We start from the raw sequence: 55,397 nt of genomic DNA, 5'->3' as shown, positions 1-55,397 counted from the left end.
TGGAATGGCCCAGGTTATTGCTTTCGTTTTCAAAGCTGTCGTAACGCAACGCCGGATCCAATGACCAGTTTTCCCCCAGAGCGATATTGGCGGCCACGAAAGCGCCCCACACCCGAGACTCACCATCTATGTTGCCGGGACGCTGACCGCTCTGGCCGCTGTCATCACGGAAGGTTTCTATCTGGTCGCGGTAGCCGTCCAGACCATAGGTTAATTTGAGCCCCTGCCATTGACTGCGATTGGCAATACTAAACCCCAGGGTTTCATATTCTGTGGTGTCGAACTGGCCCTTGGTCAGGCGATTCTCATCATAATCTGTCTTGTTCCAGTAGAACTTGGCATCCAGATCCAGCAGGGCGTTGCTGCTTGGTGCCAGGCTGTAGTCCAGGGTCAGGTTGGAATCTTTGCTGTCACGGCGCACCAGAGGCACACTGTTGCTGACATCTGTGGCCGGGTTGCTGGGCACGGCTTCGGAGATCTCGTTGATCCTGCCGGAAAGTTGCAGCCTTTGCGCTTCATCCAACTGCCAACCGAACTTGGCCAAGCCACTGCGGCTGCGGCTGGCGCTGTTTTCCAGGGTATTGTCATTACCGGCCTTGATGTTGTCGCCATCGCTGTAGCTGCCGTTCAACAACCAGTCGATACTGCCCTTGGCACCATAAATGGCACCACTGTTCTTGCTGCGCTGGCCATTGGTTTCATAGCCCTGCTTTAGATAACCACCAAAGCTCTGGCCTTCGTCGAGCATCTCCCTGGCCGACTTGGTGTTTTGTGATACCACACCGCCTATGGCGCCACTGCCCCAAAGGCTGGAAGCCGGGCCGCGTACCACCTCAACAGAACTGAGCAGCTCAGGGTCCATAAAGAAGGTACCTCTGTGGCCGGCGCTGGTGTTTTGCCTGGCGCCATCTATGGTCTGCAATACCCTCTGACCACTGAGACCACGAATTTCCACCTGCTGGGCAGACGCCCTGGGACCATTGGCGATATTGATGTTGGCTTCAGTCTTGAGCACTTCGGCCACCGAGTCGCCCTGCTTCTCGGCCAACTGCTCTTCGCCGACAACCGCAGCACTGCGGCTGGACTCAGAGACTTTCTCCTGAATGCGGGTAGCACTTACCAGCACCTCATCAAATTCTGCTGTTTTCACCTGCTCGGCAACAGCGGCCAGACTCAGGAAGGGGGTTCCCAATGCCAGAGTAATAGCCATAACCAGCGGCTTTCTATTCATCATCTTGATCCTCAAACAGATTATCAGGCTGTATCTCCAGCCTTTCTCATGGAAGTGGTGTTTCTGAAAAACAAGTTGAGACAGAGGGCCGCAGGCCCGGGATAACACCACTTAAGCTGGCACTCTAGCTTAGCTTTAGAAAAGGGTCAAATAATAATTATTATCATTTGCGATCTTATTTCTACTCGTATATCTTAACCCAAAGGAAGGGTAAGTTCCGGGAGTGGTGCCGTCTGTAGCAGCAGAATAGCGGCGCTATCCAAACGGTAAAGGCTGGCCGGACAGTAAAGGCAGAAACCATGGAATGGTGGCGGCTCAGGGACAGAGCCGACCCAAGACAGAACAGCATTGAGCCTTACGGGTCCTTGCTTAGTTGAATTTGAACATTCACCCGCCGCAACAAGCGGTTGTAAACAGGAGTAACGGCGTGACCCCCAAGCGTTATTGTGGTTTTGCGCTCATGGCATTGTCACTTCAGAGTGCCGTATTGGCCTCTCAGACAGCCACCCCAGATCCTTTGGTAATGCCCACCAAGGGCGGTTTGCAGCTGAGTTTCAGCGCAGCCCCTGCTGCAGCGCCCCAAACTGCCTCTGTCCAGACTCAAAACCAGACTGCTACCGCCGAAAGCCACCCTGCGGCAAAAGCCCCATCCGCTAAGCATAAAGAAGCTGAACATAAAGCCCCTCAACATCAAGAACCGCTGAAACAGAATGTGGCGAAACCTGAGCCGCCAAAGTCAGAGCAGCTCAAAACCAAGCCGGTCAAAACGAGTCAGAAACAAACTTCAAAGATGAGCAAGCCTCAACCGACTCAGGAAAAGCCGCGAGAAGAACCTGTGCCCCATGAGGAGAAGCCGGGCATTCCTTCGTCGCCGGTTCAAACAGCCGGCACCTCAGGACTGAATCACACCATAGAGCTGGCTGAGCCTGTATTTGCCAGCCCGCCAACGCCGCCGAGCTACCCCAGACTCGCCCGCAAGCGGGGCTTTGAGGGCACGGCTCTGGTGGACATCTTCTTTGATCATCAAGGCAAAACCCAAAACGCCCTGCTCGTCAGCAGCTCAGGCTATTCCATTCTGGATGAAGCGGCATTGGCCGCCGTACGCCACTGGCAGTTCAGCATTCCTTCCCAAGCCTCAGCCGCCCGTTTCAAAGTCAGGGTGCCGGTTCGCTTCGCCCTTAATTAACAGTTGGAGACACGATGGAATTAAGTTTGTACCAAAGCCTGCACCAGCAACTTGGCGATCTCACTTGGCCTTTGCTCATCTGCGCCTTTCTGACCCTGATGATATTGCTGGAGCGCTTTGCCATCTTGTTGCCGAGCCTGTTCAGGCGCCAATCCTGGCTCGGCGAATTGCGCAGCGGCACACTGGATGAAAGCTGTGACAGCCTGCTTGAACGCCTGAAAGATAACCGGGGACTGATTTCCTGCGGTGCCCGCCATTTGCTGAGGCAGGCCGCACAACCCAAGACGCTGCGGGAAGAGTTGTTGTCACTTTGGCTGGCAAAGGAGAAACGCAAACTCCACGCCGGGCTCAAGTTGCTGCAATACATAGGTGCCATCAGCCCGCTTCTGGGTTTACTCGGCACTGTGCTGGGGTTACTGGAGATGTTCAATGACATTGGCGCCAATCAGAGTGACAGTATCACTCCGGCCTTGTTGGCTTCAGGCTTGGGATTGGCCATGTACACCACAGCCGCCGGCCTGTTGATCGCCGTACCCGCGCTGTTGGGAGCACAGCTGTTCGGACTCTGGGCCGAGCGCTCAGTGGCCTCCTGCGCCCATGTACTGAATCAACTCAACCTTTGGCTGGAAGGGGTTCCACTGCAGGGCGAAGACAATGATTACGCTGCTTTTAACCTGACCAAACTCAGTCAAATCAATGGCAAGCGTCGCCATCCGGAGCCGCTGTCATGATTGAAATTAAGGAAGAGCATGGCCTGGATAGCGGCCTGGATCTAACCCCCTTGATAGACATCATCTTCATTGTGCTGGTGTTTTTGCTGCTCACAGCCAATCCCAAGTTATTGAGCCTGCCGATTGAAGTGCCGGATAACAGCGCCACGACGTTGAGCCCACAAGCACAGACTCAATTGACGGTAAGCGTGTTACCCCAGGCGCCGTTCTGGGCGCTCAACGAACAAAAATTTGCCCGGTTCGATGCGTTCGAGCAGGCACTGACTCAGGCGCTGGCCGACAATCCCGAACTAACCTTGGTGGTAGCCGCCGACAAGGAGGCAAGAGTCCAGCCGCTGATGCAACTGCTGAGTCTGCTGCAGCGGCTGGAGATCAGCCAGACCCGGGTCCTGATGGCACCCTAAACAACTGATGAAACCTCAGACACAAGTCTGTGGCGATGAGTCCCTGAATTATTTTGGAGCTAGAATGAAAAACTCTCTTATCTTCCTCTGTGGCCTGCTCGCCATGCCGCTTTTTGCCGCTGAAGAGCCTCCCAAGCGAGTGATCAGTGCCGGTGCAGGTGTCACTGAATTGGTGCTGGCATTGGATGCCGCCCCACAACTGGTGGCAGTTGACGCCAGCAGCGCCCTGCCAAAGACGCTGAAACTGCCAAGACTCGGCTACCACAGAATGCTGTCAGCCGAGGGCATATTGGCGCAAAAACCGGATCTCCTGATTGGCACCTCTGTGATGGGACCAGCCAGCAGCATAGATCTGGTAAAACAGGCCGGTGTGCCGGTTATCACCCTGAAGGCGGCCGATACCGCCGAGCAACTACAGCAAAATATTCTCACTCTGGGAAAGGCCCTGAATAAGGAGAAAGCCGCCACCGAACTGGCCGATACCCTGGGTGGTAGGTTACAGCAGTTGGCGCAATCTGCGGCCAAATTCGAACATCCGCCCAGAGTCATGTTTATGTTGCTGCAGTCAGAGCGTCCCGCCAGAGTCGGCGGCGCCGATACGGCCGCCGATATCATTATCCAGCTGGCCGGTGCCACCAACGCCGCCGACTTCAGCGGCTACCGTAGCCTGTCTCAGGAAGGCATTCTGGCGCTCAAGCCTGAGCTGATTTTACTCTCAAGCGCCAGCGAGCAACCCGAGCCTCAAGCCGATAAGCTACTGAAGAGCATGCCGCTACTGTCCCATACTCCGGCCGGAAAAGCCGGTTTGATCCGGGATCTTCAACCTCAGGCATTACTCGGGGGATTGGGTATCTCCGCCATTGAAGCAGCCGAGTCCCTGAATCAGGAACTGCTGGAGCAATAATCATGGCTGCCGTGCTGCCCATCCACCGCCATCCCTGGCTCTGGCCTGGACTCGCCAGCCTGCTGGTGTTTTCCGCATTGCTCTCGATAGCAACCGGACCTGTGACCATAGGCTTGAGCGATATAATCGACTCCCTGTTTGGTTCAGTAGCCGCCGGGCAGGAAGCCAATGCCCTGATAGTGCAAAATGTCCGCCTGCCGAGAACCTTGCTGGCACTGATTGTCGGCGCCCTGTTGGCACAGTGCGGCGCCGTAATGCAAGGCCTGTTTCGTAACCCTCTGGCTGACCCCGGCATCATAGGCGTGTCCTCGGGCGCGGCGCTGGGAGCCGCCATCTGCATAGTGCTGCTGCCGCATCTTGGCAGCTATGCCGTCCCCCTTGGTGCTTTTCTCTGCGGTCTGGCAACCAGTTTACTGGTTTACCGGCTCGCCACTTCAGGTGGCAGCACCTCAGTGGTGTTACTCTTGCTGGCCGGGGTGGCTATTACCGCCCTGGCCGGTGCCGGAATTGGCATGCTGACTTTCCTTGCCAACGACATGGCACTGCGGGATCTCAGCCTGTGGCAACTGGGGGCCATCGCCGGTGCCAGTTGGCAATCCGTATTTATCTGTTTGCCGGTACTGGCCCTGGTGAGTTGGCAGTTCAACAAACAGGCATTGGCGCTCAACGCCCTGCTGCTGGGCGAATCCGAGGCGCGTCATCTGGGCATAGAGGTAGACAGGCTCAAGCTGAAGTTGATCTTACTCTGCTCTTTGGGTGTCGGTGTTGCCGTGGCGGCCACCGGCATTATAGGTTTTATCGGACTGGTGGTACCGCATCTGGTGCGGCTGCTCAAGGGGCCGGATCATCGGCAACTGCTGCCGCTGAGTGCCATTCTCGGCGCCGTGCTGCTGGCCTTGGCCGACTCAGGGGCCCGTACCTTGATGTCACCGGCCGAGATCCCTGTCGGCCTGATGACGGCTCTGCTCGGCGCTCCCTTCTTCCTCTATCTGCTGCTGAGTCAGCGACGTAAGCTTTATTGAGGTACTCCATGCCTTCACTCGAATCCGTGACCGCGACAGCTGCCGCACAAACACCGGCTATATCATTTGAGTCCACCGCGTTTACTGAGCAAGTACTGGAGCTCAAACATCTACATGCCAGAGTCGACAACAAGCCCTTGCTGACCGATGTCAGTTGCCGACTGCAAAGCGGCCAATTTTACGCTCTACTGGGGCCCAATGGCGCCGGCAAGTCCAGTCTGCTGCGGTTGTTGACTCAGGAGCTCAAGGCCGATGCCGGGCGGATAAGCCTTCACGGCTCGCCTCTTGGGCAGTGGCCGAAGCAAGCCTTGGCCAGGCATCTGGCCATGTTGCCGCAACACTCGAGTCTCAGCTTTCCCTTCAGCGTTCGTGAAGTGGTAGCCATGGGCCTGTATCCTCTCAGTCTCAGTGCCAGGGATGCCGCCCAACTGGTTGAGCAGCAACTGTGGCGTCTGGATCTGGCTCACCTGAGTGAGCGCAGCTATCCGGCACTGTCCGGCGGTGAACGCCAGCGGGTTCAGTTGGCCAGGGTTTTGACTCAATTGGCCCAGGCCGAGCACTCGCCTGTACTCTTGCTGGATGAACCCACTTCGGCGCTGGATTTGGCCCAGCAACACAGAGTACTGCGACTCGCCAGAGAGCTGGCTCATGAGCAGGGCTACACTGTATTGGCCGTGCTGCACGACCTCAACCAGGCCAGTCACTATGCCGATCAGTTGCTGGTTATGGACAAAGGAAAACTCCTGGTTCAGGGCGAGCCCCAACAGGCTTTGACGCCTGAACTGATTTCCAGGGTCTGGCACTATGAACCGGGCACCTTCGCCGACGCGCAGGGGCAGAGACTCTATTTTTGAAGCGATCAAAATCTTGCCAATAAAGGCCCTTGCAATATGACCCTGCTATAAGAGCATTTGACCCCGAACAAGTTCAGCACCGACAAGCGCCTTTGATGTGAAGCCATCTGTGGTCAGAACTCCAAGCAGGCAGGTATAATCCTTGGGTCAGTCATCAACCCCATCAGAGATGAACAAGAAGCCAGCGATTTCCAACGAAACCCAAACCGAAGCCATGCGCATGGCCAAAGCCACTCAAAAGACGGGGCAGACCAAGGAGCAAACCCGCCTCATTGCCCAGGGCATAGAGAAAGGCATTGCCGAGTACAAGAAGCAACAAAAGGCCAAGGCCAGAGCAAGAGACAAGGCGCGCAAACAAGAGCTGAGACAGAAAAACAGGCTCCAGCACGACTCGGATGACAGCGCAGATGCGGCAGAAATAACGCCATCCCATGCCCCCAAGTGGCTGCTGTGGTTTCCCTGGATACTGCTTGGCCTTAGCTGGCTTGGCTTTGCTCTCTACCTGGCTTGAAAAACCTGGTCTTAGAAACCAGACTTGAAAAAGCCGGGCTTGGCCGCAAAAATGTAAACAGTGCCAACTCGCGACAGGGCTACTCTGTCGCCGCGCATAGAAGCGGATTTATTTAGCGAAAATGAGTGGCGAAAGCTATTAAATATGCCTTCGCAGCACCCGCGATTTTGCGACTCACCCTTTAGGAAGCCTGTCAGGAAGACTCGATGAAAACCACTACTCTCTCGGCCGGCATGGCTTTGTTGTGTAGCTTACTGCTTTGCAACTCAGCAATGGCCTATGATCCCAAACCCGGACACCTGCGCCTCACCGAACTCAGCTATCAGAAACTGGCGCAATGCCGCGGTGAAGTAGTCAACTCCGCCAGATTACAGCGACTGCAGGACGGCAACCTGGCCATGGATGAAGGCGCCGCCAAACTGCCCTCTTCCCTGTATGATAATCCCTGGAGTGATCAACTGTTTCCGGCCTATCGCCGCGTTGGCAACTGGCACTTTTATCATCCGGATAAAACGGACAAAGAGACAGTGCAGCCCGGCCTTGTCAATATGTCACAGCAACGCCTGTGGGCCAGGGCGCAACTTGGGTTAACCATGGCCAATGACTCGGCTCAGCGGGATTACTTTGTAGGTGCCCTGCTGCATCTGTTGCAGGATGTCAGCGTGCCCGCCCATGTCACCCCCGTCTATCACGGGCCGTCCCTTGTTGGCCTGTTTCCGCTGTTCACAACCAAGCTTACCCACTATCTCAAGGGGGAGCGCAGAGCCAAGTTCTATGGCATCAAGGATCCGATAGATTCATCGCCGGTTACTATAGAGCTGGAGGATTTACCATGCCCGACAACCGACTCAAAGCTGAATTATGATGCCATTCGCGAGCTACTGGCACGGCAAACCCTGGCGGCCATGGCCGAGCCCATTCCCAACTGCGGGAACAATCGTTGGCAACTGTTTTGGAACAAAGAACTACCCCACAACTATTTCAAAGGCTATAACCTGGAGTTACCGCCATTTGGCAGCAATGGTGATCTAGTAGTGGGAATGCAGACGCAGTGCGAATTTAAGGCTAAAGGCAATCAACTGCAGGATCAGCGTTACTATGAATTTATCCAGCAGCGCCATATCCAGGCGGTTCTGGCCGGTATGCTGCTGTTACAACAGGTTGATTCAACTGTCGGCGAACAGCAGGGCACGGATCTGCTCCAGGTGAGTGCCGACCCAGGCGCTGTTAATCGGGCCCCAGGTACGAATGTGGTAGTGCCCTGAGTTATTCCGGCGGCCATCCTGGATAAAGTCCACCTGAATACCTATATCGCCGAAGGCGGCAATGGCATCCTGCAAGGTGCGGCGCGGCATACCGGTTTCCTTCTGTAAAGACAACAGGTTATGTTGGGTATCGTCTATCAGATGGGCCAGATAGAGCTTACGCAGAAAGGCGGTTTGCTGTTTGGATACCTTATCGGCTTGGAACATACTCATCGTCCTGATGGTTTACAGCCAGTAACGGCGCGTTTGGGAGGCAAGCGCCACACGGGCAACAAAGTCTTGCTACCAAACTACTTGATATCCAGTTGTTAACACAAGTGCAATCGCTCAGGATCCGGAACTGCATCAAGTCTCTGCCATCCAAGCTAGCGGCTTGAAGCGACAAACTCTCTATTGCTATAGTCAGGTCAATGCCTCAAGGACTCAAAGCACATGGATACCCGCTCGCCCCACTCGCCCCTGCCTCAGCAGCAGTGGTTGGGCTTTGACAGCCAACCCTTGACCCCTTTGTCTCCCCGCTACCGCCAACAATTGCTGTGGCAAAACCTGCTGCTGATGGCGCTGGTCATACTGCTGCTAGTGCCTGCGTTACTGCTCAGCGCCAAGCTGAGTGGTCTTGGAGTCATCATCTCGGTCACGCTGGCACTGCTGCTTTTGGGATTCAAGACCTGGCTCAATCAAAAACAAGCCGAAGCCATGGCTTATGGCGTTTGTGAATATGGCATTTTGCTGCGTGAAGGGCTTTGGTGGCAGAGCCATACCGCCATGCCGGCCAGCAGGCTGCAACATGTGAGCCTGTCTCAGGGGCCATTGCAGCGCCATTTCGGGCTGACAAGTTTGCGCTGCTACAGTGCCGGCAGTTCGGCGGCCGAGGTCAGCCTGCCTGGGCTGGATATTGAAATAGCCGAAGCGCTGCGCCAACATCTGTTGTCTCTGGCGGGGAAGGATGGCGGTGAAACCTCGACGGAGACGCCGAATTGAGCCAGGTGCAGCAAGCCAACTGGCACTCGCTCTCACCCTGGGCGATCATCAGTTTCAGCCTCACCAGCCTGAAGCACTTCCTCAGCAACGGCTATGCCCTGGTGCCTATCCTCTATACCGGCTGGCAGCAGGGATTTGACTCCGTCTGGCTGCCACTGGCACTGGCATTGACCCTGATAGTGATTTTTGCCCATGGGCTGTTGAGCTGGCGCAAATTCCGTTATCGCTTGACTCGAGGACAACTCGAGGTCCACAGCGGTGCCCTGTTCAAGCGCAAAGTCGAGCTGCCGATAGACAGAATTCAGAATGTGCGTCTGGAACAGCCTTTTTACTTCAAGCCGTTGCGACTGGGTAACTTGATAGTGGAAACTGCGGGTTCGGCCAAGGATGAAGCCTGCTTAAGTGCCGTCACCCAAGCTCAGGCCGAATCACTGAGGCGGCAATTGATGAAACGGGCCGACACAGACGAAAACGCCCCCACCTCAGCACCGCCAAACTCCCGCTTACTGGTGAAAAAGTCTCTGGCAGAGCTGGCACTCTTTGGCCTGTATCAGAATAATTTTGTTTGGTTTGCCGTTATCGCAGGTCCGGTACTCAGCCAGCTCGAAGGCAGTCAACTGATGGAGCTGGGGCTGACACAAGTCTTCGACTGGCATCAGCAGCAGCTCAGTGGCAACCTGCTGCTGGAGCTGGGGTTCCTTGTCGGCCTTCTGCTCCTTGGCTATCTGCTGTTTTCCTTGATCTCAATAGTCGCGGCGCTGCTGAAATATGCCCCCTACCGCTTGACCCAGGAACTGGAAACATTACAGCGTAGCGGCGGCCTGCTGTCCCACCAGCAAGACATACTCAAGCAGCACAGAATTCAACTCATCAGTTTGCAGCAGCCGTTGCTGGCCCGCTGGCTGAAACGCTGGACTCTGAGCTTCAAGCAGGTAAAAGGCAATGAGGTGGAAGGCGGCAGCAACAATCACATGTTGGTGCCATCGCTCGGTAGAGGCGAAGTGCATCGCCTGCTGAAAAGGCTCAACCAAAGAAGCAGCAAGGCCGACCGTATTCCGAATCGTTGGCACCCCATTCACCCGAGCTGGTTTTACTATAGGGCGCTGTGGTGCTTAACGCCGGCGCCGCTGACATGGGCATTTACCGGCCCTACAGCAGAGACCTGGTTGCTGTTGCTGGCCGGAGTGTTGGCTGTCCTGGCGCTTTATCTGCGCTATCGTCAATGGGGTTTTTGGCGGGTTGAAAACGATCTCTGGATCCACAAGGGGCTCCTAGGCCACAGTTGGCAGTTGGTGTCGCTGAGTAAAGTGCAACATCTGCAGCTGATCCAAAGCCGGGGGCAAAAACGCCGAGGCCTCGCCAGCCTCAAGCTGGGGCTTGCCAGCGGCGAACTGACACTGCCAGCCATCCCGCTGGCCAAGGCGCAGGATATCGCGGCGCAAACCCTTGGGCTTATCGCCCATGATCACAGCAACTGGATTTAATCCCATTCAAATAGAAGGAATTGCCATGTCAGTTCAAATCGCTTCCGAGTACAGGCCACAACAGATAATCCATTTTTGGTTTGAAGAGATAAGCCCCAAGGCTTGGTGGGTCAAGGATCCTGAGTTTGACAACACAATTGAGCGTCGTTTCGGTGCCTTGCTACATGCGGCCCGTCAGGGCGAGTTATGGCATTGGCGACAAACGCCACAAGGGCGCCTGGCGGAAATTTTGCTGCTGGATCAGTTCTCACGCAACATTCACCGCGACACTCCCGATGCCTTCAGTGCCGATCCCATGGCATTGGCTCTGGCGCAGGAGGCTATTAGCATAGGCGCCGACAAACAGCTGCAAGCCCCTATGCTGGCATTTCTTTATATGCCCTTTATGCACAGCGAGTCGGCAGTTATTCATCAGCAGGCACAGAAACTGTTCGCCTCGGAACAAACCAGGGACAACTATGACTTTGAGTTGAGGCACAAGGCGATTATTGACAGGTTTGGCCGTTATCCCCATCGCAATGCCATATTGGGACGGCAGTCGAGCGCCGAGGAGCTGGCCTTTCTCGAGCAGCCCGGCTCCTCGTTCTAGTACTCATTTAAGCCGCATCGACTTGTTACTTCACCACCAACACGGGGCAGCGAGCCTTGTTGGCCACGGCCTCGGCCACATTGGTACTGAGAAAATGGGCCAGGCCACTGCGACCGTGGCTGGCAATCACTATCATACCGACATCGGCAGACTCGGCTTCGGCCAGGATCTCCTCAACTGCGTCACCGCGGCGAATGACAGTTTCAATTTTCAGCGGACTGTTCAGCTTGGCCAGCAACTCATGCATCTTCTCGGCGGCGGCCTTCTCCATGGTTTGCGCCAACTCTTCCGGAGTGATGATCAACAACTGATAGTTTTCATCACCTATGGGCTGATCCACTACGTGCAAAATACGCAGCCCAACATGATAAAGGTTGGCCATTTCAATGGCATATCTCAATGCATTGGCAGCTGTATCACTGAAATCAGTGGGCCAGAGGATATCTTTGTTACGCATAGTGACCTCCTTGACACGACAGGCATCGACTGATGAGATACCTGTCGAATAATATCAACAAGTTATATTGCAATATTTTGAAGCACCCTATGAATACTTTACTCCATTTACCCGCAGCAGTAAGCCTATTGGTGATTATTTTTACCCCAGTTTACGCCGAGGATGCCGCCAGCCTGGTAGAGCGTGCCAAGGCGCTGCAACAAGCCGGACAGAGCCAGCAGGCCAAGCCGCTCTATGAGCAGGCTGCGGCCCTTGGCAGCAGCGAAGCCCACTTCATGCTGAGCTACAGTTATTCCTTACCTTTGGCCGAAGACATAGCGCATTTAAGCCAGGCAGCAAGGGCCGGTCACCCCAAGGCATTCTATTACCTGACAGATCGCCTGTTGACTCGCGGCGGCACAGAAAACAGTGCCGATCCTGTCAGGCTGGGCGAGGTGTTAAAACAGTATCAAAGTCATCATCCGGACTTTAACTTCGACTATCAAACCACACTGGATGCCTGCATCTATGCCGGCAAGCCCGATTTCAACCGGCTTAATGCTCTGAGCGCTCCCTTAGAGGAAGGTTATAGCTATCGTTTGTGGCAACAGGCAGAAAACCTCTCAAAACTGCAAGATGGCAACAATTATGATCGCCAGGTGCTGCAGCTCATCTGTTATGGCGCCGAGGTACCGGCCGAGCTGGATATCGCCGTCAAAGACAGGCTCAAACTCGACCCTGGTGCCAAACAGACCACTGAATTTGATCTCTGCAACGCGATTACCAGTGGTATGGGAATGGGCTTTTGCGCCTCCCGGGAAGAAAAGCGACTGGAGCAACAGCGCCTCGCCAAACAAGAAGGGATCAACCAAAGCATCAAGCAACGCCTGGGGCAAGCGCCGCTTAAATTACTCGAGCCGGCCAACAGCGCATTCGAGCTATGGCTGCAAGCGAAAACCTCAAGGGAGGAAGGCCATGGCGGCAGCGGGCGCAGCGCCTTTATTATCGGCTCCCAGAGCGAGCAGCGGCAAAACTATCTGGCACGTTTGGAAATGCTCAGTAAGGGAGAGCAAGTGGGGAGCACTTTCCCTGACTTTGCCGGCGCCGACAAAGAGCTCAACCGGGTGTACCGCGCCTTGATGAAGAAACTGCGTCCGGCGGATGACCCCGAGCTTTATATGTTTGAAGTCACCAAAGAAGACCTTCGCGCGGTGCAGAGGTTGTGGCTTAAATACCGCGACAGCAATGCACGCCTATTTGCCGCGCTCCAGGAGTCCACCACTGAGCAAGAGTGGCAGGCACTCTTGACTCAGGAGCGTAGCGAGCAGCTCAAAACCCTGTTGGAATGGCAATAAAAAAACGCCCGCACCTCCTCACAGGTCGCGGGCGTTTCATGGCAAGGCGATTTAGTCTTTCAGCCAGTCGATGGCATCGAGGCGATCAACAAAGAACTTCATGTCCCCTGGCGTAAACCAGTCGGCCATCTTGGTCATCCATTCCTGCAAACTGGTATTGCCTATGATGGCAATCTTCTCGAAATGGCGCCCATGCTTGATCCCCAACTTGAGATCGTCCCACATGGCCCTGGCTTCCCAACCATCCATTTCGGTGACATCCAGCAGAGCGTAAATATCCGGATCCTTCACACCGGCTATCGCCGATTCCAGCATAGGCACCATGTATTCATAGTCTTCGTGGGTCAGTTTTCCCACGGCTTTCATGGTGACAAAGAAATCGTCATCACCATAACGCTCAATTCCGATTGAAATACCATGCATGTTCAAGCTCATCATCAATTCCTTATGTCAACGATTTCAAAAACAAGGCCCCATCTATTCGATTTCAGTCTAGTTGGCGGCCGTGATGCATTCTGTGATCCATATCAAATATAGCTCTGCTATTGCCAACCGGCGCAGACTGAACTAACATCAGACCGACTAATCAGTCGGTTACTTTAAAGGCAGCTTAATGGCTGCCGAAGGAGGCAAAATGTCGCTTGTTAACCCAGAGCCGCTCACAGTGGAGAATCAGCAATTACTGCAAAAATTCACCGTGCAGCGCCAGGCTTTCAGTGCCGCCCCCATGCCAAGCCTTGGCGAGCGCAAGGCCAAGCTCAAGGCGCTGAAACAAGCCTTGCTGAAACACCAACAGGCCCTAACGGATGCACTCAGTCGCGACTATGGCCACAGGTCGACCGACGATAGCCTGATCTCCGACATACTGCCGGTCGTTACCCAGATCAACTACAGCCTCAGGCACCTCAAACGCTGGATGAAACCCAGTCGCCGCCATGCCGGATTATTGCTGGCGCCGGCCAGCGTCAGGGTGGAGTATCAACCCAAAGGTGTGGTGGGCATCATAGTGCCGTGGAACTTCCCTATCATGTTGTCCTTGAGTCCGCTGGCCACAGTCATTGCCGCCGGTAACCGCGCCATGTTGAAGCTGTCTGAATTTACTCCCCACACCAATGCCGCCCTGCGTACCCTGTTGGCCGAAGTCTTCGATGGCTCCGAGGTCTGTGTGATTGAAGGGGAAGCCGAGATTGCCGCTCGTTTCTCCGCCCTGCCCTTCGATCATCTGCTGTTTACCGGCTCGACTCAGGTAGGACGCCATGTAATGCGCGCGGCGGCCGATAATCTCACCCCTGTCACCCTGGAGCTGGGAGGCAAGTCTCCTGTGTTAATCGCCCGGGACATGCCCATGGAGACAGCGGTAGAACGCCTCATCTACGGCAAGTGCCTCAACGCCGGGCAAATTTGTGTCGCCCCCGACTATATTCTCTGCCCCAGTGGTAAAGAGGCCGAGTTTATTAGCGCCTATCGGCGCCGCTTCCAGCAGTTCTACCCCGACTTTGCCAACACCCCGGACTATGGCCAGATACTCAACGAGCGTCAGGCCGCCAGGCTGGTCGCCCTCCTGGAAGATGCCACCGCCAAAGGGGCACAGGTATTTGCCGCCGACCGCGAGCAACCACTCAGCAAACTGCCCAGTGCCGAACAACGCAAATGGCCCACCTTGCTGCTGACCAAGGTCAGCGACGATATGAAACTGATGCAGGAAGAGATCTTCGGCCCTTTGCTGCCCTTGGTCAGTTATCAAGAGCTGGGGCAGGCGCTCGACTATATCAAGGCGCGCCCCAGACCTTTGGCCCTGTATCTGATGAGTTTCGATAAAGAAGTGCAGCAGCAAGTATTGTCCCAAACCCACTCTGGCGGAGTCTGTATCAATGAAACCGTGTTTCATGTGGCCGCCGACGATGCCCCCTTCGGTGGCATAGGTCCGTCCGGCATGGGGCACTACCACGGCCAGGAAGGGTTTCGCACCTTCAGCCACACCCGCACTGTGCTGTCCCGGGGGCGACTCAATACCGGCAAACTGGTGCATCCGCCCTACGGCAAGGGGATCCAGAAGCTGCTGCTGAAGGTGTTTCTCAGATGAAGCGCAGCAACGAAGCAACCCGGGCATTGAGCGGCAAACAGGACAAGAAGCAGCAGATCCTGGGCAGCGCATTGCAACTGTTTGTCGAGCAAGGTTTCTATGCCACCTCGACCGCCAGCATAGCCCGCCACGCCGGCGTGGCCACGGGCACCTTGTTCCATCACTTTAGCAGTAAAGAAATCCTGATGGACCAGCTGTTTCTGGCCATCAAGACAGAGTTTGCCGACGCCATTTCAGCAAGCTTGCCAAAGGCGCCGGCTACCACCACTGAATTGCCGCGGCGGGCAGAAATGCTGTGGCAGGCCGGGCTAGATTGGGCGCTGGCACAGCCTCTGAAGCTGAGCTTCTTTGTGCAATACGCCATGTCACCCAGTGTCAGTGAAGCGGTCAGGCAGCAGGCAATGCATGGCATTCTCGGCTTTATCTCTGAACTGTTGGAGCAGGGCATCAACCAAGGGGTATTGGCAGACTTACCCAGAGAGCTGTTGCTGGAAGCTTGCCACAGCCAGTTCCTGGCGGCGGCGCGCTTCTTCTGCAACCAGCCTCAGAAGGCTACCAGTGAGGCCAGAAACGCCAGCTTTCGCCTATTCTGGCGCGGTGTGGCAGCCTAGCCATTTGGAGTCAAAATCCAATGGCAGCCGGAAACCTGCCGCTTGAAATCGGCCTTCTGAAATGAGCCAGCTGAAATGAACGCCCTGGAGTTAGTCAAAAAGAAGGGCCCGCAATTGCGGGCCCTTCTTTTTGAAAATCAACAAACTGCGGTTTATCTATCGCTCAAGCTGTTGCTCTCTCGCTCAAGCTGTTTATCCCTGACTCAGGCTGTTGTCGTCGCCCGAAGCCTCGGCGCTCCAGTACCCCATGCGGCTCCCCTTATCGATAAGCTCGGAGACCGCCAGTTCTATCGCCTGCAACACACAAAACTGTACCGGCTCATTGGTGGTAAAGCCCACTTCGGCCTCTGCCAGGCGGTTCAAACTGGTGTATCGAAACAGACCGGCACGCATCTCCTGAGAGAACACCCGCTTGGTGGTATTGACCGACATCAGCACCTTGCCTGTGTGTACATCCACTGCCCTGAGATAAATGGTCACCTGATCTTCCCGATACAGCTCGGAGGCGCCTATGCCGTAGTATTCCACGCCGCTGCCGCCGGTTTCCACGTTGGTTTCATAGCTGATGATCCCGCCTTCCAGAAGCAGCCTGGCATTGGTCAGGGTCGGCACTTCATTATTGCGCCCCTGCTGCTTACCTGAGATCTTGCGCTCGGTCAGCAGGTTCTGCAGTCCTTCCCGCTCCACAGGGGTAAACCACCTGGAATCCAGCAGAGTCTGCACCAACATGGAAGTGGCCCCCTGGGTCACTGCGGTCGAGAAGGAACTGACATTGGCCTGGGGCTTATATTGCCCGGTCTGATCCCGGAAAGAGTAAACCGCAACCGGGATAGGAAAACGCGGCCCGGGACGCGACTGCAGCGCCTTCATGGTTTCACTCAAGGGATTTACCTGGGCCTCATTGATATTCAAGTCAGGCTTGGGAACCAGGCTGCAGCCCCCCAGCAGTAACAGTGGAACCAGTGCCAGCCACCTCATGGATTACCTCCATAGATAGGCATCTCTATCACTGTGACTTCGCCGGAAAGCAGGTTGGTAATGGTCAACATCACGCCGTTACCTGTGGAGGCGACTTCGACGCGGTAGTCCCCCGTGTCATACACACCGTCGGTTATCTCACCGTCGGCCACACCGCGGGTGATGGAGTTGATAATGTTACGCTCCAGCGACTCCTTGAAGCGGGTAACAAAGTCCTTTTCATTGCCGGCGGCCTGATTGTCATTTTGGGCCTGGGCTTTGCTCAGCAGAAACGAACCGTTGAGAGGGTTACCGCCAAAACTGGGGTTGATTGGGGTATAGACCAGTTCGGTGGCCTGCCCCGAAAAAGCCAGCAAGGTGCCGGCTACGATTAACATCCTGAGTGTCATTGTGCTTGCTTCCTAAATTCCATCCCAATTGGATCCCAATTCCCCTGTCATGGATTGGGCTCTGACCGAGGCGATATAATCTATGGTCAAGAGAATCGCCTGTTCGGCCCGCTCCTTGATGGGACTGGCTCTGCGGCCAAAATGGGTTTGGTAAATACGGGTACCGTTAACCTCCAGTGTCAGCAAGGTGCCGGCCTGAGGGAAAACCGTTTCGTAAAGGGTGACATTGAATCCCTGGGTAAAGGGCAGATCCCGCCAATACCCCGAGTAGTAAAAACCAAAATCCTTGCCAAAGCGGGTCAGGGTTCTGTCTATGACCAGGCCACTGATCTCTATGTCATCCGCCTCGGCTGCGGCCAACGCCGGAGCAGACGGAAGTGTCAGCATCAGTAAGCACAAGATACAGCGCATGGATAACAAGACAGAGTGCGGCATTGTCCCCGAAAATTCCCTTTGTTGCCTGAAAAGGCCATTCCTTTAACAAGAGCATTACATTAACAGCAGCGCCGGAACCGAGTCACCCGCCACCGACATATTTACCTGAAAAATAGCTATTTCGGCTGAGTCGAGATCCGTTGAAAATCACCCGAAAGTATGACTCATTGTTGCGGTAACCACAGCTGAACCAACAAGCCACCATCCTGACGGTTTTGCAGGCTGAGACGACCGTCGTGAACCTCGGCAATCTCTCGGCACAACGCCAGTCCCAGGCCACTGCCCTGAGGCTTGGTGGAATAGAAGGGTAACAGCGCCTGCGACAACACCTCCGTTGACATGCCACTGCCGCGATCCATCACGCAGATACTGACGCCGGCAACCGGGTCGGCAGCATCACTGCGCCAACCGGAGCGGCTGGCTATCTGCAGCTCAATCTCCTCAGGTGCCGAGCCGGACTCATGGGCGTTTTTGAGCAGATTCAGCAACACCTGCTCCAGCTGCACCTCATCGGCCAGCAAAGTCAGCGTAGGGGTCTCCCGGCAGACAAAGGCGTAATGCTCAGCCAACTCAGGCAGCAAGCGGGCCCATGGAATAACGTGTTTTCTGGGACTGGGCAGCTTGGCAAAACGGGCATAACCCTCGATAAATTGCCCCAGATGATTGGTGCGATTTTCTATGGTATCGAAGATCAGGCTCAGCTTGGGATCGCGGTTCTCTGTGGTCAAGCGCCGACCCGAGTTGACCATGGAGGCAATAGGCGCCAGCGAGTTATTGAGTTCATGACTGATTACCCGGATCACCTTCTTCCACACCGCCACCTCCTGGCGGTTGAGCTCACGGGTCATCTGCTTGAGCAGCAGCAACTGATGCTGCTGACCATTGAGGTTGAACTGGCCGCGACTCAGGTGCCAGCTCTGGTTTTCGCCTTCCGGCAAGCCGAGATTGAACAGGCCATCGCGCTCACTCTCCAGCATTTGGCGCATCTCTTCGCTCACCTTGGCTTTGAGCTCAGAGAGGCTGCTTCCTTCCAGGCCTTTCCTGGCATTGAACAGATGTTTGGCGGCGTCGTTGGCATAAATGATATGACCCACGCTATCGCACAGCAGCATGATATTGGGCGAGTTTTGAATGACCTTATCCAGCAGCAATTCCCGCTGATAGATATGCTGCCGCTCCTGCCTGAGCCGGGCCGACGCCTCGTTGAACAGTTGAGCCAGTCTATCCAGCTCGCTGATGCCGCTGTCCGGCAACGAGACACTAAAATCTCGATCAATCAGGTTAAGCATGCCGATTTCCAGCCCCGCCAGGCTGTCACCCAGGGTTCGGGTCAACCTGAGCCCTATGCCCAGAGCTGCCAGCAACCCTGCCACCGCCGCCAGCCATAACCATTCAGGCCCCAACCACAACAGACAACCCCACCCGAGCAGCAAACCCAGCAAGGTGCTCAGCAGCATGCCCAGCAGCAGCCTGTGTCTTAGACTGAGTCCTCCTGTCATGCCTGCCTCTTGCCGTCGATACCAAACTTCTCCATCCGCCGATAGAGCGCCTGACGGCTGATGCCAAATGACTTGGCAACTCTGGCGATAACGCCGCCGTGCTCGGCCAGCGCCGCTTCTATTTCCGCCTTGCCCGGCTCCTCTGCCCCGGCTGGTTGGCCTTGGCTCTCTGGAGCTTGGCCGACACTTGAATCCAAGATAGTTTTCGAGGCGGTTCCCGCTGCCAAACCGAAATCACTGCAGCTCAAAGACTCGCCGCGACTCAGCAAAACAGCGCGTTTACAGGCGTTTTCCAGTTCGCGCACATTGCCGGGCCAGTCGTGGGCCAGCAGTGCCTCTTTGGCACTCTTGTCCAACGTAAGGCTCTTGCTCAGCGCCGCACTCTTGTTCAAGGCCGCGGCGGCACAAAAGTGCTCCACCAGCGGCAAGATGTCGTCTTTGCGCTGCGCCAATGGCGGCAATACCAGTTCCACCACATTGAGGCGATAGAAAAGATCCTCGCGAAAACGGCCTTCGATAATGTCCTGGCGCAGATCGGCGTTGGTGGCACTCAGCAGCCTGACCTTGACCTTACGGGTCTGGTGGCTGCCCAGGCGTTCAAACTCGCCGGTCTGCAATACCCGCAGCAGTTTTATCTGCCCGGACAGCGGCAGGTTGCCTATCTCATCCAGAAACAGGGTACCGCCATCTGCCGCTTCGAAACGGCCGATACGGGCCTTGGTGGCGCCGGTAAATGCACCGGCCTCGGCGCCAAACAGCTCGGCCTCCATCAGCTCCATCGGCAAGGCGCCGACATTGACCTTGATGAGTGGCTTGTGTTTCAGCGGCGAATTGGCATGCAGTATGTCCGCCAGTTTATCCTTGCCTGCGCCGTTGGGACCTGTGATCAGCACAGAGACATCCGAGCGTGCCAGTTGCAACGCCAGATCAATACAGCGCTCCATGGCAGCGCTGGCAAATACCAAACCACAGAGATCGGCACCATCGAAAGCCGCCTGCCGTTGCTGCTCACGCTGCTGCAACTGCTGGTTATCCTGTTGCAGCTTGTAGAGGGAAATCAGGTTGGCGACACTGTTGAGCAACTTGTTGTCATCCCAGGGCTTAGCCAGATAATCGGCGGCCCCGGCCTTCATCAATTCCACTGCCATTTCCAGCTCGGTCCAGGCGGTGAGCAAGATGATTGGCAGTTGCGGCTGACGACTGCGCAAGGCGTGAAACAGCTCCCGCCCTTCCTCCCCCGAGGTGGTGTCGCGGCTGAAATTCATGTCCTGGATCACCAGGCTGACCTCTTCTTGCTCAATAAAGTACAGCGCCTCCTGAGGGCTCTGACAACTGAGCGGCCGGTAACCGGCAATTTCCAACATCAGCGACAACGCCTGACATACGGCCTGATTGTCATCGACAACGAGTACAGTATCCATCATGTCTGCTTGTTACATCCTGTTATATCTATTGTAAAAATTATGGGTAAAACTACCCTAAAGCTGCCGCCAACGCGAGCCAAACTGCATGAGCCATGCCGTCGACTCGAATGGGCGGCAGGCAGATCAGACGCTGCGGGTCGCCATTGCCGGTGAGATATTCGCCGCCCTGCGGGCAGGCAAGACCACAGCCACTGTAGTCACCAGCAACATACCCACCACTGTCAGCAGCGGATAGATGAGGTCGAGCTGTGGCAGGTCATAGTGCTGCATCAGTTGTTGCCCCAACACCACGGCAAGACAAGCCCCCAACAGCCCTCCGGCGATACAGATAAGGTAGTTTTCCGTCAGAAACAGACTCAGGATATCGGCCTTGGTGGCCCCCAAGGCCCGCCGGGTGCCAATCTGTTTGGTGCGGCGCTGAATGTTGAACATCACCATACCTGTCAGGCCTAAACTGGTGATCAGCAGCAGCAAAATCACCATCATGGACAGCACGCTGACCATGAGCTCGTGGTCACGATAGGAGCTTTGCTTTACTTCCTGGATAGATTGGAAATCATCGATCACCCGATTGGGGTTTTCCTTCATCAAGGCCTCGAGGATCTGCTCTTTCAACGCCTTGTGATGCTCGCTCGGCGCCCGCACCATGTAGAAATGCCCGGTGTAATCGACGTTCTGGATCAGGCTGTACTCGAGATCTTTGCTGTCCACCCAGGCACCCTGCAGTTTGTCGACCACACCTATCACAGTGACATTCTCGTCCCTATCGGCCCAGAGGGTCTTGCCCACGGCGGACTCGCTGCGCCAAACCTCATCGGCCAGCGCCTTGCTGATGATCACCAGCTTATTGCTGCCGTTAACATCATCATTGATCTCGTTGGCGTAGAAGTTACGCCCATCCACCAACTTGACCCCCAAGGTTTCCAGGGTGTGCTCTGTCCCCAGGTACATGGCAAGCTGGGGCGTCGTCTTGGACGTTTCCGGATCCGGCCCCAGATTCAGCGTGGTGGACCAGCCACTGCCACTGAGCGGCAACATATTGGTGGACGTCGCCGCGACGACATTGGGCAGGCGGCGGAGGATCTGCTGGTCGACCTTGTTCTGCAGCTTGGTATCTATATTGGGGTCGAAGTTGTAGACGGTAAAGGCCAGGATCTCCTGCTCGGCAATCCCGGAATCACGCTGCATCATGGTCAAACGTTCATGGATAATAAAGCTGGCATTGGCGACTATGGCCACCGACAAGATGATCTGCATCAGCAGTAGTATCGGGCCGCTCTTGCTGCGCATCAGGCTGCTGAAAACCGGTTTAATATTTAGCATAGTCAATCCCTTACTGGCTCTTGAGGTAAACGCTTGGTTTAGTGCGGCACACAACCCAAGCCGGATAAAGACCCGCCAACATGGCGGTACCTACCGCTATCCCGGGGGTGATAAACCACATACTCAAAGACAGGTGCGTCAGCCCTTCGGCAACCCCGAAGCGCGCCGACAGGCTATAGAGTGCTCCCCAGGCCCAGGCGAGGCCGAGAAAGCCACCCAACAGCCCGATCACGCCCACCTCTACCATGTATTGAGAGAAAATCTGCCCGCGGCTGGCCCCAATGGCGCGGCGCACGCCAACCTCGGGGGCTCGCTTAAGGAACTTGGTCAGCATCAACCCCAGAATATTGACCAGGCAAACACTGAGAAACAGTATGCTCAGCCCCACCAGAATCTTATTGTCCTCGGGCACTACATGATTTTTCTCCAGCCAGGCGTCTACATCGGACAGCTGCGCCGACTCAGAGGGAGACTTGCCATCGGTGAAGCGCCCCAGTTCTTTTTGCTGCTCGACATACTGAGCGAGGAAGTTCTTATAGGCGGCTCTGTCTTCTGCGCTTGGCAGATCGACCCAGTACTCGAGCCAGACTTTCTCTGAAACCAGTCTGTCCTGATAGTTGTCCAGACGCTCATACTTCCAACCTGAGACATTCCCCCAAACCGGAAACTCTTCATGGGCGGCCAGCGAAAACGGAATATACACTTGCTCGGCACTGGCAAAGGCGCCGCTGGTAGGATCGTAATACTTGGGCTGAGGGTTCCAGTCGGCTATCACGCCCACCACCTGAAAGGGTTTGCGGTTGAGATAGACAGTCTTGCCAACGCTGTTCTCGCCACCAAACAGCTTCTGGTTCAGCTTTCTGCCGATAACCACTTGATAGGCCGCTTGCTCGTCCACTGATTTGTCCCAAACATTGCCATAGAGAAAAGGCACTTCGAACAGCGGGAAGAAGCCGCGGTCTGTCACCCTGACGCCCTGCAACATGGGCAGAACTTCAGGGTCATCCGTTTGCACCGCCATACCACTGCGGAACATGGCGGCCTGCGATTTGGGGAGCTCCCCCTTACGCAGATTCATGGCATCCTGAAAAGTGATCAGCGAGTTAAACTCATCCCAGGAATCGGGTCCCTGGCTCCACAGCTGCACTGTGTTGAGTTGCTCGGCGCGATCCCCGGCCGGATTGAAGGACATCATGCTGTACACGTTCAGCGTGGTGATGGTGATCCCTATCCCCACAGAGATGGCCAACACCATCAACAGCGACAATATCGGCGTCTTTTTGATGCTGCGCCAGGCCAGGTCAACATAGTAAATAAACATGCTCGCGCTCCTTAGCTGGCCACTTGTTCGGCCACATCCAGCTGCGGCGCCTGTTCGGTTTGATAACGGCTGAAATCACACACCTGGCCATCCACTATCTGGATATTGCGCTGGGCGCGGCGGGCCAGCTCCGGGTCATGGGTTACCATAATGATGGTCGTGCCGGCCTTGTTGATCTCCTCCAGCAGTTCCATCACCTGGCGGGCCATCAGGCTGTCCAAGTTACCCGTAGGTTCGTCGGCGAGCAGGAATCTCGGCTCCCCGGCCAAGGCGCGGGCGATGGCCACCCGCTGCTGCTGACCACCCGAGAGTTGTGAGGGCAGATGCTTCATCCTCGCCCCCAGGCCCACCTGCTCCAGTGCCTGCTTCACCCGCTTCTGGCGCTCCTTGGCGCCAAAGCCGCGATAACGCAGTGGTACTTCAACATTCTCTGCCAGATTCAAGTCAGGGATAAGGTTAAAACCCTGAAAGATAAAGCCAATTTTCTCATTGCGGATGGCCGCAGCCTTGTTGTCACTCAGGTTGGAGATATTGACATCATCAAGAAAATACTCGCCATGGGTAAAGCCTTCGAGCAGACCGGCGATATTGAGAAAGGTGGTTTTACCCGAGCCCGACGGTCCGGTCACGGCAACAAACTCCCCCTCCTGCACCGACAGATTGAAATCCCGTAACGCATGGGTTTCCACTAAATCCGTTTTGAACACCTTGTTGATATTTTTCATGGTTAACATGGTTTTAGTTCCTTATTTTTGCGTTATTCGGTGGGTTATTTTAGTTTCGTCAGGGCAGACAGACATTGCCCAAACCACTGGCCCGGCGCCATCGCGGCATGGCTGAAATCGGCAACTTGCCCCGGCTCGGCCGACACAGAGTTGACTGTGGTGGCTTCGATAAGATTGAGTCCCAGCAGGAACCAGTCCGAGGTATCTCGGGTATAGACCAGAGTCGCCACCAGCAACAGCAGCAGAGCCAGGGCCGCCACCAGACGTTCGGTGTTGAAGCTTTCGGTTTTCATTCTTCTCTCCTCAGCGAACCAGCACTTGCTCGGCGTCATTGAACAGATCGATATTGGAAATCACCCATTGGTCACCCACCTCGCCGCCTTCCAGCACCTCGATATGGCTCATGCTGCGAGCACCGAGTTTGATCTCGGTGCGCTCGGCAATATCCCCCAGGAGACGGTACACCAGGCGACCACCGCCACTGTTCACGAAGGCGCCGCGCTTGACCATCAGCACATCGGCACGGTTTTCCAACAAAACTCTGGCCGACAGGCGCTGATTTTGCCTGAGGTGCAAAGCGGTATCCTGCTGGAACCGGACCCGGGTAGAGACTTCGCGGTTACGTACTTCGGGGGAGATGGAGGCCAACTTGCCCATCACCATCACGCCGCCGAAGTTGAGTTCCACATCCATCCCCAGCCCCAGTTCATCGGCGTAGGTTTCCGGCACTGCCAACTCGGCCTCGAAGGCACTCAAGTCCACTACGGTCAGGATCGGCTGGCTCTGGGCGATACGGGCTTTTTGTTCCGTCAGCCAGTTACCTATGATGCCGCCAACAGGGGCTGTGATGTTCAGTGCTGCCACCTGACGTTCCAACTCGGCGACCACCAGTGCCTGACGATTGACCTCGGCCGCCTTGTTTTGCAGCTCAAAGGTCAGGGTGTCTTTCATCAGTGCGGCTTCCTGCTGGGCATGGGCATACTGCAGCTTGGCCTTGTGCAGCTCATCCTTGCTCTTCTCGTAATCTATCTTGGAGATCAGGCTGGTTTCGATCAGTTGATCGCCGCGGCGGCTCTCCCTGTCTGCGGCCTCCAGATCCACCTTGGCCATATCCAGAGTCTGATTCGCCTTGAGTTGATTACGTCGGGCGTCCAACTTGGCCCGTTCCAGGGCACTCTTCATCCCATCGAGCAGGGCTTGCTGCTGCTTGAGGCTGTTGGTCAGGCTGTGGCTTTCTATGGTCGCGACCACCTGGCCCTGCTCGACCCTGTCCCCCGGATTGGCTATCAGAGTCACAGTGCCGCCTTCAGGGCTGTAGAGGATTGGCGCGTTGGCGGCGACTATTTTGCCTGTAGTGGCGATATCCCGGGTCAGAGTGCCGCGCTCCAGAGTGGCGAAGCGCAGCTCACTGCGATCTATGGATTCACTGACACCGCTGCCACTGACACTGGCCCACACCAGGCCCGACAGCAACAATACTGCCGCGCCCAGGGTAGCTGGCCACTTGAGGCGACGCGCTAAACTCGGCGCCACTTGCTTGTCTTGTCCGCTGGTATCCTTAATCATCCCGTTTGTTCCTCAATTGAGCTTGTGACCATCTTGTTGCAACTAGGTTTACAAAGCTTGTGCCAAGTTTAGATAGTCATAGTTATCAATTGGTTGGAAAGCAGTGGAGATTTTATTTGTGTCCGCGGACAAGCGGATACTGTCCGCTTTTTGCAAAAGTGTCCGCCAGGCGGACACTTGGGGAAATCCGACTTCGACAGGCCCCGGCATGCCTTCAATCAGATGCCTTGAATGCCAATTGCTGTGTAAGCCACTCTCTACAAAATAGAGTGGCGCGAGGACTTATTCGCACCTTCCTTGGGATTTAGTAACAGATGAATAAATAGAGGCCGGGCTTAAAACGCCTGCAGCAGGATGACCAGACTGGCGCCGAAGCCGGGATGATGATTGTCATAGCCGCGGCCCTTCGCGGGCCTGGTCGAGCACCTTGCAGATGGCCTCAACACCTTCCAGCGCCCTTGGGGTCGCCCGGTGCAGGAGATCGGCGTTAAGTGTGTAGATTTGTTCCATTTTCACTGCAGGGATCTCCTGCCATTGGCTCCAGTCCAACCGCTTGCCATCGCCCTTTTCATCCGTCTTGATGATCACCTCGGGTTGACTGAGAAGCACATTTTCCATACTTACCTGAGGATAGGGTGAACTGCTGTCCTTGAAGACATTGTTGCCATGGCAGACTTCCAACAACTGCTGGATCCAGCTGTCCTGGGCCACTGTCATCAAAGGCTCGGACCAGAGTTGATAGAACACCTTGATCTCCGGCTTGGCGGCATTGTCCCGGCGCAAAGTTGCCAATTGTTGCCGGTAGTCGGCAGCCACTTCCCCGGCCTGCTGTCTGTGGCCGGTGAGGCGCCCTAGCTGTTCCAGCTCTTCGGCAATGCCTTCCAGGGTCTTGGGGTCACTGCCGTAAATGCGATACCCAAGCTTGGTCAACTGTTCGATATCTTCGCTGCGGTTGCCCGTATCCCAGACCACCACCAGATCCGGATTCAGCTCTATCACTCTTTCTATCTGTATGCCGTAGTAGCCGCCTATGCGGGGAATGGCCTTGGCGGCCTCGGGGAAATCGGCATAGTCTGTGGTGGCTACTATCTGCTCCACCGCGCCAATGGCAAACAGCATCTCCACCGCATGGGGAGAGAGCGCCACTATACGCATGGCCGGCCTGGCGCTAACGCTTTTATTGACCGCTTTGTCGGGCGACTTGGCCTGGGCAGCAGGGCTCAGAGCCAAACTGCAAAGCAGGCAGAGTATCAGTCGGTTCACCTGGTTTCCTTGGTTATTCACAATTGTGCTTCAAGCATACCTCAAGCAAGTTGTGAGTAAAACGCGCGCCCCAGGTTCTGCGACCGCAAAAAGCACACCATTTGACCAATAAAAAGTCAGCCAATGTTCAGTTTTGAGACGGCACAAGTAAAACTTGTTAAACATTGGCATCACAGGTTGACCGAGAGTAAATAATTAATTTTAATACCCTGTTTTTATATATAGTTACAGAGCACCAAGGAATACAAGTGCGCCTCTTTTTTGTCCTGATATTTTGCTGTTTCGGCCTGCTTGGCGGCTGTAAAAGCACCCCATCCGCCCCCGAACCTCAACCCGTGGATCCGCAAAAACTGGCGCTGGAACAAGCCTTCAACGCCCGAGGCTTTACTCTGTCAGCACTGGATAACATCAATTATCTGGGTGCCAGGCAGTGCAGCAACCTGGAGCTCCAGGCCCACAGAGGCTCGATACGTTTTCCGGAAAACTCGCTGGAAGCCGTCATAGATGCCCTGGATAACCAGTTTGATGTGATTGAAATCGACGTGCGCCTGACCCGGGATGATGTCTGGGTCATTCATCACGATGGCCGCACCGGACGCGAAACCGGCACCATAGACAATAAGCGCCGCAAGATAGAGTCGATTCGCTATGAGAAAGAGTGGGGCTATCTGCGCCAACGGGACATGCAAACCGGCGCACTCACAGATACAGTACCGCCCAACTTTCGCCAGCTGGCACAGGTGTTCAGCCGCTATGCCCATAGCGGACAGAAGCTGAATATTGAGATCAAGAGTCGCGCCGGCAGCCAGGATCTGGAGATGCTCGACTATCTGGCCTTCAGTATCATAGGCCAGGGGCGCTACTTCTACAGCAGTCTGGAGCTGGAAAACCTCAAAAAAATGAGGCAGATAAACGACGCTGTTTTCCTGTCCTTTATCCAGAGCCCCGCCAAGGCCTCGATGAACAAACTGGCGGCCGATATGAAACGCGGCGCAGGTCAAGATCCCATCTTTTTGCGTAATCAATCCATGCTGGAGGATATTCAGGGTTACGCCAACCGCCGCTACCGGGAAAAGCGTTATGACTCCTCGGCCGGACTCAATAAGCTGAAAAAGGCGCTCAAGTCCAACTTCGGTATCGCCGTGGACATACGCCACTATCGGCAAAACGCCTCTGGGTTCAAATCGGTAGCCCATAACCGCGGCATTCCTGTGGCCAGCTATACCATAAATGGTCATGATTACCACGAACAGAGCCTGCTGGGACTCAAGCGCAGTCAACTGCCCGACTCTGTGATTATCGACGACAGTCTCTATGGCTTTTGCAGCCGCTTCGCCCTGCCGCCCATGCTGCCTTATCAAGGCAGCACTGAGCTGACCCGCAAGCTGGCCACGCTGCCCAAGGATCTGGATCTTTCCAAACTCTCTTTGCTGGAAACCTACTGGCCCAACGGTCTGTATCCGGCGGTGGATGGCAAACTGAAGTCCTTCAAGACAGGCGCGGTGGCCAATAAAGGCAAGGCGTCCGAGTCTGGCGGCGGCTTTGTCCCTGTGATCATGAAAACCCAGGCCGGCCCCAGAGAAAACCAGACCCAAGTAGATCTCACCGCCGATGATGCAGTGAAAATAGAGCTGCGCCGCAGCGAGCAGCAGTGAGGAACCAAGGATGAAAAAACTGTCCTGGCGGGTATTTTTCCTGCTGCTGAGCGCTGCCTATCTGATCCCAGAGGCTATCTTCAACGCCCAACTGGTTTCTTTGGTGGGCTTGGGCACCCCCAAGCCTGAGCAACTCGAACACCTGGAGATATACGGCCGCACCATTTCCGGAATAGGTGTGACCCTGCTGCTGGCCGATCTCTTGCCGGCTCGGCTGTTCAAAACCGGCCTGAGAGGCAGCCTGACCCTGTTGCTGCTCACCTTGTGCGTCTGGCCCAGCGTGTTTTTCGGCCAGAAATACCTGATAGAGCAATGGTTGATTGAACCCTCTACCCCGGAGCAGCGTCAATACGCGGCCTACAGCGCGGCGCTACGTGATGCCCTGGCGGTTAACGCGGTCGAAGTCGAAGGTCTCAACTACGACCCCAAAGAGCTGCACAGCTCTGAAAACCTGACCTTTTTGGCCCTGTTCGGCGGCCTGGCCTATGCCGACCACAACCTCACCGACAACCTGGATGATTACAAACAGAAGATCATTCACAACTTCGTACAAAAGCGGGCCTATCGCGACTTTGACCAGCACTATCACGACTTTGGTCAACTCTATGATGAGCTGTCGGCCAGCTATCGCAGTTATGCCGAAGGCTCCAACCGCTACAACCAGACCCTGGCCGGGATCCCGGAGCGGGAGATGGGTTACTGGCAAAACATAGAGCAGGAGGTCAATCAGGGCTGGGGCAAGTATCAACAGGCGCAAAAGGCCCATGTGGCCAAGGCCGGTGCCAGGGCCCAGGAATACGGTCCCAAGATCTTCGCCTACCATGAAGACACCAACCGCTGCCAGGAACGCTACAAGAAGTCGTCCCAGAAAGAACGTCGCTATCAATGTATAGAACGGGAAAATGCCCGCTACAAGACAATGATCTCCAAGGCGGGGCTCGGCTACATAGATCCCAACTACTGGTTGATAGTCGAAGACATCAGCACAGGCGAAAACCTGTTGTCCAGCGCCCTTTTCGGGGTGATGACCGCCGGTGTCGGCACCGCCATGCAGGCGCTGAGTCTGGCTACAGGTGGCGATGGCGGTCTTAAGGACAAGCGCTATAAGTACACAGACGATCCGGATCATTACCAGCGCCTGTTCTTGGCCCACCCCAAGTTCCAGGCGATGTTTGAAAAGGAAACCGGCTATCCGTTCAACATAGCGTCACTGGCCGACTTCAGAGTGCATCCTGTGACTCAGGTGAAACTGCGCCGGGCCCTCAAGGCCAAGGGGCTGAAACTGCCTGACAGCTGGCATATCAGCAATCGTCCGCTGTTTAGTCAAAGCGTGGCCAAGACGGTTAAGGCCGAAGCCGATGCCCGCTGGCAGAGCGAGATGCGTAAACGCGGTTTGGACTTGCCCATCAACTTAAGTTGGAACGCCTTCCAGTTGCATCCGCAGATCCAACGCAAGATAGCCGCTCGTATGGGCGATCTCTATGTGCCGAACGTCCGCGCCGACTGGAACCAGGCCAACTTCAAACGCCATGTGCTGGATCCCAACATCCAGAAGCGTACCCAGAGTTACCTGCAGATGTTGGCCGAATCAGAGCGTGAATTTGCCGATGGCGGACGCTATGCCGAGCAAGGCAAGCAGGCGCTGCGATCTGTGATTATTCCGCCCATCTCCATGTCACTCAGCCTGTTTTTGATCTGTATGACCTTTATCAAACTGCCGCTGAAGACGCTGCAGCTGTTCCGCCCCGGCACGAGTCAAGCAAATGCCAGCGAAGACAGTATCGGCATAAATGAGAATGCCAATGAAAGTGCCAAGTCCGGCAAACGCCGCTGGCTGGCATTGACCGCTAAGCTGTTGCCCCCCCTGTTGCTGCTGACCTTGCCGGTGCTTTTGGTGCAAAACCGCTACACCCAGGATGATACCAGCCCGGTGAACTACTTCCTCACCAAGGTGGAACAGTCCGGCAATATCGGCTTTGCCTACGCCCTGCGCTGGACACTGCACGCCCAGCCGCTGCTGCATCCTTTGGGGCTGAGCTTTGAGCAACACACGGGTATCTATCAGGCCTTCTCGCCACTGGCGCATTCACTGGCCAAGATAGACTTGCTGCACAAGAGCACTCCAGCGCCACTCAAGGCCAGCGAGCTGGCACCGACCGAGACACGCCTCAAGGTCGAAACCAATGTGAACAACGCAAATATCAGGATCATGAACATCGGCCCCAAGTATCACCCGGGGATCCGGCTTAAACCGGGCAACTACGATGTGCAGGTAAGCGCCCCCGGTTATCAGACCTACCGCAAATGGCACAGCCTGAATGGCGGCGAACAAACACTGACAATCCGTCTTTTACCCAATTGACAAGGAAACTGAATGCACCACTGCAATCAACCCATTTATGCCAAGGAAAACTTCTGCGGTCACTGCGGAGAGTCCCTGCCTGAGCAGCCCAAACTGAAGAATATTGAGGATGTCGCCCCTGAGATCCTAAAAGATCTCAAACCCCACTATTCCGGCGCCAGGACCTTCACCGGCCGGGTCAACTCCAGCTTCCTTTACAAGCGGCGCCGGGTAGACAGTGGCAATAACCTCACCTACAGCTACTGGTGGCTTGAGCTGGAAGACAAGGACGGCAACATAGAGCGGGTCAGTGTCAATGCCGAGAACAAGTTCTACGACCAGCTTCGCCGCGGCGATGTGCTGACCTTGTTTTATCCGACAGACTACACCCTGAATTACCGCATCGAAGGTAAAGACGCCAAACGCCTGGTCAGCCATAACCATATGGCTCCGGCCGCTATCAGTCATGAAGCCGACGGTCAACGCTCCACCATAGTGCCCGACTATGAGCCGGGTAGCCAATCCAGCGCCTTCTGGTGGCTGCTGCTGGGGATTGCCAGTGCCTTGTTGCTGTACTTTGGTGCCAAACAACCCACAGAAATCGCTATCGGGGTGGCCGTGGTTCTGTCTGTGGTGTGTTTCATTCTGGAGCGTCAACGCAACCAGAAGAAACACACCAGGGAACTGCGCCGCTACGAGGCGCTGCAACTGGCGATGAAACGCCTGTTGTCTGTCACCCAAGAAGCGCTGGGCTACCATATCGCCCAGCGGCCGAGAAAAGATTCGGATATTTTCTGCTTCAAATGCCAGAGTCGCATCGACGGCGAGCACGGCTACTGTGTTCAGTGCGGCAGCTCGCAGCAGCAAGCACCGGCAACGGCCGCCAACAGCCTCAGCGTCCGCGATGAGGAAGAGGCCATGATGCGGCAATACAGCCTGAGTTACCGTGAGCCCTATCTGCACAAGCATGTCTTGGCCGGCGATGAAAAGGGTGAAGTCAGCGTCTCCTGTATCATGGGCAAAGTGCTCGACAGAAGTGCCAGCGCCAGTGTCGATGACTTCACGGTCACCACCACTAAAACCACCACCACAGACCATTATGTGGGTAACAGATTCTCCCACAGCACCACAGACACTGAAACCAGCAGCCATCGCAGCCGCAGCTCCAACGTTGATGGCGAAGTCTTGCTGCAACTGGCCGATGGTGAAGTGCGGGAGATGCGCTTCGGCGAAGATCTGTTGGGGGATCTGGATGTGGGCGATTGGATGATTTACGCCAGTTCAAGGGCCAAATTGGGCGTTGATGACTATAACCGTGAGTACGCCTATAACCTGACCAAGAGCAAACGTTATAACAACACATCTTTCCAGCAATACGGCAAGCTCAACGGCGCAGGCACCTGGATCTTGTTGGCGATTGCCGCCTTGGTCTTCAACTTCTGGGGCCCGGATCATATCTGGTATCCGCTGTTCGATATGCTCTACTTCCCGCTGCTGGATCCCATCTACAGCACCTCCTTCTTTAGACACAACCTGACCCTGGTGGTGTTTATCATGGTCAGTGCAGTACTGCTAGTTTGGACCCTGCTCTACGGGCGGCGTAACCAAGAGCGTAAGCGTAAACTGCTGTCACGCCTGACCGACCATATCGACGGTTTTACTCGCGCCATCCCAGAGTTGAAGGAAAAGCTTAAACGTATGGGCTAACGCCGGTTTATACTCCCCAAGCCACCTCACGAGGTGGCTTTTTTGCCCCAGAGAAAAATATAGAGAATTGAGAATGCAAGTAGCCTATATAAACGAAGACATGAATGAAGGGGAATCACTATTTAGTGCGGTCGATATTCGCTCGTCACTTTATGATGACAATGATTTTATCCCAACAAGTTGTCTGAATGAGATTGTATGGCAGGACACTGACATCCTCAATATTGAAGCGTTGGACTTAATCAGAGGGGGCGCTTTTAATGTTACCAAGGAGATAGCCGAATTAATAATGAGCTTTGACCCTTACGGGGTCGAAGTCTATCCCTCCAAGTTAACCTGCGCCGGCACAGGGGTTTTATCCGATCGTTATATACTGGCAGTAGACAACTTGGTGGATGCCGTCGATACCGAAAACAGCATCAAAATAACCAACGCTACCACCCGGTTTTTCTTATCGGCTGAAAAAATCAACAAACTTCCCGAAAGTACAAGACATGTATTCAAACCGATAGGAATGACGAAAACATTCTTCTCTATTGAACTACTGGAAGCCCTCATACGCCTGGACGAGGAAGGAAAGATAAACACCAGCATTGTGGCTTTCTCATTTGATACATCTGAAGAAGCACCTAAATAACTGTTCCAAATAATAGATCACGGGAAGGGAACTCAGTCCCGTTTGAGCGATCAACTCTATCGCCACACGATACCATCGCCCCATAGAAGTTGAGTCCACGCCAATATGAGTGCTCTACTCTCTCATGAAGTCTCGGCACTTCGCTTCCACATACTGAACAACATCAGAGCCCAGCCGCTTGCGTGACAGCACTAGGTAAGACGATTGATATGAGTACGCGCCAAAGTTTCTGAAAGTTGCATAAAAAAATCCGATGACATGGAGTCATCGGATTTTGATCCTTTCAGTTAAATCCTCAAGCTATCTGTCTTAACTGATCGGCATTACCCTCATGGTGGTTTTTTACTGACCGAGCAATCGGGTTAGGAGATACGCTCTACCGAACCGCCTAGGCCCTTGAACTTATCTTCGATATGCTCATAGCCTCTATCCAGATGATAGATACGGTCCACCACTGTGGTGCCTTCGGCCATCAGTCCGGCAATCACCAAACTGGCCGACGCCCGCAGATCGGTCGCCATCACCTGAGCACCATTGAGCTGCTCAATACCGTGAATGATACAGGTATTGCCTTCCAGCTCCATATTGGCGCCCATACGATTCAACTCGGGCACATGCATAAAGCGGTTCTCAAAGATGGTTTCCGTGATAGTGCCTGTGCCTTCTGCCAGTGCATTGAGCACACAGAACTGGGCCTGCATATCGGTTGGGAAACCGGGATAAGGCAGAGTCTTGATATTGACTGACTTGGGACGCTTGCCCTTCATGTCCAGGGCTATCCAGTCGCTGCCGGTAAGGATTTCGGCGCCGGCATCTTCCAGCTTGGCCAGCACAGCCTCCAGCGAGCCGGGATCGGCATCCAGACAACGGATCCGGCCACGGGTCACGGCTGCAGCCACCAGGAACGAGCCCGTCTCAATTCTGTCCGGCATCACACGATAACGGCAACCATTGAGCTTCTCCACTCCCTGAATCCGTATGGTGGCGGTTCCGGCGCCCTCAATCTTGGCCCCCATGGCGATAAGGCACTTGGCCAGGTCCACTACTTCGGGTTCGCGGGCGGCGTTTTCAATCACGGTTTCACCGTCGGCCAAGGCCGCGGCCATCAGCAGATTCTCTGTGGCACCAACACTGACCATATCCATGAAGATATGCGCGCCCTTGAGGCGACCATCGACCCGTGCCTTGATATAGCCTTCATCGACTTCTATCTTGGCGCCCATCAGCTCCAGGCCATGTAGGTGCAGGTTCACCGGCCGGGCTCCTATGGCGCAGCCCCCCGGCAGAGACACATCCGCCTTACCGAAACGTGCCAGCAAAGGCCCCAGGATCAGAATTGAGGCGCGCATGGTTTTCACCAGATCATAAGGGGCGCAAAACTCATTGATACCGCTGGCATCGATACGTATCTGGCCCTGCCCCAGTTCGGTGACGTCGGCGCCGAGACAGCGTAGCAGCTTACAGCTGGTGCTGACGTCCCTCAGGTTGGGCACATTGGAAACCAGAAACTCCGATTCGGCCAGCACCCCGGCCATCAGGATAGGCAGGGCAGCATTCTTGGCGCCGGAGATCACCACATTACCGGCAAGCGCACCGCTTGCCTGAATTTTCAGTTTATCCACATTGATACTCTAGGCTGGCATGTTGAAGATTTTTTCACGCTGCCACTGGGTAGGCGTAAAAGTCTTGATACTGAGCGCGTGCATCTCACCACTGGTGATCTTGTCCATCAGGGGCGCATAGATGGCCTGCTGCTGCTTGATACGGCTCATGCCATCGAAACATTCACCCACGGCCACTATCTTGAAATGGCTGCCTTCGGCGCTGACATAGACTTCCGTCAACGAGAGTGAATCCTTTAATATTTGTTCTATCTCTTTGGTATCCATTGGAAACTTACCTAGTTTGGCCCTCTGTGGTAAAGAAGGCATCCAAATCATACAGGGCGATCAACTTACGCACCTGTGGCGAGGGAGAAGCCAGGGTCAGCTCCCCCTTTCTGAGACTGACAAGCTCCATTAGAAACGCCATGCCGGCACTGTCCGAGTATGTCAGCTCGCTGAGTTCCAACCGGCGCACATCGTCCGGCAGCAGTGTCTTGCGCGTCTTCCACAAGCGGGCGACCTCTTCTTGAGTCAAACGCCCGCTCAATTTGCAGCTATCGCCCTGTGGCTCCAGCTTCATAGCGCATCCTTGCCTTTAGGGCCATTAGGATCCACGTGAGCCTGAGTGCGCTCTTTAAGCATCTCAATCACGGCATCTATGCCCTTTTGACGAATGAGTGTAGTGACTTCCGATTGCTTGGAGGCCAGCAGGCTGACACCTTCGGCAACCAGGTCGAAGGCCTTCCAGGTATCGTCCTTCAAACGACGCGCCTTGAACTGCAACTTGATGGGCGGACGACCCGCTTCAATGATCTGCACATTCACCTCGACTATCTTTTCCTGGCTGAAGTCGATGGCGCGGCCAAATTCCACTTTCTGATTGGTGTACTCGGTAAAGGCCTGGGCATAGGTGGAAACCAGGTAGCCCTCAAAAGCATCAACAAAGGCATCACGCTGCTCTTTGGTGGTTTGCTGCAGATATTGGCCCATCACCTTGTAAGCCGCGTACTTGTAATCCACATAAGGCATCAGCTCCTCTTGAACAATCACCTTGAGGTGATCCGGATTGCTGTCGATGATGCTCTTGTCCTGATGGAAACGATCGAATGTCTTGTCGGCAACCTGCTCCACCATGATATAAGGGTTGCTGGTATCGATATCGGCCGCCTGTGCCACAGTTGCAGACGCCAGACAGGCGACGGCCAACAGATTACGGATTATCCCTTTAAACATCTCAGTGCTCCTAGTTGTCCTTTGAACCCATGCTATATAAAAACTGTCCGATCAGATCCTCCAGCACCAGCGCCGAACGGGTATCATCGATGCGATCACCATCTTGCAAAATCGCAATATCGTCATCCATAAACCCAGGTGTCAGGCCGAGGAACTGCTCACCCAGCAAGCCAGAGGTCAAGATAGCCAGGCTGCTGGTTTCGGGAAACTGGTCGTAACGCTTGTCCATGGTCAGAGTCACCACTGGCACCATCTGCTTGGGATCCAGGGTGATCTTACTGACCCGGCCGACAACCACGCCGCCAACCTTTACCGGTGAGCGTACTTTAAGGCCGCCAATATTACTGAACTTGGCCGTCAGAGTGTAAGTATTGTTAGAGGACTGCACCTCCACATTGGCCACCTTGTATACCAGCAGCAGAAAAGCTGCCAGACCCGCCAAGAGGAAGAGTCCCACCATAAATTCAATTTTTCGTGTCAACATAGAGTCACCAGAGTTAATCATCCATTATGCGCCGGCGCCAAAATCAGCGGGCAAACATCAGCGCCGTCAATAAGAAGTCCAGCGCCAATACCGCCAGGCTGGACTGCACCACAGTCTGGGTGGTCGCGCGGCTAATCCCTTCCGGATTAGGCACCACCTGATAACCACGATAGAGGGCTATCCAGGTCACCACTATGGCAAAAACAAAACTTTTAATCAGGCAGTTGACTATGTCCTGCCGCCACTCCACCGCGGCCTGCAGAATCGACCAGAAGGCGCCATTGTCTATGCCTTTCCATTCGACCCCAACCAGATAACCACCATAGATACCCACAGTGGTAAACATCAAGGCCAACAGCGGCATGCTGATCACCCCGGCCCAGAAGCGCGGCGCAATCACCTGCCGCAGCGGATCTATCGCCATCATCTCCAAACTGGAGAGCTGCTCTGTGGATTTCATCAACCCCAGTTCAGCGGTCAGGGCCGAACCGGCGCGGCCGGCAAACAACAAGGCGGTGACCACAGGGCCAAGCTCCCTGAGCAAGCTCAACGCTACCATGGGGCCCAGGCTCTCTTCGGTGCCAAAGTCCACCAGGATGTTGTAGCCCTGCAGCGCCAGCACCATGCCGATAAACAGTCCGGAAACCAAAATGATCACCATGGACTGTACGCCGACGACGTAAACCTGTTTTATCAGCAGTGGCAAGCCTTTGCGTGGCCGTGGCAGTTGCATCAGGGCGCCCCAAAGCATCACCCCCGCCTTGCCAAGCCCTGTTACCAGACTCAGCGCATTGCGGCCAAGATTGGCTATCGAATCAGTCAAGCTCACCGAGCAACTCCTTCTGATAATCCTGCGCCGGATAGTGGAAAGGCACGGGGCCGTCCGGCATACCGTCGATAAACTGCCTTAGCTGTGGATTGTCGGCCTGCTTGAGCTCGGCCGGCGTGCCATGGGCTATGATGCGCTTATCGGCAATCACATACACATAGTCGGCAATGCTCAGCACTTCGCCCACGTCATGGGAAACCACCACAGAGGTGAGATTCAAAGCATCGGACAGCTCTTTAATCAGCTTCACCAGCACTCCCATGGAGATGGGATCCTGACCGGCAAAGGGCTCGTCATACAGCACCATTTCCGGCTCGAGTGCTATGGCGCGGGCCAAGGCTGCCCGGCGCTGCATACCGCCGGAAAGTTCGCTTGGCATCAACTGCGCCGCGCCGCGAAGTCCTACGGCTTCAAGCTTCATTAACACTATGCGGCGGATGATAGCTTCCGGCAGCCCTGAGTGCTCCCTGAGTGCAAAAGCCACGTTATCGAACACATTCATATCGGTGAACAGGGCACCGCTCTGGAACAACATGCTCATCCGCTTACGGGCTTCAAACAGCTCGTGGCGGCTCAGCTTATGAATGTCCTGACCATCGAACAGCACCTGGCCGTGATCCGGAGTCAACTGCCCACCAATGAGCTTCAGCAGCGTGGTCTTGCCTATGCCGCTGGGCCCCATGATGGCAGTAACTTTACCCCTGGGAATCGTGAGGCTTATCTGCTCATAAATCACCCTCGAGCCACGACTGAAGCCGAGATTGCTGACCTCGACCAGGGGAGAAGGATTTTGCTGCTTGCTGGATTCCGGCATCAAAATGAAATGGAGACCTTGTCTAGTGGAATTCAAGTACGGCGCAGCTGTAGCTGCCATGGCACATAAGGCCCGCCGTTATAAGGCTTGATACTGCCGCAGGCTTACTGAATTGACGCTGAATGGCGCCCGGTAACCCGTATGGCCAAGCCAAAGATAAGCGATAAATTGTACGCAATTGAGGATAAGCGCACAACTGAATCAATAGTATCGCGCCGTGATACTTTCAATTTGTAGCAAATACGGCGAAAATGCACGCCAGAATCCGTAGCTTTGTTTACTGCATGTTATTCAATATTTTCTTGCTGCTCGCCGGCTTGTCCGTCCTGGTCTGGAGTGCCGATAAATTCGTTTATGGCGCCGGGGCTTTTGCCCGTAACCTGGGGTTACCCCCCATGTTGATAGGACTGACCATAGTGGCCATGGGCAGTTCGGCCCCAGAGATGTTCGTCGCCGCCAGCGCCTCCATGGCCGGCATGCCGGATACGGCCGTGGGTAATGTGCTGGGCTCTAATGTCGCCAATGTCAGCTTGATCCTGGGGTTGACCGCCCTGCTCGGGGCTATTGCCGTCAGCTCCAAGACCCTGAAACGGGAGATCCCCATGATGCTGGGTGCCACAGTGCTGGCGGGCTACTTCCTGCACGATGAGTATCTTAGCCGCAGCGAAGGGGTTATTTTACTGGCGCTGTTCTTCGGCCTGATGGGCTATCTTATCTGGCATGCGCTGACCAATAAGACCAAGGATCCACTCGCCGACGAAGCTGATGCCGAGATCCCCAAAGATGTGCCCACTGCCAAGGCGGTACTATGGTTGATAATAGGCTTGGTACTCTTGCCGCTGTCGGCGGATTGGATGGTGGACGGTGCCGTAGGCATCGCCAAGTCTTTTGGACTGTCTGATCTGGTTATCGGTCTAACCATCATTGCCGTAGGCACCAGCCTGCCGGAACTGGCGGCCTGTGTGGCCGGTGTGCTCAAGAAAGAGGACGACCTAGCCATAGGCAATATTGTCGGCTCCAACCTGTTTAACATACTGGCAGTACTGGCTATACCCGGCCTGATAGCCCCGGGGGTAATCGATGCCGCGGCGGCCGGACGCGACTTTTATATGGTTCTGGGCACCAGTTGTGCCCTGGCACTCCTGGTGCTGAGCACAGGCAAACAACGTGAACTCAAACGCTGGCACGGTGCCTTACTACTGATAAGCTTCATCGGCTATCAATACAGCCTGTTTCAATCCCACTAGCGATGAAGGGCAAAAAGACGAGAGACAACTATGGCAGAAGCTAAGCAACTGCGCCAATGGGGCCGCAGAGTAATAGATATCGAGAAACAAGCACTGGATAACCTGTACCAGTTTGTTGATTCCCCCGAATTCGCCCAAGCCTGCGAACTGATCCTCAACTGCAGCGGCAAGGTGATAGTGATGGGGATGGGGAAATCGGGCCATATAGGCAACAAGATTTCTGCCACCCTCGCCAGCACGGGCACCCCGGCATTCTTCGTTCACCCGGGCGAAGCCAGCCACGGCGACCTGGGGGTGTTGAGTGAAAACGATATCGTATTGGCTATCTCCAACTCGGGCGAGTCCAGCGAAATTCTCACCCTGATGCCCGTCATCAAGCGCCAGGGGATCCCTATGATCTCCATGACAGGTAAGCCCGAATCCACCATGGCCAAGCTGGCGCAGCTGCATCTGTGCATCAAGGTGCCGGAAGAAGCCTGCCCGCTGGGTCTGGCGCCCACCTCCAGCACCACGGCCACTCTGGTGATGGGAGACGCCCTGGCGGTCGCCCTGTTGCAGGCCAAGGGCTTTACCAAAGATGACTTTGCCCTGTCGCATCCCGGCGGCGCTTTAGGACGCAAGCTGCTGCTCAAGGTCAGCGATGTGATGCACAAAGGCGAAGAGCTGCCGTTGGTCACAGAAGATATCTGTATCACCGACGCCCTGTATGAGATCTCCAAGAAGGGCCTGGGTATGACCGCCGTGGTCAATCAACAGAAGCAACTCGTGGGTATCTTCACCGATGGTGATTTGAGACGTGTCATAGACGCCGGAGTCAACCTGCGTACCACAAAAATCAGCGACGTCATGACCCGTGATTGCATCACCAGTGGTGACAATATCCTCGCGGCGCAGGCGCTGAAGGTGATGGACGAGAATGACATCAATGGTCTTATTGTCATCAATGGCGCCAATGAGCCGATTGGAGCACTCAATATGCTGGATATGGTCAAGGCGGGGGTTATCTGATGAGTCATCAAGGTTTCTACGGCCCCATAAGCGAAGATAACTGGCAAAGAGCCGCCAAAATCAAACTGCTTATCTGTGATGTCGACGGTGTCTTCTCCGATGGCCGCATCTATATGAGCAACAGCGGCGAAGAGCTGAAGGCCTTCCATACCCGCGATGGCTATGGGGTGCGCTCGCTGCTGTCCTGCGGCATTCAGGTGGCGGTGATCACCGGCCGCAAGTCCCAGATAGTCGAAAACCGCATGACGGCCCTGGGGGTAGACAAGATTTATCAAGGCATAGACAACAAGCTGGAGCCCTATGAGGCGCTGCTTAAGCACTATGACCTCGAGCCTGAACAAGTGGCCTATATAGGTGACGACATTGTCGACTTGCCAGTGATGAAGCAAGTGGGGCTGGCGGTTTGCGTGGCCGATGGCCATCCTTGGGTAAGGCAGCACTGCCACATGGTCACTCAGATTGCCGGCGGCCATGGGGCACTGCGGGAGCTGGCGGATCTTATCCTGCTCAGTCAGGACAAATTTGAAAATGCCCACGGAATGAGTATATGAATAGGGTCACCCTGGCCATTATTTTGTTTTTCTCCACTGCACTTATCCTTTACTGGCAGGTGCAGAACAAGCGCAACGCTCAACAGAGTGAGGCGCCTGTGGATGTGGTTAGGCCTGACTTTGTCGCCGATGACCTGCGCTCGGTCAACTTTGATGAGCAGGGCAATGTCGCCAGTAGGGTCGCCGCGGCCCACATGGAACATTATGAAGCCAGTGAAAAGACCTTCTTCAACCAACCGGTTTATCTGGTCTATCCGGACAAGGGCGAGGCACAGTGGCGTCTGTCTGCCAACGAAGGCAGGCTCAATCGCAAGAGTAACCGAGTAGTACTTGAAAATAATGTTATCATCGACGCCATTAGCCCCAATGAACCGATCCAGAGCCTGAAAACCAGTTATGTGGAGCTGGATCTGGACACCATGATCATGACCTCAGATCGCGAGATCCTGATCGAAGGCAAAGACTTTAATATCAAGGGATCCGGCCTGTACGCCGATCTCAATGCTCAGCAAGTGAAGCTGACCAGTCAGGTGAAAGGAACCTATGAAACCAAGTAAGCTTTTTATCGGTGCCCTCTTGTGCATCACAAGCCTGTCGGCGTTGGCCATTGAAGAAGATCTGTTGCAAAAAGTACAGATCAGCGCCGCTAATCAGTTTGCCGATATCAAAAACAAGCGTGTGGTATACGGCGGGCCTGTCACAGTCACCCAGGGCAGTTTGAAACTGCTGGCCGATGAACTCACGGCTTACACAGAAGACAAGAGTGGCGAGCGGATCCTGGTGGCCAAGGGCTCACCCGCTACCTATACCCAGAAACTGGAAGACGGCCGTCTGGCCAGTGCCAAGGCCAAAGAGATCCACTACAACATAGACAGTCGTATCATGACCCTGCTGGGCCAGGCCAAAGTAGAACAGGACGGCAGTGAAGTGACCGCCGAGAAGATAGTATACGACATCAACAAGCAGCAGTTGGAAGCGGAAAGCAGCGGCAAAGGCCAAGACAGGGTAACCACTGTTATCCAGCCAGAAAACTATCAGGATCTCAACAAGAAAGAACAGCAGCAGGAGCCGCAATGACCAGCACCCTGACGGCACAGAATCTGGCAAAGAGTTACAAGAAACGCAACGTCGTCAAAGACGTCAGCCTGTCGGTCAATACCGGCCAAATCGTGGGGCTGCTGGGCCCCAACGGGGCTGGCAAGACCACCACCTTCTATATGGTGGTTGGGCTGGTACAGAGTGACAAGGGCCGTATCTTCATTGACGACGACGAGCTGACCCTGGATCCCATGCACCTGCGAGCCCGTAAAGGCATAGGCTACCTGCCACAGGAAGCCAGTATTTTCCGCAAGCTGTCGGTGCATGACAACATCATGGCCGTGCTGCAAACCCGCAAAGAACTCAACAGCGACGAGCGCGAGGAACAGCTCGAACAACTGCTGGAAGAATTCCATATTACCCACATACGTGACAGCCTGGGAATGTCCCTCTCCGGCGGTGAACGCCGCCGAGTGGAAATCGCCCGGGCATTGGCCGCCAATCCACAGTTCATTCTGCTGGATGAGCCATTCGCCGGTGTGGATCCCATCTCAGTTATCGATATCAAGAAAATCATCGAACAGCTTAAGTCCCGCGGTTTGGGAGTGCTGATCACAGACCACAATGTTCGCGAAACACTCGACGTTTGTGAGCGAGCCTACATAGTCAGCCATGGGCAGTTGATCGCCGAGGGCACACCCGCTGAAATCTTGGACAACCAGCAAGTGCGCGCTGTGTACTTAGGCGAACAATTCAGGCTATAGTTAGGATCATGTCATCCGGTGGCAATTCCGGGTATTATAGTTTGTTATTATTGAATTTTTTCCTTGAAAAATAACGAGTAGGGATTAGCGGTATAATGAAAGCGTCACTCCAGCTCAAACTGGGTCAACAGTTGACCATGACACCTCAGTTGCAACAGGCTATTCGCCTGCTGCAACTGTCGTCCCTTGAGCTGCAGCAAGAAATCCAGGAAGCCTTGGAAGCCAACCCTCTGTTGGAAATGGCCGAGGACAACCAGGATGACGCTATCGACGACAACCACAAGGAAAACGACGCCGGCGAGTTGAGCGCCAAGCAGGAAGATGGTTCCACGGTAGAAACCTCAGAGGCATTGAACAATGAGTCTATGCCGGATGAATTACCTATGGATACCACCTGGGACGAAGTCTTTACCGCCGCCAGTGCCTCCGGGCCGGCCATGGGCCGTGAAGATGATATGCCCTTCCAGGGGGAAACCAGCGAAGGGCTCTATGAACATCTGGAATGGCAGAAGAACCTGACCCCGTTTTCCGATACCGACGACGCCATTGCCACCGCCATTATTGATGCCATCGACGAGCAGGGCTATCTGACCCAGAGCACAGAGGAGATCCTCGAAGCCATGGGCAACCCTGAGATTGAGCTCGATGAAGTCGAGGCAGTACTCAAGCGGATCCAGCACTTCGATCCTGTCGGCATCGCCTCCAGAGATCTGCGCGAATGCCTGCTGATCCAGTTGCAACAGTTCAACGCAGACACCCCGCATCTGGCCGACGCCCGCTTGTTGATTGACGAACATCTGGATCTCATTGCCGCCCGCGACTTCCGCACCCTGATGCGCAAGACCAAGCTCAAGGAAGATCAGCTGCGTGACGCCATCAACCTTATCCAGAGTCTCAATCCCCGCCCCGGCTTGCTGGTGCAGCCGATGGACGAGGAATATGTGATCCCTGATGTCAGTGTCTGGAAGAAAAACGGCCGCTGGGTAGTAGAACTCAACCCGGACTGTATGCCCAAACTCGGGATCAATCAGCAGTATGCTGCTATGGCTCGTAGCGCCCGCAGTCAATCAGACAGCCAGTTTATTCGAGGTCATCTTCAGGAAGCCAAATGGTTTATCAAGAGCCTGGAGAGCCGCAACGACACCCTGCTCAAGGTGGCCAACTGTATAGTGCAGTTCCAGCAGGGATTTTTTGAATATGGTGAAGAGGCCATGAAACCCATGGTGCTCAACGATATTGCCGAAGCGGTCGAGATGCATGAATCGACCATATCCAGGGTCACCACTCAAAAGTATATGCATACACCCAGGGGAATATTTGAATTGAAGTACTTCTTCTCCAGCCATGTCGGCACCGAAGATGGCGGAGAATGCTCTTCCACGGCGATCAGGGCTTTTATCAAGAAGCTCGTGGCAGCGGAAAACCAGAAGAAGCCTTTGAGCGACAGCAAGATGGCGCAACTTCTGGCAGAACAGGGAATCAACGTTGCAAGACGCACCATAGCCAAGTATCGCGAGGCTATGATGATACCACCGTCGAACCAGCGTAAGAGTTTATAAATCCACAGTTGGAAATTGGAGGAATCTTTCTATGCAAATCAACCTGACAGGACATCATATCGAGATCACCGACTCACTGCGTGACTACGTGGAAAGTAAGTTTTCTAAACTTGAACGCCATTTCGAACAGATCAATAATGTGCACGTTGTGCTCAATGTACAAAAACTGCAACAGATAGCCGAAGCCAAGATCCACCTCACAGGCGGCGAAGTCTATGCAACTTCTGAACATGCCGACATGTATGCCGCCATCGACGTTCTGATTGATAAATTGGATCGTCAGGTCATTAAACACAAAGAAAAGCTGACAAAACACTAACGATGGAACTGAGTACCATCCTGCGGCCGGAGTGCACTACCTGTGCCACTCCGGGCAGTAAGAAAAAGGTACTGGAGCTGATTAGCGATCTCGCTAGCGCCCAGTACCCCACCCTTTCCTCTCAAGCGATTTTTGAAAGCCTTTTGGCCCGCGAAAAGATGGGGAGCACAGGTATAGGTAATGGTATTGCGATTCCGCATGGCAGACTACCGGACATTACAGAGCCGATTGCCGTGTTGGTCAAATGCGAAGAGCCTATCGCCTTCGATGCCATAGACAACCAGCCGGTGGACATACTGTTCGCCCTCCTGGTGCCCGCAGATCAATGTCAGCAACACCTGAGTACCCTATCCGCCATGGCTGAAAAGCTCAGCGATAAGGCGATACTCAAGCAGTTGCGAAAATCCAGCGACGAAACAGAACTCTATCAGGTGATCACAGGATGAAACTCGCCATAGTCTCAGGCCGCTCCGGTTCCGGAAAATCCGTTGCCCTCAGGGTACTCGAAGACCTGGGTTACTACTGTGTGGATAATCTCCCCCTGCCCATGATTGGCAGCCTGTTGGAAAACCTCCGTGGCAGCAATGATCTGGTCGCCATCAGCATAGATGTGCGCAATATGCCGGATCAGGAAAAGGTGCTGGAACAACAGTTGGCGGCCTTGCCGGAAAACACCCAACTGACCAGTTTCTTTCTCAACGCCTCGGATAAGGTGCTGCTGAAGCGCTACAGCGAAACCCGCAGACTGCACCCCCTGTCCAAGAGCAAAGTCTCACTACAGGACGCCATCAAGCTCGAAGGCAAGCTGCTGGAACCCATGTCGAAACTGGTGGATCACTACATAGACACCTCGGCGCTGAACATCTATGAACTCAGTGACACAGTGCGGGAAATTCTGCTTGGCAGTGTCGATAAAGAACTGGTGATCAACTTCGAGTCGTTCGGCTTTAAGCATGGTATGCCCCAGGAAGCCGACTTCATGTTTGATGTGCGCTTTCTGCCCAACCCCCACTGGGAGCCGGCGCTCAGGCCACTGACCGGGCTGGATGAACCTGTGCAGGAGTTTCTCAGCCGCCAGCCACTGGTGAACAAGTTTATCTGGCAGATAGAAAATCTGTTGGAAACCTGGCTGCCGCACCTGGAACGCAACAACCGCAGTTACCTCACCATAGCCATAGGCTGCACCGGCGGCCAGCATAGATCTGTCTATGTCGCTGAGCAGCTCGCCAAGCGTTTTGGCAACAGCAAACACAAGGTACAGGCCCGTCACCGGGAGCTGAATAATGGCAAAGGTTGAGCGGGAAGTCACCATAGTCAATAAGCTGGGCCTGCATGCCCGCGCCGCCACTAAGCTGGCGGTGCTGGCCAGCGAGTTCGAAGCCGATATCACCCTGATCCAAGGCGAGAAAAAAGCCTCGGCCGCCAGTGTGCTTGGGCTCTTGATGCTGGAAACCGGTCAAGGCAAGAGTATTCGCCTCATCGCCGAAGGCCCGGATGCCGAACCCGCGATGGACGCTATCTGCGCCCTGATCAACGCCCGTTTCGACGAAGCCAGCTAAAGCCTTAGCGCTGCACTCTTTGTTTCTATAACACCCCTGTCTTGAGGTAACATATCCTCGCTTTGCATCACAGGGGGAACTGCATGCCAATAGAAGCGCTCGACCAAGAGCTGACAGAACAACGTCTTACTCAACTAAACCAAGCTCTTAGCAGTGGTATGTTCGTGCATGTGCGCGACATGCTGCAGCGAATGACGGCTTCGGATATCGCCTTTATTCTCGAATCTTCACCGCCGCGTACCCGTCAGGTACTCTGGCAACTGGTGGATCAGGAGCAGAGCGGCGAGATCCTCGAAGAGCTGGGTGAAGATATGAAAGACCAGCTGATCAGCCTGATGAGTCCTGAGTGTTTGGCACGAGCGACCGCGGGTATGGATACCGATGATCTGGCCTACGTGCTGCGAAGCCTGCCGGATACACTCTACAAACAGGTACTGCACTCCATGAGTGCCCAAGACAGGGCCAGGGTCGAACAGGCGCTCTCTTATCCGGAAGACAGCGCCGGTAGTCTGATGAACACAGATACCGTGACCCTGAGGCCTGACGTCAATGTCGATGTGGTGCTGCGTTATCTGCGCCAAAGGGGCGAGCTGCCCGAAGCCACAGATACCCTCTACGTGGTAGATAGACGCGATATTTTGCTCGGTGGCGTCAAGCTCTCCACCCTACTGACCTGTAACCCCACCGCCGGGATCCGCAGCATAATGGATCCCGAGCTTGAGAGTATTCCCGTCACCATGCCGGACAATGAAGTGGCCCAACTGTTTGAGCGTCACGACTGGGTTTCGGCGCCAGTGGTCGACAGCGAAGGCCATCTGCTTGGGCGGATCACCATTGATGATGTTGTGGACGTTATCCGCGAAGATGCCGAACACTCCATGATGGGTATGGCGGGGATGGACGATGATGAAGACACCTTCGGCCCCGTGTTCAAGAGCGCCTTTCGCCGCTCTTTATGGTTGACCTTCAACCTGTTTGCCGCCCTGCTGGCCGCCTCGGTCAGCAATATGTTTGAAGGCACGCTGGAAAAATTTGCCACCATAGCAATTCTGATGACCATAGTGCCCAGCATGGGCGGCGTTGCCGGCAACCAGACACTGGCGCTGGTGATCCGCGGTATCGCCCTCGGCCACATAGGCCAGAGCAACTCCCGCTGGCTTATCGGCAAGGAATTAGCCATCGGCTTTCTCAATGGCCTGTTGTGGTCGGCGCTGGTATTCACTGCCGTGTGGATCTGGAAAGGCGATCTGGCACTCGGCGCCCTTATTGGCGGCGCCATGTTGATCAATATGACGGTAGCCGGTCTCGCAGGGGCCAGTATTCCGCTGATCCTGAAAAAGCTCAATGTAGATCCTGCGCTGGCCGGCGGCATGGTGCTGACGACTGTGACGGATGTAATAGGCCTGTTCGCCTTCCTGGGATTGGCGACTCTCGTTTTAATGAGCTGAGGCTCAGGTTCTAATGGGCTGAAGGCTTGCTGAAGCTCTGGCCTTGACGCATTGCAGAAATAGCAGAGGGCGACCAGGTTCGTCCTCTGACTGTGGAAGATAGCGGGTCAGTCTTTAAGCCAGTGCACCTTGGGCTCATCCTGTTCACAGAAGACAGAGACACACTCATTGCGGCTCACCAGCAGATATTCCTGCAACTTGAGATTGGCGCTGGCCATAAAGCCGCTGCGTTCGGCCTCCTGGCGATACCAACCACCGTTGGAGATACGAAACAACCAGCCATTGGAGAGGCTGCACTCGGTCCAGAACTCCATCAGATCGCCTTCATCCAGCATCCGAAAGCCAACCACAGAGTCAAAGTGCACCAATGCCCGGCTGCCCTCAACACTCAGTTCGATATCCAAGCCCTGACTGTCATAACAAAGGCGGATAAATCTCACCTCGTCGCCGAGATAATCTGTCGCTATCGGTAAGCCTTTGGTTTCGAGCATGCTCCCCCTGGCAAGGACATAATGCCCTACTTTAGAAGGATAATAATTGCCTGCGCAAGCTGATTTGGCCAAAAAACCGTGAAATACCCATAAAGAGAGTGCGAGTCAGTTCAGAGCAACTGACTCGCATATCTCCAGAGTAAAACCCGCTTCCGCCGGATAGAGATTTAGGGCTTAAGCGGCGCTTCAAAGCCGTAAGAGGCCAGAATGGATTGCCCCTTGGGAGAGAGAATATACATGGCCAGCGGCCAGGCGGCAGAGTCGGCTTTATCCAGCACCAGCATGCCATAGTTGGCACCCACTGCCAGCGACTCGGGCAACGCCACTATCTTGAGATCAGGCACTTCTTTCTTGGCCAATACGGCATTGGTGCAGTAGGTTAAAAATACATCCGCCTGTTTGTTGGCCATCACCCAGCCATAGGGATTTTTGCCTTTCGGCGCCTTGGCACTGTCGGCGCCACCCGTCAGCTTGAGCGCCTTGGCCGCCAGTTTGGCCTGACTACCGGGCTTGATAGCTTCGGCGCGGTCAAACACCTTGAAAGCATAGTCACCGGCAGGGTCGGCCTTGGGAGTGGAGGTGCCCAGCTTGATCTTGCTGTCCAGCAGAGTATCCAGCATATTCTCTGTCGTCAGAGGAACATTATCTTGCGCCAGGGCGCACAGGCGGTTACGGGCAAACATCACCACAGGCGCGCCCTTGCCTTCCTGCATCAGCTTCTGTGGGTGTTTCATATTGGCCGAAGCAAACAGGTCGACCTTTTCGCCCTCTTCAATTCGGCCTCTGAGCAAGCCTGAAGGGGCAAACTGGGCATTGACCTTAACGCCGCCATCGGCCTGATAACTGGCGATAACATCCGTCATGGCGGTCTTCAAACTTCCCGCGGCCCTGAACTCCAGATCCGCCGCCTGAGAGAAGGCAGGCAGCAACAGGGCGAGTAAGCAGACGCTCTTTTTCATTTATTTTTCTCCGGTGTATAAGATACAGATGCCGCTAAACTCAACCAAACCGCATCACAAATCAACGCACCACGGCAAAACTTGTCATAAATTCCCCTCAAGATCACGCCATCTGACAAGGAGAACCGAAGAAAGGGACAATTTGACCCAATAAAAAGGGCCGCCGCAGCGACCCTTAAACTTAAAATCTTAACCGAGAGGACTAAGAATAATCTCTACCCGACGGTTCTGTGCCCGTCCCTGAGGGGTGGCATTGGAGGCGATTGGACTGGCCTCACCTCGGCCTTGGGTCAATACTCGCTGTCCGGATACACCTTTACGGATCAAGTAATTACCAACCTCACTGGCGCGAACCTGTGACAATCTCAGGTTGTAGGACTCAGAGCCACTGCTGTCGGTATAACCCACTACATTCAGTTGAGTCTTGTCATATTCCTTGGCCACCAGCACTACGCTGTCCAATACCCGCATGGCACCGCTACTGAGATCTGTCTTATCGACCTGGAAAGTCACTTCATTGGGCATGTTGAGCACTATGGTATCTCCCACCCGGGTCACACTGACACCGGTAGACGCCAGTTGCTGACGCAGCTTGGTTTCCTGCACATCCATGTAATAGCCGATACCACCGCCTACGGCAGCGCCGGATGCTGCCCCGATCAGGGCACCCTTGCCCCTGTCGCTCTTGCTGGAGGAGGCCACACCTATGGCCGCGCCGGCTACAGCACCTATCAATGCTCCGTTGGTCGCCTTGGCAGTCTGTTGCTCATTGGTATAAGGATTCACAGTGGTACAGCCAGTTGCCAGCATTGCCAGCAACAGAGGGGCTGTCAGAAAAGCGCGCTTTTTCATGTTATTTTTCCTTCGTCTGCTTGTTCCAAGCTAAGCGGAACCTACCTGGCGCCAAAGTATATAGCAGCGCCTCAAGCAGACAATCCCCCGGAGACCATAGAGGCGGCAAATCCGCACGGCGTTCAGCATAGATTCAGTCAAATCCGACATTTCCTAACCCGGATTGTCAGCCAAGTGTCACGGCGCTGACATCAAATGAAGTCCCAAAATAGAGCAGACTGCACTCTATTGGGTGGCACCAGGCAGATACACCCGATAATGAAATGAATCAATTTTCTTTTATATCAACATATTAAAAGAAGATTAAAAACTGGCATGTTTCTTACATACCTATAAAGCAGTATTCCACTGTTCAGGAGTCATGATGAAAATACGCGACAGTTGGCATTCACTATGGCATTGCCTCAAGCACTAGGGCTACAGCCAATGGGATGTGGAGTAGCAGAGGTGGAATCACAGCTCTGGAAAACCATTCTTGAACCATCAAGGAGGCAGTATGGAAATTAACGAGCAGAAGCTGCGACAGCAAGCCATTAAGGAAGTGACCCAAAACGGCAGGCTCATGTTTGACGTTGCCCGTCAGCATGGGATCTCCACCAAACAGGTTTATCAATGGCTGGCACAGAATGAAACAACAAGCAGGCCCAGGCAATCCCGGCTGATGAGAGAACTGCTGCAACTGCAGCAGCGCATTCGTCAGTTGAGCCAGGAGTTTACCCTAATCCGTTAAAGTTTCGACAGGAGCGAACCTGACACACTGTTATCGCCCCCAACGATAAAAAATGTACATATAACAACTATAAAGCGCTACATTTTTAAGGTTCGTTCCTGTCATTTTATTGCCGTTACTGGCCGCTTAGACGCTTGCCGAAAGAGATAGCATAAGCCGCGGATCTCAGCCGCAGCACAGGGTCATCACTGGCGGCAATCCCTTTACTGAGCACATTGGGATCAAAATTCAGCTTGTCACAGGCCGAAGCCGCAACCGAGTCTATGGTCAGGCGCCCGAGGGCGACTCTGGGCCGGTTATCCGGCCACTGCTGTGAAGGGTCCAGCAAGGGATCCCCCTCCTCGGCCAGGGTCAGTTTAAGCTCAAACTGAGCCGGTCCTGTTTTCAGCCTCTGTATCAACCTGTCCTGCAGAAAATCATCCGGCAATTGTGCCAGCTCGGCATCGGTCAGAGGCTGCTCTCTGTCCACAGGCCAAAGCTCCCAGCGACCAAAGCGCTTTTGCTGGTCTTCATTACCAAAGATAAAGCTGTGAATGCCAAAGTAGTTGACCGATGTATAGGCCGCCGGCGGATTGTGCTGCTTGAGCCACTGCCCCTGGCGGGCGGCATCCGGATGCTGCTGTAGATAGCGTGCAACCGCGCCGGCTTCCCCCTCACGCTGAGCCAATGACGCGCGCAGCAAGCCAAGAAAACTGTCGGGATTTTTACCCGGAAACACTGGCGTGGTCAGCCCGGCCAACTGATGCACCTGCCCATCCGGCAGTTCGATGCGTACACCTATCCCCCTTGGGCTGCGACTGGTATCGGCCACAAAAGGATCGCCGCCCGCCATGGAAAAACGTACCTGAGCGGGCAGAGCTTGCTCTGTGGCAAACAGAGGTAACTCCTTAAGCCAGGGCTCCTCTGCACTTGGCTGGAAACTGCCAATGGTACAAATTCCCTTGGCATGCCCCTTACGTTCTCCCGGATGTTTACCGGAAAGTGCTTCAAATACTTGAATAAAATCATTTGCCTGAGCCGCCATTACCGAACTGGAGCCCAAAGCACCCAACTGAGTCCCCAAGAGCAATAACGCAGACCAAACCGATACTCTCATGCTTACTCCTTTTGTAAAAATCATAATCCAGGCCTGAAACAGGCCGCCCAATCCAGACCGGGAAACCCGGCGGATTATTTCAGGAGAGACCCAAAGGCCATGCTATGCTGAGGACGGCAACAGACGACAGGAGGCGGCAATGCAATATCGGATTGAGCAAGACACTCTGGGCGAGGTCAAGGTAGAGGCAGACAAATACTGGGGCGCCCAGACCCAGCGCAGTCTGGAAAACTTCCCCATAGGCCCGCAAGCGAGTATGCCAAAGGCCATCATCCACGCCTTCGCCCTGTTGAAAAAAGCCGCAGCCCAGACCAATGCCGAGCTTGGGCAACTGCCCAAGGACAAGGCGGCGCTCATCGCCAGAGTTTGCGATGAAATCTTGGCGGGCCAACTGGAGCAGCACTTTCCACTGGTCATTTGGCAGACCGGCAGCGGCACCCAAACCAATATGAACCTCAACGAGGTGATAGCCAATCGCGGCATGGCTCTGGCAAATAAGGCCATCAGCCTGAGCCCGAACGATGATGTCAATCGCAGCCAGAGCAGCAATGATACCTTCCCCAGCGCCATGCATATCGCTGTAGTGCTCAAGACCTGCAGACACACACTGCCGGCCATAGGTGCACTGCGCGATACCCTTAAACGCAAGTCACAACAGTTCGCCGATATTACCAAGACCGGCCGCACCCACTTTATGGATGCCACCCCACTGACACTGGGACAGGAGATCAGTGCCTGGGTGACTCAGTTGGATAAAGGCATAGGCGCCATAGAGCAGGCGTTGGCAAACTGCCGTGAATTGGCTCTTGGCGGCACAGCCGTGGGGACTGGGCTCAATTCTCCCGCAGGTTATGCCGAGCGCGCCGCCGAACTGATATCGTCATTCAGTGGTGAGCAGTTTGTCAGCGCGGCCAACAAGTTCGAGGCACTGAGTGCCAGCGATGCCATGGTGGAACTCAGCGGCGCCTTCAAGCGCCTGGCGGTCAGCCTGATGAAGATAGGCAATGATGTTCGCATGCTCGCCAGCGGCCCCCGTTGCGGTATAGGGGAACTGCAGTTGCCTGCCAACGAACCCGGCTCCAGCATAATGCCCGGCAAGGTTAACCCGACTCAGTGCGAGGCGCTGACCATGGTGGCGGCTCAGGTGATGGGCAACGATCTTGCCGTCAGCATAGGTGCCAGCAACGGCCAATTTCAGCTCAATGTCTTTCGGCCGCTCATCGCCGCCAATCTGCTGCAAAGCGCCGAATTGCTGGGTGATGCCTGTCTGAGCTTCGATAAGCGCTGCGCTTTGGGGCTGGAACCCAACCGCCAGATGATCGCCAAGCAGTTGCAGCGCTCCTTGATGCTGGTCACCAGCCTCAATCCTCACATAGGCTATGCCAAGGCTGCCCAAATCGCCAAGGACGCCCACCAAAGAGGCATTAGTCTGAGGCAAGCTGCGTTGGAGTCAGGACTGGTGACAGAGGCCGAGTTTGATACTTGGGTCAATCCGGCAAACATGTTGGGCCCTTTCGAGGTTAAATTGTAAATTTGTATTAAAACGTATCAGCATTAGAGCTAATCGCTGTATTATGCCGATTCACCGCCATATGGTCGGCATTTTCAACTGATATGCAGTAATTTACAGAATGAAATACCAAAATATCTTGTTGGCACTGAGCGCGCTCATGCTGACCCAATGCAGTTCACTCGACCTCAATCAATGCCAAAACTCAGATTGGTTTTCCCTGGGGCTTCAGGATGGCAACAATGGAGCTCATACCAGCAGAATCAATGATTATGCCGAGGATTGTGCCGAGTTCGGTATCCGGGTCAATCATAGCGATTGGCGCGAAGGCTATCTAAAGGGGCTGCAAAATTACTGTCAGCCGGAAAATGGTTACCGTGTCGGTCTGGCGGGTGAAGGCTATGCCGGGGTCTGCTCCAGCAACGCCTTTGTCGAACAGTACAATGCCGGCTACCGCCAATACCAGCTCAATAAACGCGCCGATGAGATCCGCAACCGCCTGCGTCAGATCGACTATGAGATCCGCGATCTGGATCAGAAGCTGGTGTCCATGACAGACAAGGCCAGCACTCTGGAGAAGAAAAAACAGCTGCTGAATGAAAAAGATAACCTGGTGAATGAGCTCAGGTATCTTCATGTACCGGATGTGCAGTTCAGATGGCAATTCTGAGGCTTGCCTTCGATATCAAGCTATCCAGCGCCAAAACTCATGAGTTTAATCTGTGCGCCTGTTTTCAGCCCCAGATAAAATTGTGACCGTCGAAATAGGTCCTAATTTCGTTCCTGCACCTGCGGTGGGCTTTCTGCCTATCTGCACCGCAGGTGATGGCCAGCAGCTTAGCTAGCAGCTAAAACCAAGTTCATTGGTGGTTTGGGCTCAAAGCCATGATAGCCACTGTGCCAGCGGCCTAAAGTCGTGGAGCAAGTGCATCCATGCACAAAGGCCAGTTCGCCATCCCTGGCTCTCGCTCGTTGCCACGTTATTTGCACCAACGACTTTCGGCGACACCGAGGGGGAATTGGTGCAATTCTGTAATAATAGCGTTGCTTGAAATTGCTTATATACCCACAGACATACGCCTATTTTCCAGGCATAGGCGGGACTGTGACCGTCGAAAACAGGGACGTTTTCGTCGAGCGCCCATGGATAATGGAATGGACCCATCCCCTTTTAACCGGCCTCGCAATGGGCCACGATGAAGTTTGTTGAAAGTCATCTGGAAAGAGGATGGGTCCACTATGAAGATTACAACCATCGGTTTGGATATCGCAAAGTTGGTGTTCCACGCTGTTGCGGTCAACAAAGCAGGTAAGCTGGTGCGCAAGAAAATGCTTAAACGAAAAGAAGTACTCGGTTTTTTCGCTAAGTTGGAACCTTGCCTGGTCGCGATTGAAGCCTGTGGTGGCGCTCACTATTGGAACAGGGAAATTACTGCCCTTGGTCATCAGGTTAAGTTGATCCCTCCTCAATATGTCATTCCCTATCGGCAGGGAAATAAAAATGACTACAACGATGCCCTTGCCATAGCGGAGGCGGCTCAGCGACCAAACATGCGCTTCGTGCCCGCCAAATCTATCGAACAACAAGATGTGCAGATGTTGCACAGGGTTCGTGAGCGACTCACACAGCAAACCACCGCCTTGGTGAATCAGGTTCGAGGCATGTTGGCCGAATATGGCATCGTGCTGGCAAAGGGAAAAACGGCCTTTCGCAGTCAATTGCCCGACATTTTGGAAGACGGTGAGAATGCACTCACAGCCAAAGGTCGAGCGATTTTCCATGGACTGTATAATGAGTTTGTCGAACTTGAGAACAGGCTGAAAGGGTGTGAAAAGCAGGTATTGCAGGAAAATGCTGATAATCCTATCTGCCAACGATTAGGCACCGTCTTGGGGGTTGGTCCTGTCACTGCGACGGCATTTTATGCCGCTGTTGGGGAGGGGAAGGCATTTCACAATGGCCGCCATTTTTCAGCTTGGTGCGGTCTGGTGCCCAGGCAGCACAGCAGTGGCGGCAAGGATAATCTGCTGGGGATCAGTAAGCGAGGCAATGCCTATCTACGAACCTTGTTCATTCATGGTGCCAGGTCCATTTTGCGTCACTGCGAGCACAAAACCGATAAGCTCAGCCTGTGGGCGAAGGCCCTCGTGGAGCGTCGAGGCTTTAATCGCGCCTGCGTTGCAGTAGCCAACAAGCTTGCCAGAATTGCCTGGGTCATAGCGGCCAAAGAAGAAACGTATCGGCCGGCGACATGAAGCTTATAAATCAGGTTGTGAAGTAAGATAATGCCAACCTATCACCAAGTTGCGGTGACAATTGATTTGATGATGAGACAGTCAGACTGTTCTACTTAAAACCTGTTGAATCCATAGGCTCATCGTGAAGCCGCAA

60 protein-coding genes (1 of these 60 cut by a window edge) are annotated in these 55,397 nt (G+C 54.6%); 34 read left to right on the top strand and 26 right to left on the bottom strand.

Going from position 1 to position 55,397, the window contains the following annotated elements:
- Positions 1-1,231 carry the 5' portion of a TonB-dependent hemoglobin/transferrin/lactoferrin family receptor gene (locus tag ACSHSR_RS03705; RefSeq protein WP_479631505.1) on the bottom strand. 821 nt of this gene lie to the left of the window's left edge, so 1,231 of the gene's 2,052 nt are visible here — the first part of the coding sequence; it begins with the start codon at positions 1,229-1,231; the stop codon falls past the left edge of the window.
- Between the two features lie 427 nt (positions 1,232-1,658).
- On the opposite strand from ACSHSR_RS03705, the gene ACSHSR_RS03700 reads away from it, so the two are divergent.
- The 8 genes from ACSHSR_RS03700 to ACSHSR_RS03665 all read left to right on the top strand — a co-directional run bounded on the left by ACSHSR_RS03700 (position 1,659) and on the right by ACSHSR_RS03665 (position 8,108).
- Positions 1,659-2,417: an energy transducer TonB gene (locus ACSHSR_RS03700; RefSeq protein WP_479631260.1), complete on the top strand. Its 759-nt coding sequence runs from the start codon at positions 1,659-1,661 to the stop codon at positions 2,415-2,417.
- A 14-nt stretch (positions 2,418-2,431) separates the two neighbouring features.
- Entirely contained in the window at positions 2,432-3,148 is a 717-nt protein-coding gene (locus ACSHSR_RS03695) for a MotA/TolQ/ExbB proton channel family protein (protein ID WP_025888648.1), read from the top strand.
- The gene (locus tag ACSHSR_RS03690) at positions 3,145-3,552 is read left to right on the top strand and encodes an ExbD/TolR family protein (RefSeq protein ID WP_054743598.1); all 408 of its coding nucleotides are present in this window, start codon (positions 3,145-3,147) and stop codon (positions 3,550-3,552) included. The genes ACSHSR_RS03695 and ACSHSR_RS03690 overlap by 4 nt, the downstream gene beginning before the upstream one ends.
- Before the next feature lie 64 nt (positions 3,553-3,616).
- Positions 3,617-4,456, top strand: a complete 840-nt coding sequence (locus ACSHSR_RS03685) for a heme/hemin ABC transporter substrate-binding protein (RefSeq protein WP_479631259.1) — start codon at positions 3,617-3,619, stop codon at positions 4,454-4,456.
- Between the two features lie 2 nt (positions 4,457-4,458).
- Positions 4,459-5,478, top strand: coding sequence for a FecCD family ABC transporter permease (locus ACSHSR_RS03680; protein WP_037467582.1), 1,020 nt, complete (start codon positions 4,459-4,461; stop codon positions 5,476-5,478).
- A gap of 8 nt (positions 5,479-5,486) precedes the next feature.
- Entirely contained in the window at positions 5,487-6,332 is an 846-nt protein-coding gene (locus ACSHSR_RS03675; protein ID WP_479631258.1) for a heme ABC transporter ATP-binding protein, read from the top strand.
- 169 nt (positions 6,333-6,501) lie between these two features.
- Entirely contained in the window at positions 6,502-6,843 is a 342-nt protein-coding gene (locus ACSHSR_RS03670) for a DUF2956 domain-containing protein (RefSeq protein ID WP_109248356.1), read from the top strand.
- Between the two features lie 206 nt (positions 6,844-7,049).
- Entirely contained in the window at positions 7,050-8,108 is a 1,059-nt protein-coding gene (locus ACSHSR_RS03665) for a phospholipase C/P1 nuclease family protein (RefSeq protein WP_109248355.1), read from the top strand.
- Here the strand turns inward: ACSHSR_RS03665 and ACSHSR_RS03660 are convergent.
- Positions 8,010-8,315: a winged helix-turn-helix domain-containing protein gene (locus ACSHSR_RS03660; protein ID WP_025008880.1), complete on the bottom strand. Its 306-nt coding sequence runs from the start codon at positions 8,313-8,315 to the stop codon at positions 8,010-8,012. The two genes, ACSHSR_RS03665 and ACSHSR_RS03660, sit on opposite strands and share 99 nt — an antisense overlap.
- A gap of 225 nt (positions 8,316-8,540) precedes the next feature.
- Here ACSHSR_RS03660 and ACSHSR_RS03655 point away from each other — a divergent pair, with 225 nt between their 5' ends.
- Genes ACSHSR_RS03655 through ACSHSR_RS03645 form a run of 3 tightly spaced genes read left to right on the top strand, consistent with a single transcriptional unit; the run spans position 8,541 to position 11,162 of the window.
- Positions 8,541-9,089 (top strand): PH domain-containing protein, encoded by a 549-nt coding sequence (locus ACSHSR_RS03655; RefSeq protein WP_208162635.1) that lies wholly within the window; start codon positions 8,541-8,543, stop codon positions 9,087-9,089.
- Positions 9,090-9,094: 5 nt separating this feature from the next.
- The gene (locus ACSHSR_RS03650) at positions 9,095-10,573 is read left to right on the top strand and encodes a PH domain-containing protein (protein WP_261381906.1); all 1,479 of its coding nucleotides are present in this window, start codon (positions 9,095-9,097) and stop codon (positions 10,571-10,573) included.
- A 25-nt stretch (positions 10,574-10,598) separates the two neighbouring features.
- On the top strand, positions 10,599-11,162 hold the full coding sequence (locus tag ACSHSR_RS03645; protein WP_145839206.1) for a DUF924 family protein: 564 nt from the start codon (positions 10,599-10,601) through the stop codon (positions 11,160-11,162).
- A gap of 25 nt (positions 11,163-11,187) precedes the next feature.
- Here the strand turns inward: ACSHSR_RS03645 and ACSHSR_RS03640 are convergent, their stop codons facing one another.
- Positions 11,188-11,619: a universal stress protein gene (locus tag ACSHSR_RS03640; RefSeq protein ID WP_025008878.1), complete on the bottom strand. Its 432-nt coding sequence runs from the start codon at positions 11,617-11,619 to the stop codon at positions 11,188-11,190.
- An 89-nt stretch (positions 11,620-11,708) separates the two neighbouring features.
- On the opposite strand from ACSHSR_RS03640, the gene ACSHSR_RS03635 reads away from it, so the two are divergent.
- Positions 11,709-12,953 (top strand): lysozyme inhibitor LprI family protein, encoded by a 1,245-nt coding sequence (locus ACSHSR_RS03635; RefSeq protein WP_479631257.1) that lies wholly within the window; start codon positions 11,709-11,711, stop codon positions 12,951-12,953.
- A 51-nt stretch (positions 12,954-13,004) separates the two neighbouring features.
- On the opposite strand, the gene ACSHSR_RS03630 is transcribed toward ACSHSR_RS03635, so the two are convergent.
- The gene (locus tag ACSHSR_RS03630; protein WP_028779496.1) at positions 13,005-13,388 is read right to left on the bottom strand and encodes a SpoIIAA family protein; all 384 of its coding nucleotides are present in this window, start codon (positions 13,386-13,388) and stop codon (positions 13,005-13,007) included.
- A gap of 199 nt (positions 13,389-13,587) precedes the next feature.
- On the opposite strand from ACSHSR_RS03630, the gene ACSHSR_RS03625 reads away from it, so the two are divergent.
- Both ACSHSR_RS03625 and ACSHSR_RS03620 read left to right on the top strand, forming a co-directional pair.
- Positions 13,588-15,036 (top strand): coniferyl aldehyde dehydrogenase, encoded by a 1,449-nt coding sequence (locus ACSHSR_RS03625; RefSeq protein ID WP_479631256.1) that lies wholly within the window; start codon positions 13,588-13,590, stop codon positions 15,034-15,036.
- Positions 15,033-15,647 (top strand): TetR/AcrR family transcriptional regulator, encoded by a 615-nt coding sequence (locus ACSHSR_RS03620; RefSeq protein WP_044735184.1) that lies wholly within the window; start codon positions 15,033-15,035, stop codon positions 15,645-15,647. The genes ACSHSR_RS03625 and ACSHSR_RS03620 overlap by 4 nt, the downstream gene beginning before the upstream one ends.
- Before the next feature lie 192 nt (positions 15,648-15,839).
- Here the strand turns inward: ACSHSR_RS03620 and ACSHSR_RS03615 are convergent, their stop codons facing one another.
- The 11 genes from ACSHSR_RS03615 to ACSHSR_RS03565 all read right to left on the bottom strand — a co-directional run bounded on the left by ACSHSR_RS03615 (position 15,840) and on the right by ACSHSR_RS03565 (position 26,537).
- A complete protein-coding gene (locus tag ACSHSR_RS03615; RefSeq protein ID WP_025008874.1) occupies positions 15,840-16,625 on the bottom strand; it encodes a CsgG/HfaB family protein in 786 nt (261 codons plus the stop codon).
- On the bottom strand, positions 16,622-17,014 hold the full coding sequence (locus tag ACSHSR_RS03610) for a curli assembly protein CsgF (RefSeq protein ID WP_028779499.1): 393 nt from the start codon (positions 17,012-17,014) through the stop codon (positions 16,622-16,624). The genes ACSHSR_RS03615 and ACSHSR_RS03610 overlap by 4 nt, the downstream gene beginning before the upstream one ends.
- 12 nt (positions 17,015-17,026) lie before the next feature.
- A complete protein-coding gene (locus tag ACSHSR_RS03605; RefSeq protein ID WP_037474129.1) occupies positions 17,027-17,449 on the bottom strand; it encodes a curli production assembly/transport protein CsgE in 423 nt (140 codons plus the stop codon).
- Positions 17,450-17,613: 164 nt separating this feature from the next.
- Positions 17,614-18,948: a sensor histidine kinase gene (locus ACSHSR_RS03600; RefSeq protein WP_479631255.1), complete on the bottom strand. Its 1,335-nt coding sequence runs from the start codon at positions 18,946-18,948 to the stop codon at positions 17,614-17,616.
- Complete coding sequence (locus ACSHSR_RS03595) at positions 18,945-20,369, bottom strand: sigma-54-dependent transcriptional regulator (protein ID WP_208143101.1); 1,425 nt, start codon at positions 20,367-20,369, stop codon at positions 18,945-18,947. Before ACSHSR_RS03595 ends, ACSHSR_RS03600 begins: the two co-directional genes overlap by 4 nt.
- Before the next feature lie 126 nt (positions 20,370-20,495).
- Positions 20,496-21,695: an ABC transporter permease gene (locus tag ACSHSR_RS03590; protein WP_208143102.1), complete on the bottom strand. Its 1,200-nt coding sequence runs from the start codon at positions 21,693-21,695 to the stop codon at positions 20,496-20,498.
- 10 nt (positions 21,696-21,705) lie between these two features.
- The gene (locus tag ACSHSR_RS03585) at positions 21,706-23,016 is read right to left on the bottom strand and encodes an ABC transporter permease (protein WP_165565651.1); all 1,311 of its coding nucleotides are present in this window, start codon (positions 23,014-23,016) and stop codon (positions 21,706-21,708) included.
- 11 nt (positions 23,017-23,027) lie between these two features.
- Positions 23,028-23,750, bottom strand: coding sequence for an ABC transporter ATP-binding protein (locus ACSHSR_RS03580; protein ID WP_028779504.1), 723 nt, complete (start codon positions 23,748-23,750; stop codon positions 23,028-23,030).
- A gap of 35 nt (positions 23,751-23,785) precedes the next feature.
- Positions 23,786-24,034 carry a hypothetical protein gene (locus tag ACSHSR_RS03575; RefSeq protein WP_144360911.1) on the bottom strand — a complete coding sequence of 83 codons (249 nt, stop codon included), beginning with the start codon at positions 24,032-24,034 and terminating at the stop codon, positions 23,786-23,788.
- Between the two features lie 10 nt (positions 24,035-24,044).
- Positions 24,045-25,307: an efflux RND transporter periplasmic adaptor subunit gene (locus tag ACSHSR_RS03570; RefSeq protein WP_479631254.1), complete on the bottom strand. Its 1,263-nt coding sequence runs from the start codon at positions 25,305-25,307 to the stop codon at positions 24,045-24,047.
- Between the two features lie 390 nt (positions 25,308-25,697).
- Entirely contained in the window at positions 25,698-26,537 is an 840-nt protein-coding gene (locus ACSHSR_RS03565) for a cobalamin-binding protein (protein WP_479631504.1), read from the bottom strand.
- A gap of 281 nt (positions 26,538-26,818) precedes the next feature.
- On the opposite strand from ACSHSR_RS03565, the gene ACSHSR_RS03560 reads away from it, so the two are divergent.
- From ACSHSR_RS03560 to ACSHSR_RS03545, 4 genes are all read left to right on the top strand, one after another.
- Positions 26,819-28,225 (top strand): glycerophosphodiester phosphodiesterase, encoded by a 1,407-nt coding sequence (locus ACSHSR_RS03560; RefSeq protein ID WP_479631253.1) that lies wholly within the window; start codon positions 26,819-26,821, stop codon positions 28,223-28,225.
- A gap of 10 nt (positions 28,226-28,235) precedes the next feature.
- On the top strand, positions 28,236-30,587 hold the full coding sequence (locus ACSHSR_RS03555) for a PEGA domain-containing protein (RefSeq protein WP_208142112.1): 2,352 nt from the start codon (positions 28,236-28,238) through the stop codon (positions 30,585-30,587).
- Between the two features lie 12 nt (positions 30,588-30,599).
- Positions 30,600-32,273 carry a hypothetical protein gene (locus ACSHSR_RS03550; protein ID WP_144191512.1) on the top strand — a complete coding sequence of 558 codons (1,674 nt, stop codon included), beginning with the start codon at positions 30,600-30,602 and terminating at the stop codon, positions 32,271-32,273.
- Positions 32,274-32,346: 73 nt separating this feature from the next.
- The gene (locus tag ACSHSR_RS03545) at positions 32,347-32,910 is read left to right on the top strand and encodes a hypothetical protein (protein WP_479631252.1); all 564 of its coding nucleotides are present in this window, start codon (positions 32,347-32,349) and stop codon (positions 32,908-32,910) included.
- A gap of 362 nt (positions 32,911-33,272) precedes the next feature.
- On the opposite strand, the gene murA is transcribed toward ACSHSR_RS03545, so the two are convergent.
- Genes murA through mlaF form a run of 7 tightly spaced genes read right to left on the bottom strand, consistent with a single transcriptional unit; the run spans position 33,273 to position 37,874 of the window.
- Positions 33,273-34,532, bottom strand: a complete 1,260-nt coding sequence (gene murA / locus ACSHSR_RS03540; protein ID WP_028779511.1) for a UDP-N-acetylglucosamine 1-carboxyvinyltransferase — start codon at positions 34,530-34,532, stop codon at positions 33,273-33,275.
- 9 nt (positions 34,533-34,541) lie between these two features.
- Complete coding sequence (locus ACSHSR_RS03535; protein WP_025012084.1) at positions 34,542-34,799, bottom strand: BolA family protein; 258 nt, start codon at positions 34,797-34,799, stop codon at positions 34,542-34,544.
- Between the two features lie 7 nt (positions 34,800-34,806).
- Complete coding sequence (locus ACSHSR_RS03530) at positions 34,807-35,094, bottom strand: STAS domain-containing protein (RefSeq protein WP_028779512.1); 288 nt, start codon at positions 35,092-35,094, stop codon at positions 34,807-34,809.
- Entirely contained in the window at positions 35,091-35,747 is a 657-nt protein-coding gene (locus ACSHSR_RS03525) for an MlaC/ttg2D family ABC transporter substrate-binding protein (protein ID WP_025011771.1), read from the bottom strand. Before ACSHSR_RS03525 ends, ACSHSR_RS03530 begins: the two co-directional genes overlap by 4 nt.
- Before the next feature lie 10 nt (positions 35,748-35,757).
- Positions 35,758-36,231 (bottom strand): outer membrane lipid asymmetry maintenance protein MlaD, encoded by a 474-nt coding sequence (gene mlaD, locus ACSHSR_RS03520; RefSeq protein WP_025888614.1) that lies wholly within the window; start codon positions 36,229-36,231, stop codon positions 35,758-35,760.
- A gap of 43 nt (positions 36,232-36,274) precedes the next feature.
- A complete protein-coding gene (mlaE, locus tag ACSHSR_RS03515; protein WP_028779514.1) occupies positions 36,275-37,060 on the bottom strand; it encodes a lipid asymmetry maintenance ABC transporter permease subunit MlaE in 786 nt (261 codons plus the stop codon).
- Positions 37,047-37,874 (bottom strand): phospholipid ABC transporter ATP-binding protein MlaF, encoded by an 828-nt coding sequence (gene mlaF / locus ACSHSR_RS03510; RefSeq protein WP_208137474.1) that lies wholly within the window; start codon positions 37,872-37,874, stop codon positions 37,047-37,049. The genes mlaE and mlaF overlap by 14 nt, the downstream gene beginning before the upstream one ends.
- Before the next feature lie 284 nt (positions 37,875-38,158).
- Between mlaF and ACSHSR_RS03505 the strand changes: the two genes are divergently transcribed.
- From ACSHSR_RS03505 to mgtE, 12 genes are all read left to right on the top strand, one after another.
- Positions 38,159-39,121: a calcium/sodium antiporter gene (locus ACSHSR_RS03505; RefSeq protein WP_144222201.1), complete on the top strand. Its 963-nt coding sequence runs from the start codon at positions 38,159-38,161 to the stop codon at positions 39,119-39,121.
- 30 nt (positions 39,122-39,151) lie between these two features.
- Positions 39,152-40,129 (top strand): KpsF/GutQ family sugar-phosphate isomerase, encoded by a 978-nt coding sequence (locus ACSHSR_RS03500; RefSeq protein ID WP_028779517.1) that lies wholly within the window; start codon positions 39,152-39,154, stop codon positions 40,127-40,129.
- Complete coding sequence (kdsC, locus tag ACSHSR_RS03495) at positions 40,129-40,680, top strand: 3-deoxy-manno-octulosonate-8-phosphatase KdsC (protein WP_025011767.1); 552 nt, start codon at positions 40,129-40,131, stop codon at positions 40,678-40,680. The genes ACSHSR_RS03500 and kdsC overlap by 1 nt, the downstream gene beginning before the upstream one ends.
- Complete coding sequence (gene lptC / locus ACSHSR_RS03490) at positions 40,677-41,237, top strand: LPS export ABC transporter periplasmic protein LptC (protein ID WP_025011766.1); 561 nt, start codon at positions 40,677-40,679, stop codon at positions 41,235-41,237. The genes kdsC and lptC overlap by 4 nt, the downstream gene beginning before the upstream one ends.
- The gene (gene lptA, locus ACSHSR_RS03485; protein ID WP_045283472.1) at positions 41,224-41,757 is read left to right on the top strand and encodes a lipopolysaccharide transport periplasmic protein LptA; all 534 of its coding nucleotides are present in this window, start codon (positions 41,224-41,226) and stop codon (positions 41,755-41,757) included. The genes lptC and lptA overlap by 14 nt, the downstream gene beginning before the upstream one ends.
- Positions 41,754-42,482 (top strand): LPS export ABC transporter ATP-binding protein, encoded by a 729-nt coding sequence (gene lptB, locus ACSHSR_RS03480; protein WP_025011764.1) that lies wholly within the window; start codon positions 41,754-41,756, stop codon positions 42,480-42,482. Before lptA ends, lptB begins: the two co-directional genes overlap by 4 nt.
- A gap of 95 nt (positions 42,483-42,577) precedes the next feature.
- Positions 42,578-44,041, top strand: a complete 1,464-nt coding sequence (locus ACSHSR_RS03475) for an RNA polymerase factor sigma-54 (RefSeq protein ID WP_062793919.1) — start codon at positions 42,578-42,580, stop codon at positions 44,039-44,041.
- A 31-nt stretch (positions 44,042-44,072) separates the two neighbouring features.
- Positions 44,073-44,360: a ribosome hibernation promoting factor gene (gene hpf / locus ACSHSR_RS03470; RefSeq protein ID WP_025011763.1), complete on the top strand. Its 288-nt coding sequence runs from the start codon at positions 44,073-44,075 to the stop codon at positions 44,358-44,360.
- 2 nt (positions 44,361-44,362) lie between these two features.
- Positions 44,363-44,806: a PTS IIA-like nitrogen regulatory protein PtsN gene (gene ptsN, locus ACSHSR_RS03465; protein ID WP_025011762.1), complete on the top strand. Its 444-nt coding sequence runs from the start codon at positions 44,363-44,365 to the stop codon at positions 44,804-44,806.
- Positions 44,803-45,657: an RNase adapter RapZ gene (gene rapZ, locus ACSHSR_RS03460; RefSeq protein WP_028779520.1), complete on the top strand. Its 855-nt coding sequence runs from the start codon at positions 44,803-44,805 to the stop codon at positions 45,655-45,657. Before ptsN ends, rapZ begins: the two co-directional genes overlap by 4 nt.
- Positions 45,644-45,919 carry an HPr family phosphocarrier protein gene (locus tag ACSHSR_RS03455; protein ID WP_025011760.1) on the top strand — a complete coding sequence of 92 codons (276 nt, stop codon included), beginning with the start codon at positions 45,644-45,646 and terminating at the stop codon, positions 45,917-45,919. The genes rapZ and ACSHSR_RS03455 overlap by 14 nt, the downstream gene beginning before the upstream one ends.
- 83 nt (positions 45,920-46,002) lie before the next feature.
- Entirely contained in the window at positions 46,003-47,367 is a 1,365-nt protein-coding gene (gene mgtE, locus ACSHSR_RS03450) for a magnesium transporter (protein ID WP_115389764.1), read from the top strand.
- 107 nt (positions 47,368-47,474) lie between these two features.
- Here mgtE and ACSHSR_RS03445 read toward each other — a convergent pair whose 3' ends face one another.
- From ACSHSR_RS03445 to ACSHSR_RS03435, 3 genes are all read right to left on the bottom strand, one after another.
- Entirely contained in the window at positions 47,475-47,858 is a 384-nt protein-coding gene (locus tag ACSHSR_RS03445) for a hypothetical protein (protein WP_115389763.1), read from the bottom strand.
- A 167-nt stretch (positions 47,859-48,025) separates the two neighbouring features.
- Positions 48,026-48,817, bottom strand: a complete 792-nt coding sequence (locus ACSHSR_RS03440; protein WP_025011757.1) for a molybdate ABC transporter substrate-binding protein — start codon at positions 48,815-48,817, stop codon at positions 48,026-48,028.
- A 189-nt stretch (positions 48,818-49,006) separates the two neighbouring features.
- A complete protein-coding gene (locus ACSHSR_RS03435) occupies positions 49,007-49,669 on the bottom strand; it encodes a YiaD family glycine zipper/OmpA-like lipoprotein (RefSeq protein ID WP_025011756.1) in 663 nt (220 codons plus the stop codon).
- A 496-nt stretch (positions 49,670-50,165) separates the two neighbouring features.
- On the opposite strand from ACSHSR_RS03435, the gene ACSHSR_RS03430 reads away from it, so the two are divergent.
- The gene (locus ACSHSR_RS03430) at positions 50,166-50,399 is read left to right on the top strand and encodes a transposase (protein WP_208185075.1); all 234 of its coding nucleotides are present in this window, start codon (positions 50,166-50,168) and stop codon (positions 50,397-50,399) included.
- A gap of 115 nt (positions 50,400-50,514) precedes the next feature.
- Here the strand turns inward: ACSHSR_RS03430 and ACSHSR_RS03425 are convergent, their stop codons facing one another.
- A complete protein-coding gene (locus ACSHSR_RS03425) occupies positions 50,515-51,495 on the bottom strand; it encodes a catalase family peroxidase (protein ID WP_342197333.1) in 981 nt (326 codons plus the stop codon).
- A 139-nt stretch (positions 51,496-51,634) separates the two neighbouring features.
- Here ACSHSR_RS03425 and fumC point away from each other — a divergent pair, with 139 nt between their 5' ends.
- The 3 genes from fumC (at position 51,635) to ACSHSR_RS03410 (ending at position 55,261) form a co-directional block, all read left to right on the top strand.
- A complete protein-coding gene (fumC, locus tag ACSHSR_RS03420) occupies positions 51,635-53,026 on the top strand; it encodes a class II fumarate hydratase (protein WP_479631251.1) in 1,392 nt (463 codons plus the stop codon).
- 100 nt (positions 53,027-53,126) lie between these two features.
- Positions 53,127-53,675, top strand: coding sequence for a DUF2799 domain-containing protein (locus tag ACSHSR_RS03415; protein ID WP_208140879.1), 549 nt, complete (start codon positions 53,127-53,129; stop codon positions 53,673-53,675).
- A gap of 569 nt (positions 53,676-54,244) precedes the next feature.
- Positions 54,245-55,261 carry an IS110 family RNA-guided transposase gene (locus ACSHSR_RS03410; protein ID WP_039034405.1) on the top strand — a complete coding sequence of 339 codons (1,017 nt, stop codon included), beginning with the start codon at positions 54,245-54,247 and terminating at the stop codon, positions 55,259-55,261.
- The last annotated feature ends 136 nt before the right edge of the window (positions 55,262-55,397 follow it).

The sequence above is a fragment of the Shewanella sp. VK101 genome (genome assembly GCF_056497865.1).
Note: the sequence above shows the minus strand (reverse complement) of the source record. Positions and strands in the feature narration are given on the sequence as shown.

Excerpts from the sequence above, each read along its gene's own strand:
- ACSHSR_RS03695 (WP_025888648.1), top strand. The coding sequence starts at position 2,432 with ATGGAATTAAGTTTGTACCAAAGCCTGCACCAGCAACTTGGCGATCTC.
- ACSHSR_RS03690 (WP_054743598.1), top strand. The coding sequence starts at position 3,145 with ATGATTGAAATTAAGGAAGAGCATGGCCTGGATAGCGGCCTGGATCTA.
- ACSHSR_RS03685 (WP_479631259.1), top strand. The coding sequence starts at position 3,617 with ATGAAAAACTCTCTTATCTTCCTCTGTGGCCTGCTCGCCATGCCGCTT.
- ACSHSR_RS03680 (WP_037467582.1), top strand. The coding sequence starts at position 4,459 with ATGGCTGCCGTGCTGCCCATCCACCGCCATCCCTGGCTCTGGCCTGGA.
- ACSHSR_RS03675 (WP_479631258.1), top strand. The coding sequence starts at position 5,487 with ATGCCTTCACTCGAATCCGTGACCGCGACAGCTGCCGCACAAACACCG.
- ACSHSR_RS03670 (WP_109248356.1), top strand. The coding sequence starts at position 6,502 with ATGAACAAGAAGCCAGCGATTTCCAACGAAACCCAAACCGAAGCCATG.
- ACSHSR_RS03665 (WP_109248355.1), top strand. The coding sequence starts at position 7,050 with ATGAAAACCACTACTCTCTCGGCCGGCATGGCTTTGTTGTGTAGCTTA.
- ACSHSR_RS03660 (WP_025008880.1), bottom strand. The coding sequence starts at position 8,315 with ATGTTCCAAGCCGATAAGGTATCCAAACAGCAAACCGCCTTTCTGCGT.
- ACSHSR_RS03655 (WP_208162635.1), top strand. The coding sequence starts at position 8,541 with ATGGATACCCGCTCGCCCCACTCGCCCCTGCCTCAGCAGCAGTGGTTG.
- ACSHSR_RS03645 (WP_145839206.1), top strand. The coding sequence starts at position 10,599 with ATGTCAGTTCAAATCGCTTCCGAGTACAGGCCACAACAGATAATCCAT.
- ACSHSR_RS03640 (WP_025008878.1), bottom strand. The coding sequence starts at position 11,619 with ATGCGTAACAAAGATATCCTCTGGCCCACTGATTTCAGTGATACAGCT.
- ACSHSR_RS03635 (WP_479631257.1), top strand. The coding sequence starts at position 11,709 with ATGAATACTTTACTCCATTTACCCGCAGCAGTAAGCCTATTGGTGATT.
- ACSHSR_RS03630 (WP_028779496.1), bottom strand. The coding sequence starts at position 13,388 with ATGAGCTTGAACATGCATGGTATTTCAATCGGAATTGAGCGTTATGGT.
- ACSHSR_RS03625 (WP_479631256.1), top strand. The coding sequence starts at position 13,588 with ATGTCGCTTGTTAACCCAGAGCCGCTCACAGTGGAGAATCAGCAATTA.
- ACSHSR_RS03620 (WP_044735184.1), top strand. The coding sequence starts at position 15,033 with ATGAAGCGCAGCAACGAAGCAACCCGGGCATTGAGCGGCAAACAGGAC.
- ACSHSR_RS03615 (WP_025008874.1), bottom strand. The coding sequence starts at position 16,625 with ATGAGGTGGCTGGCACTGGTTCCACTGTTACTGCTGGGGGGCTGCAGC.
- ACSHSR_RS03610 (WP_028779499.1), bottom strand. The coding sequence starts at position 17,014 with ATGACACTCAGGATGTTAATCGTAGCCGGCACCTTGCTGGCTTTTTCG.
- ACSHSR_RS03605 (WP_037474129.1), bottom strand. The coding sequence starts at position 17,449 with ATGCCGCACTCTGTCTTGTTATCCATGCGCTGTATCTTGTGCTTACTG.
- ACSHSR_RS03600 (WP_479631255.1), bottom strand. The coding sequence starts at position 18,948 with ATGACAGGAGGACTCAGTCTAAGACACAGGCTGCTGCTGGGCATGCTG.
- ACSHSR_RS03595 (WP_208143101.1), bottom strand. The coding sequence starts at position 20,369 with ATGGATACTGTACTCGTTGTCGATGACAATCAGGCCGTATGTCAGGCG.
- ACSHSR_RS03590 (WP_208143102.1), bottom strand. The coding sequence starts at position 21,695 with ATGCTAAATATTAAACCGGTTTTCAGCAGCCTGATGCGCAGCAAGAGC.
- ACSHSR_RS03585 (WP_165565651.1), bottom strand. The coding sequence starts at position 23,016 with ATGTTTATTTACTATGTTGACCTGGCCTGGCGCAGCATCAAAAAGACG.
- ACSHSR_RS03580 (WP_028779504.1), bottom strand. The coding sequence starts at position 23,750 with ATGTTAACCATGAAAAATATCAACAAGGTGTTCAAAACGGATTTAGTG.
- ACSHSR_RS03575 (WP_144360911.1), bottom strand. The coding sequence starts at position 24,034 with ATGAAAACCGAAAGCTTCAACACCGAACGTCTGGTGGCGGCCCTGGCT.
- ACSHSR_RS03570 (WP_479631254.1), bottom strand. The coding sequence starts at position 25,307 with ATGATTAAGGATACCAGCGGACAAGACAAGCAAGTGGCGCCGAGTTTA.
- ACSHSR_RS03555 (WP_208142112.1), top strand. The coding sequence starts at position 28,236 with ATGAAAAAACTGTCCTGGCGGGTATTTTTCCTGCTGCTGAGCGCTGCC.
- ACSHSR_RS03550 (WP_144191512.1), top strand. The coding sequence starts at position 30,600 with ATGCACCACTGCAATCAACCCATTTATGCCAAGGAAAACTTCTGCGGT.
- ACSHSR_RS03545 (WP_479631252.1), top strand. The coding sequence starts at position 32,347 with ATGCAAGTAGCCTATATAAACGAAGACATGAATGAAGGGGAATCACTA.
- ACSHSR_RS03535 (WP_025012084.1), bottom strand. The coding sequence starts at position 34,799 with ATGGATACCAAAGAGATAGAACAAATATTAAAGGATTCACTCTCGTTG.
- ACSHSR_RS03530 (WP_028779512.1), bottom strand. The coding sequence starts at position 35,094 with ATGAAGCTGGAGCCACAGGGCGATAGCTGCAAATTGAGCGGGCGTTTG.
- ACSHSR_RS03525 (WP_025011771.1), bottom strand. The coding sequence starts at position 35,747 with ATGTTTAAAGGGATAATCCGTAATCTGTTGGCCGTCGCCTGTCTGGCG.
- mlaD (WP_025888614.1), bottom strand. The coding sequence starts at position 36,231 with ATGTTGACACGAAAAATTGAATTTATGGTGGGACTCTTCCTCTTGGCG.
- mlaF (WP_208137474.1), bottom strand. The coding sequence starts at position 37,874 with ATGCCGGAATCCAGCAAGCAGCAAAATCCTTCTCCCCTGGTCGAGGTC.
- ACSHSR_RS03505 (WP_144222201.1), top strand. The coding sequence starts at position 38,159 with ATGTTATTCAATATTTTCTTGCTGCTCGCCGGCTTGTCCGTCCTGGTC.
- ACSHSR_RS03500 (WP_028779517.1), top strand. The coding sequence starts at position 39,152 with ATGGCAGAAGCTAAGCAACTGCGCCAATGGGGCCGCAGAGTAATAGAT.
- kdsC (WP_025011767.1), top strand. The coding sequence starts at position 40,129 with ATGAGTCATCAAGGTTTCTACGGCCCCATAAGCGAAGATAACTGGCAA.
- lptC (WP_025011766.1), top strand. The coding sequence starts at position 40,677 with ATGAATAGGGTCACCCTGGCCATTATTTTGTTTTTCTCCACTGCACTT.
- lptA (WP_045283472.1), top strand. The coding sequence starts at position 41,224 with ATGAAACCAAGTAAGCTTTTTATCGGTGCCCTCTTGTGCATCACAAGC.
- lptB (WP_025011764.1), top strand. The coding sequence starts at position 41,754 with ATGACCAGCACCCTGACGGCACAGAATCTGGCAAAGAGTTACAAGAAA.
- ACSHSR_RS03475 (WP_062793919.1), top strand. The coding sequence starts at position 42,578 with ATGAAAGCGTCACTCCAGCTCAAACTGGGTCAACAGTTGACCATGACA.
- hpf (WP_025011763.1), top strand. The coding sequence starts at position 44,073 with ATGCAAATCAACCTGACAGGACATCATATCGAGATCACCGACTCACTG.
- ptsN (WP_025011762.1), top strand. The coding sequence starts at position 44,363 with ATGGAACTGAGTACCATCCTGCGGCCGGAGTGCACTACCTGTGCCACT.
- rapZ (WP_028779520.1), top strand. The coding sequence starts at position 44,803 with ATGAAACTCGCCATAGTCTCAGGCCGCTCCGGTTCCGGAAAATCCGTT.
- ACSHSR_RS03455 (WP_025011760.1), top strand. The coding sequence starts at position 45,644 with ATGGCAAAGGTTGAGCGGGAAGTCACCATAGTCAATAAGCTGGGCCTG.
- mgtE (WP_115389764.1), top strand. The coding sequence starts at position 46,003 with ATGCCAATAGAAGCGCTCGACCAAGAGCTGACAGAACAACGTCTTACT.
- ACSHSR_RS03445 (WP_115389763.1), bottom strand. The coding sequence starts at position 47,858 with ATGCTCGAAACCAAAGGCTTACCGATAGCGACAGATTATCTCGGCGAC.
- ACSHSR_RS03440 (WP_025011757.1), bottom strand. The coding sequence starts at position 48,817 with ATGAAAAAGAGCGTCTGCTTACTCGCCCTGTTGCTGCCTGCCTTCTCT.
- ACSHSR_RS03435 (WP_025011756.1), bottom strand. The coding sequence starts at position 49,669 with ATGAAAAAGCGCGCTTTTCTGACAGCCCCTCTGTTGCTGGCAATGCTG.
- ACSHSR_RS03430 (WP_208185075.1), top strand. The coding sequence starts at position 50,166 with ATGGAAATTAACGAGCAGAAGCTGCGACAGCAAGCCATTAAGGAAGTG.
- ACSHSR_RS03425 (WP_342197333.1), bottom strand. The coding sequence starts at position 51,495 with ATGAGAGTATCGGTTTGGTCTGCGTTATTGCTCTTGGGGACTCAGTTG.
- fumC (WP_479631251.1), top strand. The coding sequence starts at position 51,635 with ATGCAATATCGGATTGAGCAAGACACTCTGGGCGAGGTCAAGGTAGAG.
- ACSHSR_RS03415 (WP_208140879.1), top strand. The coding sequence starts at position 53,127 with ATGAAATACCAAAATATCTTGTTGGCACTGAGCGCGCTCATGCTGACC.
- ACSHSR_RS03410 (WP_039034405.1), top strand. The coding sequence starts at position 54,245 with ATGAAGATTACAACCATCGGTTTGGATATCGCAAAGTTGGTGTTCCAC.